This is a genomic window from Agrobacterium sp. CCNWLW155 (genome assembly GCF_036888815.1).
GTDB lineage: Bacteria > Pseudomonadota > Alphaproteobacteria > Rhizobiales > Rhizobiaceae > Agrobacterium > Agrobacterium radiobacter.
Genome location: NZ_JBAKFW010000001.1, coordinates 221,235 through 278,311, shown reverse-complemented (window position 1 = coordinate 278,311; position 57,077 = coordinate 221,235). Strand labels below are relative to the sequence as shown.

The 57,077-nt window shown below is 59.6% G+C and carries 53 protein-coding genes (1 of these 53 only partly in view); 33 read left to right on the top strand and 20 right to left on the bottom strand.

Going from position 1 to position 57,077, the window contains the following annotated elements; genetic code table 11:
• Positions 1-1,298 carry the 5' portion of an aspartate--tRNA ligase gene (gene aspS, locus V6S97_RS01420; protein ID WP_334425951.1) on the bottom strand. The gene continues 490 nt to the left of window position 1, outside the view, so only the first 1,298 of its 1,788 coding nucleotides appear in the window; the start codon lies at positions 1,296-1,298; the stop codon falls past the left edge of the window.
• Positions 1,299-1,489: 191 nt separating this feature from the next.
• Between aspS and V6S97_RS01415 the strand changes: the two genes are divergently transcribed.
• From V6S97_RS01415 to V6S97_RS01380, 8 genes are all read left to right on the top strand, one after another.
• Entirely contained in the window at positions 1,490-2,761 is a 1,272-nt protein-coding gene (locus V6S97_RS01415; protein ID WP_020810429.1) for an MFS transporter, read from the top strand.
• 82 nt (positions 2,762-2,843) lie between these two features.
• Positions 2,844-4,004: a ribonuclease D gene (gene rnd, locus V6S97_RS01410; protein WP_003502177.1), complete on the top strand. Its 1,161-nt coding sequence runs from the start codon at positions 2,844-2,846 to the stop codon at positions 4,002-4,004.
• 81 nt (positions 4,005-4,085) lie between these two features.
• Positions 4,086-4,691, top strand: a complete 606-nt coding sequence (locus V6S97_RS01405) for a hypothetical protein (RefSeq protein ID WP_003502175.1) — start codon at positions 4,086-4,088, stop codon at positions 4,689-4,691.
• A 184-nt stretch (positions 4,692-4,875) separates the two neighbouring features.
• Entirely contained in the window at positions 4,876-5,904 is a 1,029-nt protein-coding gene (locus V6S97_RS01400; protein ID WP_334425947.1) for an adenylate/guanylate cyclase domain-containing protein, read from the top strand.
• A gap of 154 nt (positions 5,905-6,058) precedes the next feature.
• Positions 6,059-7,417, top strand: a complete 1,359-nt coding sequence (locus V6S97_RS01395; protein ID WP_003502172.1) for an esterase-like activity of phytase family protein — start codon at positions 6,059-6,061, stop codon at positions 7,415-7,417.
• Between the two features lie 138 nt (positions 7,418-7,555).
• On the top strand, positions 7,556-7,903 hold the full coding sequence (locus V6S97_RS01390) for a YunG family protein (RefSeq protein WP_003502169.1): 348 nt from the start codon (positions 7,556-7,558) through the stop codon (positions 7,901-7,903).
• A gap of 171 nt (positions 7,904-8,074) precedes the next feature.
• Entirely contained in the window at positions 8,075-8,422 is a 348-nt protein-coding gene (locus tag V6S97_RS01385) for a hypothetical protein (protein WP_112277745.1), read from the top strand.
• A 150-nt stretch (positions 8,423-8,572) separates the two neighbouring features.
• Positions 8,573-9,205 (top strand): DapH/DapD/GlmU-related protein, encoded by a 633-nt coding sequence (locus V6S97_RS01380; protein WP_334425943.1) that lies wholly within the window; start codon positions 8,573-8,575, stop codon positions 9,203-9,205.
• Positions 9,206-9,236: 31 nt separating this feature from the next.
• On the opposite strand, the gene ppx is transcribed toward V6S97_RS01380, so the two are convergent.
• From ppx to V6S97_RS01360, 4 genes are read right to left on the bottom strand one after another with little or no spacing between them, the layout of a single operon-like run.
• Positions 9,237-10,760, bottom strand: a complete 1,524-nt coding sequence (gene ppx, locus V6S97_RS01375; protein WP_003502164.1) for an exopolyphosphatase — start codon at positions 10,758-10,760, stop codon at positions 9,237-9,239.
• A complete protein-coding gene (locus V6S97_RS01370) occupies positions 10,757-13,060 on the bottom strand; it encodes an RNA degradosome polyphosphate kinase (protein ID WP_371412705.1) in 2,304 nt (767 codons plus the stop codon). Before V6S97_RS01370 ends, ppx begins: the two co-directional genes overlap by 4 nt.
• Positions 13,057-13,785, bottom strand: a complete 729-nt coding sequence (gene hdaA, locus V6S97_RS01365; protein WP_003502161.1) for a DnaA regulatory inactivator HdaA — start codon at positions 13,783-13,785, stop codon at positions 13,057-13,059. The genes V6S97_RS01370 and hdaA overlap by 4 nt, the downstream gene beginning before the upstream one ends.
• Before the next feature lie 2 nt (positions 13,786-13,787).
• Positions 13,788-14,945 carry an AI-2E family transporter gene (locus V6S97_RS01360; RefSeq protein ID WP_035212361.1) on the bottom strand — a complete coding sequence of 386 codons (1,158 nt, stop codon included), beginning with the start codon at positions 14,943-14,945 and terminating at the stop codon, positions 13,788-13,790.
• A gap of 242 nt (positions 14,946-15,187) precedes the next feature.
• Between V6S97_RS01360 and V6S97_RS01355 the strand changes: the two genes are divergently transcribed.
• From V6S97_RS01355 to V6S97_RS01330, 6 genes are all read left to right on the top strand, one after another.
• Positions 15,188-15,982, top strand: coding sequence for a class I SAM-dependent DNA methyltransferase (locus V6S97_RS01355; RefSeq protein WP_060724052.1), 795 nt, complete (start codon positions 15,188-15,190; stop codon positions 15,980-15,982).
• A gap of 123 nt (positions 15,983-16,105) precedes the next feature.
• The gene (purM, locus tag V6S97_RS01350) at positions 16,106-17,179 is read left to right on the top strand and encodes a phosphoribosylformylglycinamidine cyclo-ligase (protein ID WP_111792509.1); all 1,074 of its coding nucleotides are present in this window, start codon (positions 16,106-16,108) and stop codon (positions 17,177-17,179) included.
• Positions 17,176-17,850 (top strand): phosphoribosylglycinamide formyltransferase, encoded by a 675-nt coding sequence (purN, locus tag V6S97_RS01345; protein ID WP_060724050.1) that lies wholly within the window; start codon positions 17,176-17,178, stop codon positions 17,848-17,850. The genes purM and purN overlap by 4 nt, the downstream gene beginning before the upstream one ends.
• A 131-nt stretch (positions 17,851-17,981) precedes the next feature.
• A complete protein-coding gene (locus tag V6S97_RS01340) occupies positions 17,982-18,917 on the top strand; it encodes an omptin family outer membrane protease (RefSeq protein ID WP_003502145.1) in 936 nt (311 codons plus the stop codon).
• A 111-nt stretch (positions 18,918-19,028) separates the two neighbouring features.
• On the top strand, positions 19,029-19,268 hold the full coding sequence (locus tag V6S97_RS01335) for a type II toxin-antitoxin system Phd/YefM family antitoxin (RefSeq protein WP_035212492.1): 240 nt from the start codon (positions 19,029-19,031) through the stop codon (positions 19,266-19,268).
• On the top strand, positions 19,268-19,666 hold the full coding sequence (locus tag V6S97_RS01330; RefSeq protein WP_003502141.1) for a type II toxin-antitoxin system VapC family toxin: 399 nt from the start codon (positions 19,268-19,270) through the stop codon (positions 19,664-19,666). The genes V6S97_RS01335 and V6S97_RS01330 overlap by 1 nt, the downstream gene beginning before the upstream one ends.
• Before the next feature lie 7 nt (positions 19,667-19,673).
• Here V6S97_RS01330 and V6S97_RS01325 read toward each other — a convergent pair whose 3' ends face one another.
• Positions 19,674-20,291: an NUDIX domain-containing protein gene (locus tag V6S97_RS01325; protein WP_003502139.1), complete on the bottom strand. Its 618-nt coding sequence runs from the start codon at positions 20,289-20,291 to the stop codon at positions 19,674-19,676.
• Positions 20,292-20,346: 55 nt separating this feature from the next.
• On the bottom strand, positions 20,347-22,569 hold the full coding sequence (locus V6S97_RS01320) for a molybdopterin-containing oxidoreductase family protein (RefSeq protein ID WP_003502137.1): 2,223 nt from the start codon (positions 22,567-22,569) through the stop codon (positions 20,347-20,349).
• Positions 22,570-22,610: 41 nt separating this feature from the next.
• On the opposite strand from V6S97_RS01320, the gene V6S97_RS01315 reads away from it, so the two are divergent.
• Positions 22,611-23,474: a 23S rRNA (adenine(2030)-N(6))-methyltransferase RlmJ gene (locus V6S97_RS01315; RefSeq protein WP_003502135.1), complete on the top strand. Its 864-nt coding sequence runs from the start codon at positions 22,611-22,613 to the stop codon at positions 23,472-23,474.
• Between the two features lie 3 nt (positions 23,475-23,477).
• Here V6S97_RS01315 and V6S97_RS01310 read toward each other — a convergent pair whose 3' ends face one another.
• Positions 23,478-24,425, bottom strand: coding sequence for a lysylphosphatidylglycerol synthase domain-containing protein (locus tag V6S97_RS01310; RefSeq protein ID WP_003502130.1), 948 nt, complete (start codon positions 24,423-24,425; stop codon positions 23,478-23,480).
• Positions 24,426-24,612: 187 nt separating this feature from the next.
• On the opposite strand from V6S97_RS01310, the gene V6S97_RS01305 reads away from it, so the two are divergent.
• Entirely contained in the window at positions 24,613-25,371 is a 759-nt protein-coding gene (locus V6S97_RS01305) for a ribonuclease T2 family protein (protein WP_153314963.1), read from the top strand.
• Positions 25,372-25,483: 112 nt separating this feature from the next.
• Entirely contained in the window at positions 25,484-26,080 is a 597-nt protein-coding gene (locus tag V6S97_RS01300; RefSeq protein ID WP_003502128.1) for a glutathione S-transferase, read from the top strand.
• Positions 26,081-26,195: 115 nt separating this feature from the next.
• Here the strand turns inward: V6S97_RS01300 and V6S97_RS01295 are convergent, their stop codons facing one another.
• On the bottom strand, positions 26,196-26,852 hold the full coding sequence (locus V6S97_RS01295) for an outer membrane protein (protein WP_003502127.1): 657 nt from the start codon (positions 26,850-26,852) through the stop codon (positions 26,196-26,198).
• A 348-nt stretch (positions 26,853-27,200) separates the two neighbouring features.
• Between V6S97_RS01295 and V6S97_RS01290 the strand changes: the two genes are divergently transcribed.
• From V6S97_RS01290 to V6S97_RS01270, 5 genes are all read left to right on the top strand, one after another.
• Positions 27,201-27,989, top strand: coding sequence for an SDR family oxidoreductase (locus V6S97_RS01290; protein WP_003502126.1), 789 nt, complete (start codon positions 27,201-27,203; stop codon positions 27,987-27,989).
• Positions 27,986-30,031 carry an excinuclease ABC subunit UvrC gene (gene uvrC / locus V6S97_RS01285; RefSeq protein WP_003502125.1) on the top strand — a complete coding sequence of 682 codons (2,046 nt, stop codon included), beginning with the start codon at positions 27,986-27,988 and terminating at the stop codon, positions 30,029-30,031. Before V6S97_RS01290 ends, uvrC begins: the two co-directional genes overlap by 4 nt.
• A gap of 103 nt (positions 30,032-30,134) precedes the next feature.
• Entirely contained in the window at positions 30,135-30,722 is a 588-nt protein-coding gene (gene pgsA, locus V6S97_RS01280; RefSeq protein WP_003502124.1) for a CDP-diacylglycerol--glycerol-3-phosphate 3-phosphatidyltransferase, read from the top strand.
• On the top strand, positions 30,722-30,976 hold the full coding sequence (moaD, locus tag V6S97_RS01275; RefSeq protein WP_003502123.1) for a molybdopterin converting factor subunit 1: 255 nt from the start codon (positions 30,722-30,724) through the stop codon (positions 30,974-30,976). The genes pgsA and moaD overlap by 1 nt, the downstream gene beginning before the upstream one ends.
• Positions 30,977-30,980: 4 nt before the next feature.
• Positions 30,981-31,436, top strand: coding sequence for a molybdenum cofactor biosynthesis protein MoaE (locus V6S97_RS01270; RefSeq protein WP_003502122.1), 456 nt, complete (start codon positions 30,981-30,983; stop codon positions 31,434-31,436).
• A 60-nt stretch (positions 31,437-31,496) separates the two neighbouring features.
• Here V6S97_RS01270 and V6S97_RS01265 read toward each other — a convergent pair whose 3' ends face one another.
• Complete coding sequence (locus V6S97_RS01265) at positions 31,497-32,393, bottom strand: branched-chain amino acid ABC transporter permease (RefSeq protein ID WP_003502121.1); 897 nt, start codon at positions 32,391-32,393, stop codon at positions 31,497-31,499.
• 52 nt (positions 32,394-32,445) lie between these two features.
• On the opposite strand from V6S97_RS01265, the gene V6S97_RS01260 reads away from it, so the two are divergent.
• Positions 32,446-33,006, top strand: a complete 561-nt coding sequence (locus tag V6S97_RS01260) for a CGNR zinc finger domain-containing protein (RefSeq protein WP_003502120.1) — start codon at positions 32,446-32,448, stop codon at positions 33,004-33,006.
• Entirely contained in the window at positions 33,003-33,515 is a 513-nt protein-coding gene (locus tag V6S97_RS01255; RefSeq protein ID WP_003502119.1) for a hypothetical protein, read from the top strand. Before V6S97_RS01260 ends, V6S97_RS01255 begins: the two co-directional genes overlap by 4 nt.
• 206 nt (positions 33,516-33,721) lie before the next feature.
• Here V6S97_RS01255 and ndk read toward each other — a convergent pair whose 3' ends face one another.
• Positions 33,722-34,144 carry a nucleoside-diphosphate kinase gene (gene ndk, locus V6S97_RS01250; RefSeq protein WP_003502118.1) on the bottom strand — a complete coding sequence of 141 codons (423 nt, stop codon included), beginning with the start codon at positions 34,142-34,144 and terminating at the stop codon, positions 33,722-33,724.
• 103 nt (positions 34,145-34,247) lie between these two features.
• Positions 34,248-34,943, bottom strand: a complete 696-nt coding sequence (locus V6S97_RS01245) for a glutathione S-transferase family protein (RefSeq protein ID WP_026363455.1) — start codon at positions 34,941-34,943, stop codon at positions 34,248-34,250.
• Between the two features lie 237 nt (positions 34,944-35,180).
• Here V6S97_RS01245 and V6S97_RS01240 point away from each other — a divergent pair, with 237 nt between their 5' ends.
• Positions 35,181-36,227 (top strand): GGDEF domain-containing protein, encoded by a 1,047-nt coding sequence (locus V6S97_RS01240; protein ID WP_003502111.1) that lies wholly within the window; start codon positions 35,181-35,183, stop codon positions 36,225-36,227.
• A 69-nt stretch (positions 36,228-36,296) separates the two neighbouring features.
• Complete coding sequence (locus V6S97_RS01235) at positions 36,297-38,180, top strand: ABC-F family ATP-binding cassette domain-containing protein (RefSeq protein ID WP_003502110.1); 1,884 nt, start codon at positions 36,297-36,299, stop codon at positions 38,178-38,180.
• Positions 38,181-38,239: 59 nt separating this feature from the next.
• On the opposite strand, the gene V6S97_RS01230 is transcribed toward V6S97_RS01235, so the two are convergent.
• The 5 genes from V6S97_RS01230 to V6S97_RS01210 form a co-directional block, all read right to left on the bottom strand.
• Positions 38,240-38,722, bottom strand: a complete 483-nt coding sequence (locus V6S97_RS01230; RefSeq protein ID WP_003502109.1) for a GlcG/HbpS family heme-binding protein — start codon at positions 38,720-38,722, stop codon at positions 38,240-38,242.
• A gap of 88 nt (positions 38,723-38,810) precedes the next feature.
• Positions 38,811-39,419: a response regulator transcription factor gene (locus V6S97_RS01225; RefSeq protein WP_003502108.1), complete on the bottom strand. Its 609-nt coding sequence runs from the start codon at positions 39,417-39,419 to the stop codon at positions 38,811-38,813.
• The gene (locus tag V6S97_RS01220; protein WP_003502107.1) at positions 39,416-41,122 is read right to left on the bottom strand and encodes a sensor histidine kinase; all 1,707 of its coding nucleotides are present in this window, start codon (positions 41,120-41,122) and stop codon (positions 39,416-39,418) included. The genes V6S97_RS01225 and V6S97_RS01220 overlap by 4 nt, the downstream gene beginning before the upstream one ends.
• 119 nt (positions 41,123-41,241) lie before the next feature.
• Entirely contained in the window at positions 41,242-43,182 is a 1,941-nt protein-coding gene (locus V6S97_RS01215; RefSeq protein ID WP_031234577.1) for an EAL domain-containing protein, read from the bottom strand.
• A 112-nt stretch (positions 43,183-43,294) separates the two neighbouring features.
• Entirely contained in the window at positions 43,295-44,482 is a 1,188-nt protein-coding gene (locus tag V6S97_RS01210) for a GGDEF domain-containing protein (protein ID WP_003502105.1), read from the bottom strand.
• A gap of 340 nt (positions 44,483-44,822) precedes the next feature.
• Here V6S97_RS01210 and V6S97_RS01205 point away from each other — a divergent pair, with 340 nt between their 5' ends.
• Positions 44,823-45,749 (top strand): Gfo/Idh/MocA family protein, encoded by a 927-nt coding sequence (locus V6S97_RS01205; RefSeq protein ID WP_334425933.1) that lies wholly within the window; start codon positions 44,823-44,825, stop codon positions 45,747-45,749.
• A 31-nt stretch (positions 45,750-45,780) separates the two neighbouring features.
• On the opposite strand, the gene V6S97_RS01200 is transcribed toward V6S97_RS01205, so the two are convergent.
• The 3 genes from V6S97_RS01200 to V6S97_RS01190 form a co-directional block, all read right to left on the bottom strand.
• Positions 45,781-46,809, bottom strand: a complete 1,029-nt coding sequence (locus V6S97_RS01200) for a sensor domain-containing diguanylate cyclase (RefSeq protein ID WP_087744308.1) — start codon at positions 46,807-46,809, stop codon at positions 45,781-45,783.
• Between the two features lie 196 nt (positions 46,810-47,005).
• On the bottom strand, positions 47,006-47,455 hold the full coding sequence (locus tag V6S97_RS01195; RefSeq protein ID WP_003502102.1) for a DNA polymerase III subunit chi: 450 nt from the start codon (positions 47,453-47,455) through the stop codon (positions 47,006-47,008).
• Positions 47,456-47,480: 25 nt separating this feature from the next.
• A complete protein-coding gene (locus tag V6S97_RS01190) occupies positions 47,481-48,974 on the bottom strand; it encodes a leucyl aminopeptidase (RefSeq protein ID WP_060724193.1) in 1,494 nt (497 codons plus the stop codon).
• 298 nt (positions 48,975-49,272) lie between these two features.
• On the opposite strand from V6S97_RS01190, the gene V6S97_RS01185 reads away from it, so the two are divergent.
• The 6 genes from V6S97_RS01185 to rsmA all read left to right on the top strand — a co-directional run bounded on the left by V6S97_RS01185 (position 49,273) and on the right by rsmA (position 57,033).
• Positions 49,273-50,442, top strand: a complete 1,170-nt coding sequence (locus V6S97_RS01185) for an LptF/LptG family permease (protein WP_003502098.1) — start codon at positions 49,273-49,275, stop codon at positions 50,440-50,442.
• Positions 50,439-51,527: an LPS export ABC transporter permease LptG gene (gene lptG / locus V6S97_RS01180; protein ID WP_112292807.1), complete on the top strand. Its 1,089-nt coding sequence runs from the start codon at positions 50,439-50,441 to the stop codon at positions 51,525-51,527. The genes V6S97_RS01185 and lptG overlap by 4 nt, the downstream gene beginning before the upstream one ends.
• Positions 51,528-53,909: an LPS-assembly protein LptD gene (locus V6S97_RS01175; protein WP_334425928.1), complete on the top strand. Its 2,382-nt coding sequence runs from the start codon at positions 51,528-51,530 to the stop codon at positions 53,907-53,909.
• 297 nt (positions 53,910-54,206) lie between these two features.
• Positions 54,207-55,154: a SurA N-terminal domain-containing protein gene (locus V6S97_RS01170; RefSeq protein ID WP_003502094.1), complete on the top strand. Its 948-nt coding sequence runs from the start codon at positions 54,207-54,209 to the stop codon at positions 55,152-55,154.
• Positions 55,155-55,180: 26 nt separating this feature from the next.
• Positions 55,181-56,203 carry a 4-hydroxythreonine-4-phosphate dehydrogenase PdxA gene (pdxA, locus tag V6S97_RS01165; protein WP_035212485.1) on the top strand — a complete coding sequence of 341 codons (1,023 nt, stop codon included), beginning with the start codon at positions 55,181-55,183 and terminating at the stop codon, positions 56,201-56,203.
• Complete coding sequence (gene rsmA / locus V6S97_RS01160; protein WP_111793937.1) at positions 56,203-57,033, top strand: 16S rRNA (adenine(1518)-N(6)/adenine(1519)-N(6))-dimethyltransferase RsmA; 831 nt, start codon at positions 56,203-56,205, stop codon at positions 57,031-57,033. The genes pdxA and rsmA overlap by 1 nt, the downstream gene beginning before the upstream one ends.
• Positions 57,034-57,077 lie beyond the last annotated feature (44 nt).

Below are 57,077 nucleotides of genomic sequence, written 5' to 3'. Positions count from 1 at the left end.
CACATTTCGAAACGGTCGCGGTCAATCAGATTCAGCTCGTCGGCGGCACGGGTGCGCGCCTCGCCGGCAAACTTGTAGAACTTGGCGGGATCGCCCGCGACGAAGAAGCAGGCGTCGCCCGCCTCAAGGCCGAGCTGCTGGCGCAGCGCCTCGGTGCGTTCCTCGCCGATGTTCTTGGCAAGCGGACCGGAGCCGGCAATCTTGCCGTCTTCTTCCTTCCAGAAGATGTAGCCGAGGCCAGGCTGGCCCTGGCTCTGCGCCCAGGCGTTCATGCGGTCGCAGAAAGCGCGCGAACCACCGGTTTTGGCCGGGATCGCCCAGACCTGAACCTTGGGGTTGGAGGCGATCATGTTGGCGAAGACCTTGAAGCCCGAACCGTCGAAATGTTCGGTCACAGCTTCCATGACGATCGGGTTGCGCAGGTCGGGCTTGTCGGAACCGTATTTGCGGATCGCCTCGTCATAGGGAATGCGCGGCCACTGCTTGGTGACAGGCTTGCCTTCGGCAAACTTCTCGAACACGGCCGTCATCATCGGTTCCATCGTGGTCCAGACATCTTCCTGGGTCACGAAGCTCATTTCGACGTCGAGCTGGTAGAATTCGCCCGGGAGACGGTCGGCACGCGGGTCTTCATCGCGGAAGCACGGCGCGATCTGGAAGTAGCGGTCGAAACCGGCCACCATCAGAAGCTGCTTGTACTGCTGCGGCGCCTGCGGCAGCGCGAAGAACTTGCCTTCGTGGATGCGCGAGGGAACGAGGAAATCGCGCGCGCCTTCCGGCGAGGATGCGGTAAGGATCGGCGTCGTATATTCGGCAAAGCCCATATCGCCCATGCCGGTACGCATAGCGGAGATGATCTGCGTGCGCTTGACGATGTTCCTGTGCAGGGTTTCGCGGCGCAGGTCGAGGAAGCGGTACTTCAGGCGAACGTCTTCCGGATATTCCGGCTCACCGAAGACCGGCAGCGGCAGTTCCTTGGCAACACCAAGAACCTCGATCTCCTGCGCGTAAAGCTCGATCTCGCCGGTCGCCATGCCCTTGTTGACGGTGTCTTCCGAGCGCGCCTTGACGAGGCCGTCGATGCGGATGACCCATTCGCCACGCACGGTCTCGGCGACCTTGAAGGCCGGGCTGTCTGGATCGGCAACCACCTGGGTGATGCCGTAATGGTCGCGAAGGTCGATGAAGAGAACGCCGCCATGATCTCGCACGCGGTGAACCCAACCGGAAAGGCGAACGGTTTCGCCGACGTCGGACTTGCGGAGAGCGGCACAGGTGTGGCTGCGGTAACGATGCATTTTTATATCCTGGAACGTGTCGTGGGCCCGTTGGAGGCCAGATGGGCGGCACTGTCGAAATTTGCCGGAAAAGCGCATGGCCAGCCTGATTTGTCAAGGCAAAGCGCAACAATGTCGCCTTCAGCCTGTCCTTTCCCCTGCCTTCGCTTTAGATAGGACTAATCCAGCCCGCCAAACCGAGTCGGCCCGCAATGAGCCAGATCAGACCTCTTATCCCACTTCTCGTCACCGCCGGCATTCTGATCGGCGGCAACGGCCTGCAGGGAACCTATATCGCGCTGCGCGGCCTCTCCGAAGGATTTTCGGCCAGCACCATCGGCCTCATCAGCGCGGCCTACAGCCTCGGTTTCGCGCTTGGCTGCATTTCGGTGACGCGCCTGCTGCGCAAGATCGGCCACATCCGCACTTTCGCCACCATGGCGGCCGTTGCATCAGCCGCATCGATCGCCATGCCGCTCATCACCCATCCGCTCTTCTGGCTGGCAATGCGTTTTGTGATCGGCATCGCGGTCGCCTGTCTTTTCGCCGCCATCGAAAGCTGGATCAACGCGCAGGTGACGAATTCCAATCGCGCCCGCACGCTCTCCATCTATCGTTTCGTTGATCTCGGCTCCGTGACGCTCGCCCAATATATCATTCCCGTCGCCGGCATCGACGGGCCCATCGTATTCTCACTGATCGCCATGGCGCTCACCCTGTCACTGGTGCCGATCTCGATTGCCGACAAATCCAATCCCGCGCCGCCGAAACAGATTCCCTTCAATCTTTTCGCCGTCTGGCGTATCTCGCCGCTCGCCGTCGTCGGCTGCGTGGCCGTCGGCCTCAGCATGGCGGCGTTCCGTAATATCGGCCCGATCTATGCCGAACAGATCGGCTTGTCCGTTACCGCCATCGCCACCTTCATGAGTGCGGGCATCATCGGCGGCGTGGTGCTGCAATATCCGCTCGGCGTCTATTCCGACCGTTATGATCGCCGCATCATCATTCTCGCCACTACCGCCGGTTCTGTTATCGTCGGCCTGTTCCTCGCCTTCTTCGCCGGCACGGACGAATGGAGCAACATCATCGGCGTCTTCATCTTCGGCGCCTTTGCGTTGCCGCTCTATTCCCTCAGCTCCGCGCACGGCAACGACCATGCGAAAGAGGGCGAACATGCGATGGTTTCCGCCGGGCTTTTGTTCTTCTGGTCGGTGGGCGCAACCGTCGGGCCGCTGCTCGCTTCCGTGCTGATCGACCAGTTCGGGCCGAAGGCGTTGTTCAGCTATACGGCCGCGATCCAGATCGTTTTCATCGCCTACACCATCTACCGGCTGCAGGTGCGCGAGGGCGTTCCGGTTGAGGAGAGGAACTGGCGGTTCCGCTCGCTTTTGCGCACCTCGGCCTATTTTCAGAAGCTCGCCGCGCCCCCGCCGCCCAAAAACGATGGGCCGGAGCCAAATCCGCCCGAGAAAAACGATCCATGAGCCTTCAAAAGCGGGCTTTGTATTGACATGCGCCCGGCAAAGGGAAAGTAAGACGGATAATTTTCACGAGTGGCCATTTGCAATGATTGAAACGACTGCCGCCCTCGCCGAAGCCTGCACGGAACTGGCGAAATCGGAATTCATTACCATCGACACCGAGTTTCTGCGCGAAACCACCTTCTGGCCGGAACTCTGCCTCGTGCAGATGGCAAGCCCGACGCTTGAGGTGCTGGTCGATCCGCTCGCAAAAGGTATCGATCTCACCCCGCTGTTCGAACTGATGGCCAATCCTGATGTCGTGAAGGTTTTCCATGCCGCGCGGCAGGATATCGAAATCATCTACCATCTCGGCGGGCTCATTCCCCATCCGATCTTCGATACGCAGGTCGCCGCCATGGTCTGCGGTTTCGGCGATTCGATCTCCTACGACCAGCTGGTTCAGAAGATCAAGAATGTGCAGATCGACAAATCCTCGCGTTTCACCGACTGGAGCCGCCGTCCGCTGACCGAAAAGCAGCTGGACTACGCGCTCGCCGACGTGACGCATCTGCGCGATGTCTATCTGGCGCTGAAGGCGCAGCTGGAGCGCGAAGGTCGCTCGCTGTGGCTGACCGAAGAGATGGACATTCTGGAATCGCGCGACACCTATGACATGCATCCCGACGATGCATGGCTGCGGTTGAAATCGCGCCTGCGCAAGCCGACGGAACTCGCCATCCTCAAATTCGTCGCCGCCTGGCGCGAGCGTGAAGCGCGTTCGCGCAACGTGCCGCGTTCGCGCGTCCTGAAAGACGATGCGATCTTCGAAATCGCCCAGCAGCAGCCGAAGGATGCCGAGGCGCTGTCGCGCCTGCGCACCATCCCCAAGGGCTGGGAACGATCCGCCTCCGGCACCGCCATCATCGAGACCGTGAATGCGGCGCTGGCGCTTCCGAAAGAGGAAATGCCGAAGGCTCCGCGCCACAGCCATGCACCGGAGGGTTCCGGCGCTGCCGTGGAGCTGCTCAAGGTTCTCCTGAAGCTGACGGCGGACAAGCACGGCGTCGCCGCCAAGGTCATCGCCAACAGCGACGATCTGGACAAGATCGCCTCCGAAGGCGAGAAGGCGACCGTTGCGGCGCTGACCGGCTGGCGGCGAGAACTCTTCGGTGATGTGGCCTTGAAGCTCATCAATGGCGAAGTGGCATTGCGTTTCGCCGGCAAGAAGGTCGAGGCGGTGGAGGTTGCGGCAAGCGAGGCGTAATCGCCCGCTGCTTTCTCCCCAATTTTGCCCGCATCGCGTCCCATCTCTTAACCGATGGTCGCGCGATTTGAGGGTATTGCCATGAAACCTGCCCACACTCTGCTGCTCGCCGCCCTTTTTACGGCGGCCGGCATTCTTCCCTCTCTTCCCGCCCGGGCCGCCGAAGAGAAGGTCGATCTTCAGGGCGAATGGACGACCGACTGCCTTAAGATCGGCAAGAACGACCGACATGGCATCGTCACCCGCATCACCATTCGCGACAATCGCATGCACGCAGTCTCGCAGATCTATGCCCGCAGCGGCTGCCAGCAGCCCACGGTTCAGGTGCGTTATGAAGGCACGCTGGATGGCGGCCTGAAAGATCAGGACAGCCTGCTCTTTGCCCATACCGTCACCGCCATCACCATGACGCCGAATGACGGCGACGTCGTTGACCACTATAATCGCGACCCGAAAGGCATGGGCTGCGGCTTGAGCGGCTGGAAGGAAAACATTCCCTTCGATGTCGACGGCCGCACCTGCGCCGCCATCGCCTTCGCCCGCAAGGGCGAAACCCTGTTCGACCGGGCATGGATCGACGGTAACAAGCTGCGTTTTGCCGCCTTTCCCCTCAAATGGTCGAACCGCTCGCCGGACGACCGGCCGCAATCCCCGCTTGAAACCGTCTATTACAGAACATCCTATTAGACGTAGAGCGGCGGCGGTGCTGATTTTGCGGCAACGGCGCAACAGCCTTACCAATCCTTCATGCAACCTTACCGATTGCTCACTTTTTGCAGCGCTTTTTCCACACTAATGTCGCATATGACCTGAACAGAAGCTTCGCCCGAAGGGAGCGCGGGGCCTCCCCTTCCCGAGATCAAGAACCGACATGAAAAAATTGCTGCCCATTCTGGATTACGTGGTGCTGTTCGTTGCCGTGGCCGGCAGCGGCGTGGCCTACGCCTTTCTGGAATATGGCGGCGGCGCGCTGATCGGCGCGACCTATGCGCTCTTCGCCTGCGCACCGATTCTTGCTTTTGAACGCGGTTACATCATGCCCGGCCTGTCGCGGCAGGTCAGCGCTTTGCCCACGCCCGCCTATATCGCCGTCGGCCTCATCATCTATGCCATCCTCGTCTTTTGCGGATTCGGGCTTGGCGGCACCATCCTGTGGTTGAGCGGGATATTTCCCGGCACCTGGAAACGGGCGGTGCACGCCGAAGTGCAGACGCTGATCTTTACCCTCATCGTCTGCGGCATCATCGTCTTCATCATGCGCGTACGCGAGCTTCTCGGCCGCGATATCTTCATCGATCTCATTCTCGGTCGCTATCGCCGCCCCGTCAGCGAAGACCGCGTCTTCATCTTCATCGATCTCGTCGGCTCCACCTCCTTTGCCGAAACCCATGGAGACCTGAAAGCCCAGGAGTTTCTCGGCGAAATTTTCGCAAGTTATGCCGCGCCGGTCAGAAAACACGGCGGTGTCATCGACGATTATATTGGCGACGCCGCCATCATCACCTGGCCTTATCATATGGCGATAAGGCGGGCGGCCTGCGTGCGCTGCGTATTCGATATTCAGGCGACGGTTGAAAGCAACCGGGACATGTGGCTCTCCCGCTTCGGCGAAGTGCCGCGCCTGCGCTTCGCCGTCCATGGCGGGCCGGTCATCACGGCGGAAATCGGCGTCGATCATCACAAGATCACCTATTTCGGCGATACGGTGAACACCACGTCACGTCTCGAATCGCTCAGCAAGATGCTCGGTCATCCGGTGCTCATATCCGCAGACCTCGCTCATCAGCTGGTGCTTCCGAAAGGCGTTCGCAGCGAATATCTGGGTGAACATGCCGTGAAAGGCCGTGGCCAGACGCTGGGCGTCTGCACACTAAGCCAATACCAGCCCCCTGTGGTTTGAGGGGTAAACGGCTGCAAAATGCCGCGCCGTTCCATTTACCGCTACGGCCGTCATCAAAATTCATCAAAGCTTCAAACGGCAATCACCTGCCTGTCATGCGACGACCCTATCGCCTCAATCCTATCTTCAACAGGTATTGAGAGGGGTCTCCATCATGAAGCACATTCTTTTTGCATCCTGCGCCATTCTTGCGCTCGCCTCCGCGTCGCATGCGGCGGAACAGGAATTTCCGGCAAAGCTGGTCTCCCACGCCATCCTGCCGGCCAATACCATCATCGCAGCACCTGCTGACGCGCCTGAACATCTCAAGACCTCCGCCAAGTTCACGACCGCTGATCGCAAGCGCGCCGAAGGTCTCGGCACCGTGCCCGGCAAGGATGGCGTGCGCCTGACCGGCCTTTCCATGCCGTTCAACGGCCAGCCGATGCAGGGTTTTTCCGGCATCAAGGCCATGCCCGACGGCAGCTTCTGGAGCCTTTCCGACAATGGCTTTGGCTCCAAGCTCAATTCCAGCGACGCCATGCTGATGCTTCACCATCTGAAGTTCGACTGGGACGCCGGCAAGGTCAACGCGCTTGAAACCGTGTTCCTCTCCGATCCCGACATGAAGGCGCCTTTCCCCATCGTTCTCGAAGGTTCGAGCAAGCGTTACCTGACGGGCGCCGATTTCGACGTCGAATCCATTCAGCCCGTTGCCGATGGTTTCTGGGTCGGCGAGGAATTCGGGCCCTACATCCTGAAATTTACCCGTGACGGCAAGCTGACCGACGTGGTCTCCACCAAGGCTGGCGACATCGAGGTGAAGTCTCCCGATCATCCCACTCTCGCCCTGCCCGGCAACCCCACACAGAAGATGCCGGCCTTCAACCTGAAGCGCTCGGGCGGTTATGAAGGCATGGCGCTCTCCAAGGACGGCTCCAAGCTCTACGGCCTTCTCGAAGGCCCGCTTTACATGGCTGACGGCCAGGTGGAGAAGACCGAAGACGGCGCAACCGCACTGCGCATCATCGAGCTCGATACCGCCAAGAAGGAATGGACCGGCCGCACCTGGCTCTATCCGCTGGCGCAGGGCGGCGAAGCCATCGGTGACTTCAACATGCTGGATGACAGCACCGCGCTGGTCATCGAGCGTGACAATGGCGCCGGCACCGCCGACAAGGCCTGCGCCGACCCGAAGAAGCCGGAAGCAAACTGCTTTGCCGTGCCTTCCAAGGTGAAGCGCATCTACAAGATCGAATTCAATGACGCCAATGTCGGCAAGGCCGCGCGCAAGATCGGTTATATCGATCTTCTGAAAATCTCCGACCCGGACAACAAGAAGCGTCAGGGTGGTGGCAATGGCTATTACGACATGCCTTTCGTCACTATCGAGAATGTCGATCGCGTCGATGCCACGCATATCATCGTCGGCAACGACAACAACCTGCCCTTCTCGGCCGGCCGTGCTCTGGACAAGGCTGACGACAACGAGTTCGTCCTGCTTGAGGTCAAGGACCTGCTCGACGCGAAGTAAGACCACGGCCGCTGCCAATCGCCCTGGCAGCTGCAAATGATCCGGACGGAGCGCCCGGTAGACCAGATGGTCTGCATGGCGCTCCGTTCCGATTCTCGTATTCCAACCGAAACATGCTTGCGGAAAAGAAGACGTTTGATGCAGGACCATGCAGAGAGACTTTATTACGCCCTGAAGAAAAGCTGGTCGGGTGAGACCAGCAGCCTCTGGTCACGCGAAAACCCCGCCAGAGGACAAGGCAGCGTCACCGCGCTGGTGGTGCAGGATATTTTCGGCGGCGAGCTTGCCAAAACCGCCGTCAGCGGCGCCGACCATTTTTACAATATCCTTGAAGGCACCCGCTGGGATTTCACCTTCAGCCAGTTCGATATTCCTGTCGGTTACCAGGACAGACTTGCCAGCCGCACGGAAGCCATGGCGACGATAACGCCCCTGCAATATGCCTATCTCAGCGCCTGCATCCGGAAAGCACTGGGGCACGGCTGAGCCGTTTGCAAAGCAGTGCCAGCCCATTGCCGTTTCGCCCGCGAACCCAGTATGTGGTCAATCATTGCGCCATGCTTCAGCACCATCATTTCAATCTTTCCCGTAAAGCGGACACAATCCATGCGATAATATCGCTCAGCGAAATGGTTGCACCGACAGGAGAGACATTCGATGAGCGAGAGTTGCCCGGTTCTGACACCGGCGGAGCGGCAGGTTCAGGACATATTGCAGCGCAAGGAAGCGGCAATGATGGCCACCATTCACGCAGCGCTTGAGCGCGCCAGCAAAGAGGTCGCCGAGGCATTCCAGGCTGTCGATTCAGACATGCAGCCACCGCCCAGCGATTATTTTGTCGCTGTCGCTCATCAGCAGCTCTTCCTGCTGTTATGCGGCGCCGATCCGGAAACATTCGAGGGCGGAGACCCTGACATCGCTGGTCACATCATTCGAAACGCTCAAAACATCACCGAACACTACTGGAAGAAACGAGATCCCGCCGCCAATATCTCCAATGAGTGACATACGTCCGTAAAGACAGGATTTCGCTCTCCCACGCAAACCACATGATGCGTATTTGCGAGGGAGCGGCCGGCCCGCTTGAACCGCTTTTGCCGTCGTCACAGGCCTTTCATTATCCCCGGTTAAGCAGGCGCAAATCCGGAGGCTGGAATGGATTCGACCACACAGATCAAGCGCCCGAAAATCGCGGAAACCGTCATCCATGCGACGGCGAGCATAAGAGATTCAAACGTCGGCGAGTGCTGCGAAATTCTGGCGGATACATCCCTGCACAATGTCGAACTCGGGAATTATTCCTACCTTGGACCCCGCTGCATGGTGGGTGACGCAATAATCGGAAAGTTCTGCGCCATCGCTGCAGAGGTCAGGATAGGCGCGCCGAACCATCCGATGGATCGGCCATCCATGCATCGTTTCAGTTATTGCCCGGAATATTATTCTGCCGATGCCGTGCGCGATGACACCTTTTTCGACCAGCGCAAGCAGGATCGCGCCATTATCGGCCACGATGTCTGGATTGGTCACGGGGTTATCGTCTTGCCGGGCGTGACAGTCGGAGACGGTGCAGTGCTTGCCGCCGGCGCCGTCGTCACCAAGGATGTGCCGCCCTACACCATTGTCGGCGGTGTGCCCGCGAAAATCATCCGCGAGCGGTTTTCGCGATCCGTCGCGGAAAAGCTTACGTCCATCGCCTGGTGGGACTGGCCATTCGAAACGATCATGGCGCGGCTTTCCGACTTTCAGTCGAACGATATCGAAGCCTTTTGCGAGCGCTGGTCCTAGCCTGCGCCGCAAAACAGATCGTTCCCGTTCTTTACTCGAACACGAATGCCAGCCGCTTGCCGGTCAGCTTCGCCAGCTGCTGCAAACGCCCGTCCAGCCGCTCGCCGGCGAAATCGCAATAATCGTGCGGCACCACGAATTCGAGATCGAGGTCCGGATTGTCGGACTTGCGGAATTTCAGGTGATCAACGACACCGGGCATCGAGGCCGAGAAGAGGTAAACCACGCGCAGCAGGCCGCCGAGCAGCTTGCCAAGTTCCTGCAACCGGTCGCCTGCCATCGCCGCGAGCGGCTCGGTAGTGCCGTTGTCGTTCAGACCTTCGAAACGATAATAATTGGCAAGCGCAATATAGGCGCGGCCGGGATGGGTGATCGCCACGAAGGAGGAATGGGCGATGATGTTGAGCGCCTGCAGGCCACGATAATCCGGATGGGCGCGCCAGCTGATATCGGCGAGAAGGCAGGCCGCCTGCCGGTAACGGCTTTCCTCTTCCGTCTCGTCGACGCCGAAAACCGGAAAGGTGCGGCCGCTCCAGTCCGCCAGTTCGCGCGCATGTTCCGGCGAGCGGGCGCGCAGAATGGCAAGTTCATCAGCCGCGACCAGCAGCGGATCGGATTCACGCTCGGCTTCCGTCAACAGCGAATAGAGATAACCTTCGCGCACACCCTGCGCAGAGAAGGCGATCTTTGCCGGTTTCATCGCCTTCAGAACTTCGCGCATGGCGATGGCGCCAAACGGCAGAAGCGAACGGCGGTTCTTGGAAACCGCCTGCCAGGCCGGGTCCTTGCTGTCCCGGGAGACGATGACCTCCTCGAGAAAATTCAGCATTTCCTCGAGCGGCAATTCATAACCCTGCATCATGTGCAGCGGATAGCCTGATATTTCCATGTGCAGCTTGGCAATGTTTCGCCAGGTGCCGCCGACTGCATAGAAGGTGCGCCCCTCGCCCGCCGCCAACAGCTTCGCAAAGGATTTGACATGTTTTCTGGCGATGGTCGTCGCCTTTTCCAGCGAGCCATCCGACTGTTCCGACAGCCGCAGGCCGCCGAGCGGCAGGGTGATGCCCTGGCCGCAGCTCTTGCCCTTTATGTCGATGAGTTCGAGCGAACCGCCACCGAGGTCACCCGCGATGCCGTCTGGATCATGGAAACCGCTGATCACGCCATAGGCGGAATAAAGCGCTTCCTTTTCGCCTGACAACACCTCGATCTCGCAGCCGAGAATGGCTTCGGCCTCACGGATGAAATCCGGGCCGTTTTCCGCTTCACGCGCCGCCGCCGTCGCCAGCACATAAAGCTTCTGCGCCTGCGCCTGCTCGGAAAGTACATGAAAACGCCTGAGCGCCATCAGCGCCCGGCTGACGCCTTCCTCATGCATGCGGCCCGTCAGCGCCAGTCCCTTGCCAAGGCCGCACAGGACCTTTTCGTTGAACAGCACCGCGGGCGCGCGGGAAAGACCTTCATATACAACAAGACGAACGGAGTTCGAACCAATATCTATGACGGAAACGGGGGCAAGGCCGGTCAGCCGCCCCTGTGCTTCTGATCGAGTCATTCAGCCTGTTTCTTGCGGGACGAAATCAACCCGGCAATCAATTTGGGCGCACTGGATTTCAGGGCTTCACCACGTCCGGAAAGGCTGGGATTGGTCATGAAATAGTGCTGCGCGTTGAACGGTTCTTCGCCTTTACGCACCTCGATGCGCCTCGACGTTCCGTCCGCAAGTATCTCGTAGCTCTGCTGGTTGTCAATGAGATTGCCCAGCATAATCTGTGAAAGAACCTGCTCGTGCACCGTGGGATTGGTGAGCGGGACAAGCGTTTCCACGCGCCGATCAAGGTTGCGCGGCATCATGTCGGCCGAGCCGATATAGACCAGCGCCTTGTCCGACGGCAGGCCGAAACCATTGCCGAAGCAGAAGATGCGGCTGTGTTCGAGGAAGCGGCCGACGATGGATTTGACGCGGATATTATCCGACAGGCCGGGCACCTGCGGGCGCAGGCAGCAGATGCCGCGTACAACGAGATCGACCTCCACGCCCGCAGCACTTGCGCGGTAAAGGGAATCGATGATTTCAGGGTCGACCAGCGAATTCATCTTCATCCAGATCGCCGCCGGCGCACCGCGCTTGGCGTGCTCGATCTCTTCATTGATGTGCTTTACGATACGTGCGCGCAGCGTATAGGGCGAAATCGCCAGCTTCATGCCCTCTTCCGGCTCACCGTAACCCGTGATGAAGTTAAAGATATTCGCCATGTCGTGGGCGATCTTCGGGTTGCAGGTGAAGAAGGACAGATCGGTGTAAATCTTGGCCGTGATCGGGTGATAGTTGCCGGTGCCGAGGTGGCAATAGGTTCTGAGCTTGCCGTCCTCGCGACGCACCACCATCGACATCTTGGCATGGGTCTTGAGTTCGATGAAGCCGAAGACGACCTGCACGCCGGCGCGTTCGAGGTCGCGCGCCCAGCGGATGTTCGCCTCTTCGTCGAAACGCGCCTTCAACTCCACCAGCGCGGTGACGGATTTACCGGCTTCCGCCGCATCGATCAGCGCGCGAACGATCGGGCTGTCATTGGAGGTGCGGTAAAGCGTCTGCTTGATGGCGAGCACTTCGGGATCGCGCGCGGCCTGCAGCAGGAACTGCACGACCACGTCGAAGCTTTCATAGGGGTGGTGAACCACCATGTCCTTTTCGCGGATCGCGGCAAGGCAATCGCCGGCATGTTCGCGCACGCGCTCGGGGAAACGGGCGTTGTAAGGCTCGAATTTCAGGTCGTCGCGCGGCGCGCGGACGATTTCCGAAATGGTGTTGAGCGCGAGAAGGCCGGGCAGAACGGCGACGCGATTATCAGGCACGCCAAGCTCGTGCACCACGAACTGGCGCAGCGACTGCGGCATTTCGCTGTCGGTCTCGATGCGGATAACGGAACCGCGGCGGCGGCGCTTCAGCGCGCTTTCGAAGAAACGGACCAGATCTTCCGCCTCTTCCTCCACCTCGATATCGCTGTCACGGATAATGCGGAACGTGCCGAATCCCCGGACGGTATAGCCCGGATAAAGCCGGTGAATGAACAGGCCGACCACATCTTCAAGCGTGATGTAGCGGATGGCGTTTTTCTCATCAGGCAAACGAACGAAGCGGTCGAGCGCGGTCGGAAGACGCAACAACGCCGTCATCGGCTCACGGCCGTTGACGCTGTCGAGCTGCAGGCCCATCGAGAAGCCGAGGTTCGGAATGAAGGGGAATGGGTGCGCAGGGTCGATGGACAGCGGCGTCAGCACCGGGAAGATACGTTCTTCGAATTCCGTGCCCAGCCAGGTCCGATCCGCTTCGGAGAGTGCGGCAGGCCGGACGATGAAGATTTCTTCCTTGGCGAGATATTGCTGCAGAACGGCAAGCGAAGCCTGCTGCTCCATCTGCAGATTGTCGATTTCCTTCAGAATATCTTCGAGCTGCTCGGCCGGCGTCTTGCCGTCGGGCGTCTTGACGGTGATCTTCTGACGTACCTGGCCTTCAAGACCGGCGACGCGGACCATGAAGAATTCATCGAGATTGGCGGCCGAGATGGAAAGGAAACGCAGACGCTCCAGAAGCGGGTGATCCGTGTTCAGCGTTTCCTCGAGAACGCGGCGATTGAACTGGAGCCAGGAAAATTCGCGGTTGATGAAACGCGCCGGGCTGTCCCAAAGGCTCTCGCCCTCAGTCACCGGCTGAACCTTGTTGAAGTCGTCCTGCGCGATAGCGTCCATTCCCTGTTCCATCCCCTGACCTATTTCCGTCCCGTGATCCTGCTGCATCGCGCGATCGTCCTTCTTGCCCGTATAACAGTTTGACGACGGAACTGTGACAGTCAATCGACGTCCAGTCCGCTATCCGCTCTCGCATTGTCCATCGCATTGAGGACCTCAGCTACCAGCGGACGTGTAATTCTCGTTCCACGCGCAAGCGCCAGCCGGTCGATCCGGTCCACGATCGTCTGCGCCGTATCGAGCGAACGCTCCATTCTATTGACGATGTAACCTATGAGTTTGTCATCCATGTAAAGCTGCCGGTCGGCGAAGAGTTTCACCAGCACCTGCGCGAGCAGCCCTTCGTCCGGTTCACCGGTTTCCACCACCGTCACGGCTTTCAGGCGAGAGCGCAGGTCCGGCAGCGTCACCGGCCATGCCGCCGGCCATTGCCGGCTGGTCATCAAAAGCGTCGTGCCATGCTGGCGCACGCTGTTGATGACATGGAAGAGCTCGGTCTCGTCGAAACCGCGCCGGTCGGCATCTTCGAAAAGAACCGGTCCCGTTTCGGCCGCGCGCGCGGCATCCGCGCCGGCTTCGGGGTGAATGTCTCGCGCGTCGCTGATATTTTTCCAGATATTGGCGAGATGCGATTTTCCCGAGCCCGGCGGCCCGGCGAGCACGACGACGGGCGAGCGCCAGTTCGGCCACTCATCGATGAGGCTGACGGCAGCCGCAAGCGAGGCGGAGACGAGGAGATCGTCCCTGCCGGAAGCGGACTGGTGCGAGAATGCGAGCGGCAGCTGCTCGGCCTTCGACCGGGCATTGTCGGTTTTGATTTGGTCAGTCATCGTCAGCTCTGAGAGTCAACCTTGCCGGAGGATGTTTCCCCTTCTTCCGGGGCAGTATTTGTGTCCCAGGGAAGGTTGGCGGCATGCCCATGGTAAAGATCGCTTTCAAGATACCGCGACAAGGCGAAGCGGACAAGCACGCCGACCGCCGCCGCAGCCGGCACCGCCACGAGAAGCCCGACGAAACCGAAAAGCGCACCGAAAGCGAAGAGGGCGAACATCAGCCAGACCGGATGCAGGCCGACGCTTTTGCCGACAAGCTTCGGCTGCAGGATGTTGCCTTCGATGAACTGGCCGGAAAAGAACACGACGAGCGTCAGGAAGACATAAATATAGTCCGGCCAGAACTGCACGATAGCGACGCCGACGGCGAGGATGAGGCCGACCATGGATCCGATATAGGGAACGAAGCTGATGAGACCCGAAAAAAGGCCGATCAGCAGGCCGAAATTCAAGCCCACCAGCGACAGGCCGACGGCGTAATAAACCCCCAGAATGATGCAGAGCGACCCCTGCCCACGCACGAAACCGGCAATGGTCTTGTCCATGTCGCGGGCGATCTGGCGGACGGTATGGACATAGTCGCGCGGTATCCAGCTGTCGACCTTGTCGATCATCCGGTCCCAGTCGAGCAGGAGGTAGAAGGCGACGACGGGCGTGACGACCAGCAGCGACATGACATCGACCAGCGATTTGCCGGAGTTCCATATCTGCGTCAAAAGCGTGCCGATGAAGCCTGCGCCCTCTGTCAGGAGCTTTGAAAAGTTCTCCTTTACCGAGTTGATCTGGCTGCTCACCCAATCCGGCAGGAGGTTGGTATCCGCGCCGGCGATCAGCTGCTGCAGCGACGAGATATATTGCGGAATGCGCGTGATGAATTCCGAGGCCTGAGCGGCAATCAGCGGAATGATGATGATGAGCGACAGTGCGAAGATCAGCACGAAGGAGACGAGGATGACGACGGTCGCCATCAACCGGCTCAAACCGCGCCGCTCCAGCCAGTCGGCCACCGGATCGAGAAAATAGGCAAGCGCCATGCCCGCCACGAAAGGCAGGAGAATGGAGCTGAAGACCATCAGGAAAAGGATAAAGACGGCAAGCACGCCGATCCAGAAAAACACCTGCCGACGCAGGTTCATACCACTCACATGGGGTTGCATCCGTTCATCCTTTGTCGCCGTACCGTCACTGCCCATGATGGAGATAGGATGGGCATGTGCACATGGTCAAGACCGGCGCTTTGGCACGCCCGCAGAAGGAGACTGCCCGCACAGCGGTAAAATCCCTCATTTCCGGTCAACCCCTCGCAACGGCAGGTTGACCGGCGGAAAATATTAGACAACTATCAAATATTGCCGGGCGGGCCAGCGTCGCCCCTTCACGCCCGGTGGCCGGAGGCACGATGCAGAGTACCAGCGAAAATGGCATCGCGGACTATAATGCCGGTCTCTTCGATAATCCCGAAGTTGCCGAATGGTATGACAACCAGCAGCTTTACCCCGCCGAACGCATCATTCTCGATCAGTTCCGCCATGCCTATGCGGGCAAGCGGCTGCTGGATCTCGGCGTCGGCACCGGCCGAACGACGAAGCCGCTTCTGCCGCTGGTGGGTGAATATATCGGTATCGACCGCTCGCAGCCCATGCTTGCGCTTGCGCGGCGCAATTTTCCCGCTGCCACGTTTCTGGACATGGATGTGCGGGCGATCGACCAATTCGGCGCGGGGCGTTTCGATTGCGTGCTCGGCGCGCTCGCCATCTTAAGCGCCTTCGGCCATGAGGACCGGCTTGCCATCATCAATGCCGTCCGAAGCATTCTGTCACCGGGCGGTTACTTCATCTTTTCGTTTCATAACCGGCAATGGAAGCGGGCTGGCGGCATGCCGCTGCATCGGCGTTCCTGGCACCCGCGCGAGGTGGTGAATTCGCTGCATCCGCAAAGCTGGATCAACTATCTGCGTCTGCAACCTCAGACAAGGCGGACGCCGGAATATGCAATTCTCGCGGATCAGGCGCACCGCTGGAGCGGCCTGTTTTATTTCATCGACCTTGCCGCCCAGACCCGGCAGCTGGAAGCGGCGGGCTTGGAGATCGTCGCGCGTTATGGCGAAAACGGTCGGCCGATAGAGGAAAATTCCGATACCTCCAATGACGGCCTGCTCAATCTCGTCTGTCGCGCCGCTCCGCAGCCATCGTGAGCACTCAATCCGGCAAGCCCCGCCAAAGCCGTTAAAAACCGGAGCTTTTGCCACTCAAACCCTTGCATCAGGTCCCGTCCCGTGCGAATGGCGACGCCAAAGGAACCAGCGGAGACGAGAGCCATGAGCCAGTCGGGCAAGAACGGTCTTACCTATAGTGATGCAGGTGTGGATATCGACGCCGGCAACCTGATGGTCGAAAAGATCAAACCGGCGGTGCGTTCGACGCGGCGTCCCGGCGCGGATGGCGAAATCGGCGGCTTCGGCGGCCTGTTCGATCTGAAGGCCGCAGGCTTCACCGATCCGGTTCTGGTGGCCGCCAATGACGGCGTCGGCACCAAGCTGAAGATCGCCATCGACGCTGACTACCACGACACCGTCGGCATTGATCTCGTCGCCATGTGCGTCAACGATCTCGTTGTCCAGGGCGCAGAACCGCTGTTCTTCCTCGATTATTTCGCAACCGGCAAGCTGGACCCGGATCAGGGCGCCGCCATCGTTTCCGGCATTGCCGCCGGTTGCCGCGAATCCGGCTGCGCGCTGATCGGCGGCGAAACCGCTGAAATGCCCGGCATGTATTCCGATGGCGACTACGATCTCGCGGGTTTTGCCGTAGGTGCTGCCGAGCGCGGCCAGCTTCTGCCGGCCGGCGATATTTCCGAAGGCGACGTCATTCTCGGCCTTTCTTCCTCCGGCGTTCACTCCAACGGCTTTTCGCTGGTGCGCAAGATCGTTTCGGTCTCCGGTCTTGGCTGGGACGCCCCTGCCCCCTTCGCGGATGGCAAGAAGCTTGGCGAAGCGCTGCTGACGCCGACCCGCATCTATGTGAAGCCGCTTTTGAAGGCGATCCGCGAGACCGGCGCACTGAAGGCGCTGGCGCACATCACCGGCGGTGGTTTCCCCGAAAACATTCCGCGCGTTCTGCCCAAGCATCTCGCCGCCGAGATTGATCTCGACGCGATCAAGGTTCCGGCCGTCTTCTCGTGGCTCGCAAAAACCGGCGGCGTCGAGCCGAAGGAAATGCTGCGTACCTTCAATTGCGGCGTCGGCATGATTGTGGTCGTTTCGGCTGAAAATGCCGAGAAGGTCACCGACGCCCTGACGGCGGAAGGCGAGACCGTCTTCCCGCTCGGCCGCATGGTCGCCCGCGAAGAAGGTGCACACGGTACGATCTACAAGGGCACTCTCGGCCTATGATGAGCGCCGCCTTCTCGTCCGGCCGCAAACGCGTCGTCGTTTTCATTTCCGGCAGCGGCTCCAACATGGTGGCGCTGGCCAAGGCCTGCCAGGCGGTGGATTTTCCGGCGGAAATCGTCTGCGTGATTTCGGACAAGGCATCTGCGGGCGGGCTGGAAAAGGCACGGGATCTCGGTATTCCGACGCTGGTCTTCGAACGCAAGACTTATCCCAGCAAGGCGGAGCATGAGGGCGCCATACTGGCCGCACTTGGCGAGATTGCGCCTGATATCATCTGCCTTGCCGGTTACATGCGACTGATATCGGGGGATTTCATTGCCCCCTATGAAGGCCGCATCATCAATATCCACCCTTCCCTGCTGCCGCTTTTCCCCGGCCTGCACACCCATCAGCGCGCCATCGACAGCGGCATGAAGATTTCCGGCTGCACCGTGCATTTCGTCACCGAAGGCATGGATGAAGGCCCGACCATCGCGCAGGGTGCGGTACCGGTTGTTTTCGGCGATACGGCCGACACCCTCGCGGCACGGATCCTGACAGTCGAGCACCAGCTCTATCCGCTGACCCTGAAGCAGCTTGCCGAAGGCAAGGTGCGAATGGAAGACGGCAAGGCGGTCTTCACCGGCAGTGAAAGTAGAACTGAGTATTCCAACCTCATTTCCGCCTCCTGATAGAGTTATTCCTAAAGTACAAAAATACGTGAATTGGTATTTTTGCAAAAATAAACCGATCATTTACCATAATCACCTTTAATGCTCGCAGCGGCCCCTATTTCGGGCCCTCCGGTCATTCAGGAGCGATTATGCCATTTTCGAGATTTTCCCTGCCGCTTTCGGTTGTTCTGCTGGCGGGCGCCAGCCTGCCTGTCGCGGCTGAGCAAAGTGGCATTACAGCCTCAGTGGATGCCGGCGTTCTCAATCTTCGAGCAACGGAAACCGTCCATATCGGTGGCCGCAAGCTGAGCGAACTCGAATGGGAAACCAAAAACGCCGTGGCACTGCGCGGCTCGCTCGGGCTTGAACTTGCGCCCGGCTGGCGCGTCAAGGCGGAAGGCCGCGTCGGCTTTGAAGGCGATGGCTACATGACCGACTATGACTGGGTCTGGCCTTTTTCCAGAGACAGCTCCAAGGACAATTGGAGCCACCGTTCTCAGCATGACGACACGCGGCTCGACCATTATTTTTCGGGAAACCTCGAACTCAATCGCATGTTGCTGGACGATCCGCAGCAATATCTCAGCGCCGGCGTCGGCTTTCGTTATACGGATGTGCAATGGTCGGCCTATGGCGGCAACGCCGTTTACAGCGTTTTCTCCCCCCGTGATCTCTCGGGCAAATTCAAGGATGGCCTCAAGGGAATCACCTATCGCCAGCAAATCCCTGTCTTCTATGGCAACCTGACGGGCGGCCAGAGGTTCGGCAACTGGTCGCTCAACGTTGGCCTCGAAGGTGGCGCCATGGTCTACGGCAAGGCGACGGACGATCACTGGCTGCGCGATATGCGCTTCACCGACAAATTCGACGTTGCCGGCATGTTCGGGGTGAAGGCGGGCGTCGCCTATGACCTGACCGAGAATGCCTCGATCTATCTCGATGGCGCGTATGACTATACCAGTCTCGGACGCGGAGACACCCACTATAGCGGTGCGGGCGCAGGCAACCTGTCATCGGAAAAGAATGCCGGCGGCGGTGACTTGCAGTCGATTTTCGTGGGGATGGGCGTCAAAGGGCGCTTCTGATTTCGAGGGCGACAGTCGAAAAGAGATCGATCCGACGCACTTGGCCAACCACTTGACCAACTTCCGTGGCGCTCTTAATATGATCGGGATATGAGCGAGGCCATGGCTGCCATGACGATTACGATCAAAGTCGGTGAAGCCAAAACACACCTTTCGGAGCTTCTGGCCAAGGTCGAGGCGGGAGAAGAGGTCGTTATTGCGCGTGGAAATGAGCCTGTGGCGCGCCTCGTCAAGGCGATAGATAACCAATCCCGCCAAAGGCTCATCGCCGCGATACGCGCAGAGCGGTCGCAAAGAACCAAGACAACGGCAGATGAAATCAGAACGTGGAAAGAGGAAGGCCGCAGGTAATGGCCGTCGTTGTGGACGCCTCGGTTGTAGCGGCGTGGTTCCTGCTTGACGAGGACGGCGCAGTTGCCGAAGAGGCTCTTGCGCGGCTGGAAACACAGGACGCTTTCGCACCCGATCTTCTATCGCACGAGCTGCGCAACATACTACTTTCGGCCGAACGCCGAAAGCGTATTTCAGCGGATGACATCTTTGCAATTCTAATGCGTTTTGCCAGCCTGCCGATTACGCTTTCATCAAGCGCCGATCATGTGTCGATCATTCGCCTGGCGCAGAAACACGCCCTTTCCGCTTATGACGCCGCCTATCTGTCGCTCGCGATTTCGCGCAACGCGCCTTTGGCAACTCAGGACAGGAAGCTCGCGGCTGCCGCAAAGCTGGAAAACGTCGAGTTCTTCTAGGATTTGGTCAAAGCCGGGCGCGATTTAACATCGCCCATTGCAGGAGAATGATCGTCTTGGAATCGGTAATTTCACCCGATGCGATCATCGCGAAGGCCTCGTCCAGTCCGTAGGTCAGAACCTCCAGATCCTCGCCTTCGTCCTCCAGCCCGCCGCCGCTGCCGGCCTGCACGTCGAGATCGATGCGGGCAACGAAGAGGCTGACCTTTTCCGTCAGCGTGCCGGGGCTGGCATACATATCGAAGAGGTAATCGACCTTTTCGACCGCGTAGCCGGATTCTTCCATTGCCTCACGGCGGATGGCATGCGCCGCATCGTCATCATCGAGAAGCCCTGCCGGCACTTCGACCATGAAGCTTGGATCGCCGTTCACGAAGGCGGCGGGGCGAAACTGGCGAACCAGCACCACGCTGTCGCGCTTCGGGTCGTAAAGGAGAATGGCGGCCGCGCTGCCGTGGTCGTGGACTTCCCGGACAATGCGGATCGTTTTACCATCAGGCATGCGCTGGTCGAAAACGAGCTTCTGCATATGCACGAAGCCCTTCCACACCGTTTCCTTTTCCACCAGCCGGATTCTGCCCGCGTCCGTGTCGGCCGGAACGTTTTTCGCCTGCGTCTGTGTCACCGGATATGTCCTTGCCTGTCGTGGGATTTCAGCCTGCCCGTGTTGCGGCGCGATATCAAGCCTCGCGGCTCTCATCTTCGCGGCGGAGCCACACCTTGTTGTCGTGGAATGCCGCGCCGCCATAAGGCGCAACGGCATCGGCGCCGGTCAGCACATTGATGCCCTCGCCATCCAGATGCGCCTTGTTGGGCCACAGCCCTTCGGCAATCAGCACACCCGGTCTTGCTCCCTCCACGATTTTCGCGTGGAGCCGCACTTCACCGCGGCCATTGCCGATGCGGACGACGTCGCCATCGGCGATACCGCTGGTGGCGGCATCCTCGGGACAGATCATCAATTCCGGGCGGCCTTCCTTCTGCACGGAGGTCTTCGTTTCCGCGAAGGTGGAGTTCAGGAAATTCCGCGCCGGCGATGTCGCCAGCCGGAACGGATGATCGCCATCCACGGTTTCGATGACGTCGACCTGATCCGGGAATTTCGGAAATTGCGAGACCGGCCCCATGACGCCGATGTTTTTCGGCGGCTTGTTCGGAGATGGCCCGGTCGCCCATTCGGGGCTAAAACGGAATTTGCCGTCACCGTAACCGAAACCTTCGAGATAGTGCGCCACCTCGAAGGAGGGCTGCGCATCGATCCATTTTTCTTCCGCCAGCGTGTCGAAATCGCCCCAGCCGCTGACTTTGAGCATACGGTCGACATGATCACGGGCCGAAAGGCCAAAGCCCGGCATATGGTCGACATCGAGACGTTTCGCCAGTTCTTCGATGACAAAGAGATTGGTGCGCACCGTTTCGGGCGGCTCCACCAGTTTCGGACCAAGCAGAATGTGGTTCTGGCCGCCGGCGCGGTAGATGTCGTCATGTTCAAGGAACATGGTGGCAGGCAGCACGATATCGGCCACCTCAGCCGTTTCGGTCATGAATTGCTCATGCACGGCGACGAAGAGATCGTCGCGCAGGAAACCCTGTTTCACCAGCCGCTGTTCGGGCGCGACATTGACGGGATTGGTGTTCTGGATCAGCAGCGCCATCACCGGGCCGCCGTGGCGCAGCGCTTCCGCGTCCCCCGTCAGCACGCGGCCGATCTGCGACTGGTCGAGCTGGCGCACCTCGGGGTCGGCATAAGAACTGCCCATCAGCTCCGACTTGTTGAGCCGGAAGATATCGCCATTATTGTGGAAAGCGCCGCCGCCCTCATATTGCCAGGAGCCGAGGACGGTGGCGATGGAAAGGGCCGCATGCATGGCGACAGCGCCGTTGCGCTGGCGGGCAAAACCATATCCAAGCCGGAAGAAGGTCTTTTTCGTGGTGCCGACCAGCCGGGCGAAATCCTCGATCTCGTCGACGGAAAGACCGGTGATTTCCGATGCCCATTGCGGCGTCTTCGCCTTCAGATGCGCCTCAAGCCCGGCCGGATCATCGGCGAAACGCGCCATATAATCACGATCGGCGTAACCGTCGCGGAAGGCGATGTGCATCACGGCGCAGGCGAGCGCCGCGTCCGTGCCGGGGCGGACAACGAGGCGCATATCCGCCTGTTTCATGGTCGGATTGTCGTAGATATCGACCACGACGATCTTCGCGCCGCGCTCCTTGCGGGCTTTCACCGCATGGGTCATGACATTAACCTGCGTGGCGACCGCGTTGGTGCCCCAGATGACGACGACATCGGCCTTGGCGATTTCGCGTGGATCGGGGCCACGCAGTGCGCCCGTGCCCATCACGTAGCCGGTCCAGGCCATGTTGGTGCAGATCGATCCGAAGAAGCCGGAATATTTCTTGGCGTGGCGCAGCCGCTCAATGGAATCGCGCTGCACCTGCCCCATGGTGCCGGCGTAGAAATAGGGCCAGATGGCTTCGGCACCATACCGCGCTTCAGCCTTGACGAAAGCGTCCGCCACCTCGTCCAGAGCCGCGTCCCAGGAAATTTCCTGCCAGTCGCCCGCGCCCTTCGCGCCCTTGCGGCGCTTCGGGGTCAGCAATCGGCCGGGATGATAGATGCGCTCGGAATAACGCGCCACCTTGGCGCAGATCACGCCGGCGGTGTAAGTATTGGCGTTGGCCCCGCGCACGCGGCCGATCCGGCCATCGGCATTGATGTCGACCTCCAGCGCGCAGGCGCTCGGACAGTCATGCGGGCAAACCGTGTGTCCGATACGGACTTCGGGCTTCGGGGCGGCTTTTTCAGCGGAAATCGGGGTCGCAACGTTCATGTCTTTTGTATATTGCATCAACGATGCGGCAAAAAGGCCGAAGTGACGTCCATCAAGAATATTCATCCTGACCATTCACCCCGACAAGCCGCAAGCGAGACATATCCATGAACTACCGCCACATCTATCACGCCGGCAATTTCGCGGATGTCCTCAAACATGCCGTTCTCGCCCGCCTCGTGCGCTACCTGCAGAACAAGGACAAGGCTTTTCGGGTGCTGGACACCCATGCCGGCATCGGTCTTTACGACCTGACCTCGGAAGAGGCGCAGAAGACGGGCGAATGGCAGACCGGCATCGGCAAGCTGATGGAGGGTGATCTGCCCGCCCCCATTGCCGAATTGCTGGAGCCCTATCTTGACGCCGTGAAGGAACTCAACCCGGAAGGCGGCGTGAAATTTTATCCCGGCTCGCCGAAACTCGCACGCATGCTGTTTCGCCCGCAGGACCGGCTTTCGGCAATGGAACTGCACCCGGATGACAGCCGCGCTCTGGCACGGCTCTTCGAGGGCGATTATCAGGTTCGCGTCACCGAGCTGGATGGCTGGCTGTCGCTCGGCGCGCATCTGCCGCCGAAGGAAAAGCGCGGCCTCATCCTCGTTGATCCGCCGTTCGAGCTTGAGAATGAATATCAGCGTCTGGCCGATGGCCTGAACAAGGCCTATCGGCGTTTTTCCACCGGCACCTATTGCCTGTGGTATCCCCTGAAGAAAGGCGCACCGATCAAGGACTTCCATGAGCGGCTGCAATCCTTCGACATTCCGAAGATGCTGTGCGCGGAACTGTCAGTCAGAAGCGACCGGCTGGACGGCCTGAGCGGCTCAGGCCTCATCATCGTCAATCCGCCCTATACGCTGAAGGACGAGTTGCACACGCTGCTGCCTTACCTGAAGACAACGCTGGCGCAGGACAGGTTCGCCTCGCAGCGCGCGTTCTGGCTGCGCGGCGAGGAAAAGCCGGAAGAAAGCTGAGGGCTATCTCAACCCTTCCCTTTTCTGCGCCGCCGCAAGCTGTGATCGTTCGAAGAACAGGATCACGAACAGCGCCATGATGAAGGGGATGATGAGATAGAACAGCCGGAAGACCAGCAGCGCCGCGATCACATCCGCCGGGTTCATATCCGGCAGGCCGGTGACGAAGACCAGCTCCAGCACCCCCAGTCCGCCCGGCGCGTGCGAGATGAGCGCCGCCGAGAAGGAAACCAGAAATATGCCGAGAATAACCATATAACCGGGATTTCCGGCTTCCGGCAGCGCGAAATAGATGATGCCCGCCGCGCCGATCAGCTCGATTGGGCCGATGACGAGTTGTTGCGCAACAAGCTTCGGCGCGGGGTAAGGCAGCACGAAAGAGCCGATTTTCAGGGGCTTCAGCCTGAGCAGGCTGCCGAGAACATAAAGCCCGACAACAAGGAGCAGCAGGACGCCCGTGGTCGTGGAGGCTTCGACGGGCAGGATTCCGGTAAACCGTTCGGTGATGTCGGGCTCGTAAAGCAGCACCAGGCCGATGAGCATGATCGTGCCGATGAGGAAGGTGAAGGAGCAGAGGCCGACGAGAACGCCCACTTCCGCGACACTCAGTCCCTTGGAAGTATATGCCCTGTATCGCACCACCGCTCCCGAAAACACCGAGGCCCCTACATTGTGGGACAGCGCATAGGTGGTGAAAGAGGTGAGCGTGATGAAGAACCAGTTCACCTTGCGGCCAAGATGCTGCAGGGCGATGCGGTCGTAACCGGCAAGCGCGGCATAGGCCAGCAGGGTCGCAAGACCCGAACACAGCCAGTCCCGCACGCGAATGGCTTTCAGGCTGTCCCAGAGATCATCGAGCGACAGGCCACGCAATTCGTGAAAGAGCAACCAGGCGGAAAAACCGATCGTCGCAAAACCAACGACGGGCCAGATGTATTTCTTGAATTTCATGCGGTCATGCCGCCTATTACCCCCAGCCCTGTTTCCGTCTTTTGCGGAAGATTCGTTCGACTCTATTCGTTATGCGGCGAAGCTTTCAACCTTTTTGCCCGTTTGCCTCGTTCACAAATTTATGTAAGACCGGATCGTCGCCCGACGGCGGTATGAACTGGTCCAGTTTCCGGGGAACGTACACGGAATGAAACGTTACGCAGGTTTCATCGCCTTGGGTCTTCTATCGCTTGCGGCGCTGTGGTTTGCACAGGAAAAACCCGCCCCGAAAGGACCCGTGAACGATCAGCAGGCGCAAGCCTCGCCGCAATCCGCGGGACACCCGCAGCAAGAGACACCACGGAGAAATACGGGCAATAATCCGGCACCTCGCGGAACGGGTTTCGATTTCTACGTGCTTTCCTTGTCCTGGTCTCCGGCCTTCTGCGCCAGTTCCGAAGGCTCGGGTAACCGTCAGCAATGCGGCAGCGACAGGCGTTACGGTTTCGTCGTGCACGGGCTTTGGCCGCAGAACGAAAACGGCTATCCCGAATTCTGCCAAAGCAGCGAGCCTGAGCGTGTTCCTGACGCGATCGGCCGCAGTATGTTCGATATCATGCCGTCCATGGGTCTGATCGGCCACCAGTGGCGCAAGCACGGCTCCTGCTCCGGCCTGTCGCAGAGGGATTATTTCTCGGCAACGCGAGCCGCCTTCGAAGCCGTCCGGCTGCCGGAAAAGATCGCCTCGGGCGCCGCGGCCTCCACACTGTCCGCCGACGCCATAGAAAACGCTTTCACCGACGCCAATCCGGGCCTGTCGAAACGCGGCATCTCCATCAGCTGCGACGGCAAACGCCTTGAGGAAGTGCGCATCTGCCTCAACAGGGACATGACGTTCCGCGATTGCCCCGAGCTTGACCGCAAGGGCTGCCGCGCCAACGCCGCAGAAATCATCCCCATTCGCTAGAGCGCGTCGAATGCGCTCTATTTCTCGTCTGTACACATTTTCCAGACATAAAACCGCTATCCAGTTTTACTGAATACTCCAGTCCCCAGACGACAACCCATAGGACCTGACCATGGAACTGCTTTACTCGCCCGCCTCCCCCTACTCCGCCAAGGTGCGCATGGCCGCCCGCCATCTCGGCATCGACATCACCTCGGTACGCGTCGACACCAATGCCGAGCCCGCAACGCTGATGGACAACAATCCGCTCGGCAAGATTCCCGTCCTGCTTCTGGATGGAGGCGGCTCGGTCTATGACAGCGTGGCGATCATGCACTATCTCGACCGTCTTTCAGGCGGCAAGCTCTACCCGAAAAAGAACGGCAAGCGCACGGATGTGGAAATTCTGGAGGCGCTGTGCGACGGCATCATGGATTGCCTGCTCGCCATCGTTTACGAGCGCCGTTTCCGCCCGGAAGACAAGATCCATCAGCCCTGGATCGACAAGCAGTGGAGCAAGGTGGCCCGTGGACTTGATTACCTCAACGCCAACCTGCCCAAAACCGGCAAGAAGCTGCATGGCGGCCATTTCGCCCTTGCGGCGATGATCGGTTATCTCGACCTGCGTTTTGCCGGCGAATGGGCCGAAGGGCGCGATGCGCTGGCCGCTTGGCCTGAAACCTTCGGCAAGCGTTTCGAAGCCTACACGGAAATGAAGGCCGCCGCCTGAGGTTAGCGAAAGAACAATGCCCGGCCTGATCGCCGGGCATTTATTTCGGCGGTATGCCACAAAACAAAAAGCCGGGGCATAAACCCCGGCTTTTCTTTAACCGATCCAAAAAGGATCAGAACTTGACGCCGATACCGGCCTTGACCGAGTGATCGTCGAAACCACGCGAGAACGCGCCGGAGTCGAGACCGTAGTCCTTCTTCTGGTAGTCGCTGTAGCGATATTCCAGACGGGCGGTGATGTTATCGGTCACCATGGCTTCTACACCGGCACCGACAGTGTAACCGAGGGCGGTGGCGCTGTCCTTGGAGGTCGCGTCACGTACCTTGTTGTCGGAGACGGCAAGACCAGCCGTACCGTAAAGCAGGAACGGGTTCATGTCGTAACCAACGCGGCCGCGCAGCGAGCCGTTGACGCCCTGCTTGCCTTCGATGGCGTTGCCGGCAACCGTACCGGCAGAACCCTTCTCGTCGCCGAGGTTGACGTCTGCTTCGGCGCCGTAAACGATCTGGCCGCTCTGCATGTTGTAACCACCGTACAGACCGCCGCCGAAGCCCTTGGCGTCACGGCCGTCATTGCTGGAGCTGAAACGGCCCCAGTCATAGTTGACCGTACCACCGAGGTAAGCGCCGGACCAATCCTTGACCGGTGCGGGCTGGTCGTAGGACACCGGTGCCTGCGGCACTTCATTTACGGCGTCAGCGGCGTGAGCAGCCGAAAAGCCGGCGGCTGCCATGGTCGAAGCCATAAGGGTTGCTACGAAAATACGCATGCTATTCTCCTTTCAGGACCGCTCTGCACTCAAAACATTGTTTTCAGACGCGGCATAATTCGTCGGGTTAATCGCCCCTCTGGAAACTGAACTTGATGGGAGAATGCGGAGATCAAAGAGCCAAAATGTGAATTGTTTGGGGCAGAGGCGTGACTAGAATTAGACGTTGCCTAATTGCCACAAGGGTTTTATTAACCCTAACAGAAGCCTAACCAGCAATAGATCGCCTTTAAACTTAGTTATATTCAAATTAAACCGAAATTGCATTGTGAATAAAAAATCGCCCAATTCTTTTGGGGCTGACGGACAGCTTGCGATTTGCATTTATATCCAGCAAATAGGGCTGAGATGAGCAAATGCAGGTCCGCCGTGAAAGAAAATATACCGAAGACAGTCTTGATAACGGGGGCCGCCCGCCGGCTCGGGCGGGCAATCGCCACCGATCTGGCCGCCCATGGCTTCGCGATCGCCGTCCATGCCAATGAATCGATGGCGCAGGCCGAGGAATTCGCTAACGAAATAAGGCAAAAAGGCGGCAAAGCCGTTGCCGTCCAGGCGGATCTGACACAATCCGGGCCCACTTCTGGGCTCATCGAACAGGCTTCTTCGGCGCTGGGACCTATCGGCGTCGTTATCAATAATGCATCGGTTTTTCTGGACGACTCGGCGGATAAACCCGATCCCGCGATCTTCGACGCGCATTTCGCCGTGCATGTGCGGGCCCCTTCTCTCATCGCCGCCGCCTTTGTCGAACAATTGCCTGCCGACAATTCCGGGCTGATCGTCAATATCATCGACCAGCGCGTGCTTGCCCTCACACCGCGTTTTTATTCCTACACACTTTCTAAATCCGCGCTGTGGACGGCCACGCGGACGATGGCGCAGAGCTTCGCACCGCGCGTGCGGGTCAATGCCATCGGGCCGGGTCCTACCTTCAAAAGCGAAAGACAGACGCCGGAGGACTTTCAGGCGCAGATCGACGGCCTTATATTAAAGCGAGGTCCCGCACCGGATGAGTTCGGGCGGACGATTCGCTTTCTTTTCGACACGCCGTCGGTCACCGGACAAATGATCGCGCTCGACGGCGGCCAGCACCTCGGCTGGGAAACCCCTGACGTGGCGGAGATAAATGAATGAACGGAAAGAAGCTGCCTGATGGCGGTATTCTCTTCGATGAAACCGACGACGAAGACGACGATGCAAGCCTTGCCGCAACCGAAGCGACAGAGGCTCCGCGCGACGTTGCCGGCATGGACTGGAACGCAGGCTGGAAAAACGAATCCGGCCTGAAGGGCATGGATCTGATCGGCGAATTCGTCAAACACCTGCCGAACTCGCCGGGTGTCTATCGCATGTTCAACGATGCGGGCGACGTGCTTTACGTCGGCAAGGCGCGCTCGCTGAAGAAGCGCGTCGGCAATTACGCGCAGGGCCGCGTGCATTCCAACCGCATCGCCCAGATGGTGCGTTTCACCACCCATATGGAGTTCGTCACCACCCGCACGGAGACGGAAGCGCTTCTGCTCGAAGCGAATCTGATCAAGCGCTTGCGGCCGCGCTTTAATGTGCTTTTGCGCGACGACAAATCGTTTCCCTATATTCTCATCACTGCCGACAACCGCGCACCGGCGATTTTCAAACACCGTGGCGCCCGGGCGCGCAAGGGCGACTATTTCGGCCCCTTTGCGTCGGCTGGCGCGGTCGGCCGCACGATCAATTCGCTGCAGCGCGCCTTTTTGATCCGCACCTGCACCGACAGCGTGTTCGAAACCCGCACGCGCCCCTGTCTTCTTTACCAGATCAAACGCTGTTCCGGGCCCTGCACACATGAGGTGAGCGATCAGGGCTATGCGGAACTCGTCAAGGAAGCCAAGGATTTCCTGTCCGGCAAGAGCCAGAGCGTCAAGACCGCGATTGCGCGGCAGATGAACGAGGCGGCCGAGGATCTCGATTTCGAACGCGCCGCCGTCTATCGCGACCGGCTGGCCGCACTTTCCCATGTCCAGAGCCATCAGGGCATCAACCCGGCTGGCATCGAGGAAGCAGATGTTTTCGCCATCCACCATGAGGGCGGCATCTCCTGCATTCAGGTATTCTTTTTCCGCACCGGGCAGAACTGGGGCAACCGCGCCTATTTCCCGAAGGCCGATCCTTCCCTGCCCGGCTCGGAAATTCTCAACGCGTTTCTGGCGCAGTTTTACGACGACAAGCCCGTGCCGAAACAGATCCTGCTTTCCGAAACGGTGGAGGAGCAGGAACTGCTGGCCGCCGCTCTCGGTGAAAAGGCGGGACACAAGGTCACGATCAGCGTGCCGCAACGCGGTGAGAAGAAGGACATTACCGACCACGTGCTTGCCAATGCCCGCGAGGCGCATGGCCGCAAGCTGGCGGAAACCTCGTCCCAGGCGCGGCTGCTGAAGGGTTTTGCGGAAACCTTCGGCCTTTCCTATGTGCCGCGACGGATCGAGATTTACGACAACTCGCATATCATGGGCACCAATGCCGTGGGCGGCATGGTGGTGGCGGGGCCGGAAGGTTTCGTGAAGAACCAGTACCGCAAGTTCAACATCAAATCGACCGACATCACCCCCGGCGATGACTTCGGCATGATGCGCGAGGTGATGACCCGCCGTTTTTCCCGTCTCCTGAAGGAAGAAGGCAAGCCTGACCGCGAACGGACACCGACACCGGAGGAAGCGGCCGACATGCCCTTTCCCGCCTGGCCGGATGTGATCCTGATCGACGGCGGCCAAGGCCAGATGACGGCGGTGCGCGCCATTCTCGACGAACTCGGCATTCGCGACTGTGTGGCGGCCATCGGCGTCGCCAAGGGTGTCGATCGCGAAGCGGGCCGCGAACGCTTCTTCGCGGACGGGCGCAGCGACTTCTCGCTGCCGCCGCGCGATCCCGTGCTTTATTTCATCCAGCGCATGCGCGACGAGGCGCACCGTTTTGCCATCGGCTCGCACCGGGCGCGGCGCAAGAAGGAAATGGTGCGCAATCCGCTGGATGAAATTTCGGGAATCGGGCCGGGCCGCAAACGCTCCCTGCTGCAGCATTTCGGCACGGCCAAGGCCGTTTCCCGCGCCGGTCTCAACGATTTGATGGCTGTCAGTGGTATTTCCGAGACGGTGGCGCGACAAATCTATAATCACTTCCACGAGAGCGGCAGTGATTGATACCGCGACGTCGTGGCGAACTGCTAAAAAAACATAATCACATGTTGACGCTATGCCCTAGCGGCGGCATCAAGGCAGCTGATCTTAGACTGACAGGTTTCCCATGGCTTCGCGCGCATACAGCATTCCCAACCTTCTCACCTATGGCCGCATCCTCGCGGTTCCTGTCATTGTTCTTTGCTTTTTCATCGAAGGAAAGCTGGAAAGCTCGGATTTCGCGCGCTGGACGGCTCTGTGGCTGTTCATCATCGCCTCGCTGACCGATTTCCTCGATGGTTATCTGGCGCGTATCTGGAACCAGACGTCGAATATCGGCCGCATGCTGGATCCGATTGCCGACAAGCTGCTGGTCGCCTCCGTGCTGCTCCTGATGGCGGCTGATGGCACCATTGCCGGCTGGTCGCTCTGGGCGGCCATCACCATTCTCTGCCGTGAAATTCTGGTCTCCGGCCTGCGCGAATATCTGGCAGCGCTGAAGGTCAGTGTTCCCGTTACCCGCATCGCCAAATGGAAGACCACCATCCAGATGGTGGCCATCGCCTTTCTGCTTGCGGGTCCTGCGGGCGACAAGGTTCTGCCCTACACGACCGAGATGGGAATTACGCTTCTCTGGCTCGCCGCGGCACTCACCATGTATACCGGTTATGATTATTTCAAGGCCGGCCTCAAGCACATCGTGGACGAAGAATGATGGCACGGATCGTTTATTTCGCCTGGGTGCGCGAGAAGATCGGCACGGATGAAGAAGAGCTGGATATCCCCTCCTCCGTCACCACGGCCGGCGAGCTGATCGCCTGGCTTGCGACACGCGGCGAAAATTACGAAGCCGCCTTCGAGTTTCTCAATGTGATCCGTGTTGCCGTCAATCAGGAACATGTCGAGCATGACGAAAGCATTGTCGGCGCACGCGAGATCGGCATTTTCCCACCGATGACGGGGGGATGAGCGGATGCAGCCGACAGTCCGCGTCCAGGCACAGGATTTCGATGCTGCGGAAGAAACCCGCCGGCTGACGGAAAGTGACAGGAGCATCGGCGCGGTGGTGGCCTTCACCGGGCTCTGCCGGGATGATGGCGGCACACTCGCGGCGCTGGAGCTAGAACATTATCCCGGCATGGCGGAAGCGGAAATAACCCGCATTGCCAAACTTGCCATGGAGCGTTTCGGCCTGCTTGGCCTCACCGCCATCCATCGCCACGGCAAGATCGCCACCGGCGAAAATATCGTCCTCGTCATTGCAACCTCGTCTCATCGACAGGCGGCCTTCGACGGCGCCAATTTCGTGATGGACTATCTCAAGACATCCGCTCCGTTCTGGAAAAAGGAACATGGCAAGGATGGCTCGACGGGCGACTGGGTTGCAGCAAAGACAACCGACGATACGGCCAAGGACAAGTGGCGATAGTGCTTGTTCTTTTCTCGCATTTCCGGATGGACAACCGACGTCCACTTTTCCGGAGATGCTCTAGGGCGCTTCAACCCTGCTGCGCATGATGATCAGCCAGCCGACCAGCATCGCCAGAACCGCTGCATCGCGCCAGGCGGCCGGGCCGTAACCGACCCAGAAAGTTTCCGCAAAACCAACGGCGGCGGCCCCAAGGCCGCAGATGAGCGGGCTGGCATAACCGCCCGCCGCTGAAATCAGCACCACCTTCAGTCCAAAGACCAGACCGGCCCCGAAATCCATAGTGCCGTAATAAAAAGTGGCCAGCACACCGGCGATGGCGGCGACGAGGCCCGCCGCGCAATAGGACAGCAGAAATATCCTGCCCGCATTCACCCCGCATAAAGCGGCGGCAAAAGCATCGTCCGACACCGCCTTCCAACGCCTGCCGAAAGCGGAAAGGCTGAGATAAAACGACCCCGCGAGAATGAGCAGGCAGAACGCCGCCGTGTTCAGCATCTGCATCGGTGTCAGGGTTACGGCAAATCCCCCGTCGGCCCAGAAACGCACCGGTTCAGACAGAAGCGGCGGCAGCCATAATTGCCTTGTGTCGGCGGCCAGCCTCGCGCTTTCGGTCAACGCTATCAACACACCGACTGAGGCGACGGTCACCGCATTGGGAGAGGCTTTCGCCAGCGGCCGCATCACCGCCCTGCCGACAAAACCCGCCGCCCATAACCCACCGAACAGACCCGCGCCTGCCCCGAGCGCAAGTGTTGCCGGCAGAACCAGCCACAGCCGGTTCCAGCCGAAATCGGCAAACAGCAGGCAGGTCTGACCGGCAAAGGCGAATATGGCGCCATAGGTGACATCGGCGCGTCTGGTGACCGAAAAGGCGATGGCATAGCCAAAGGCCAGAACCGCATAAAGCGAGGCGACCGGCACGGCATTCAGCAATTGTTGCAGGAAATAGGCCAAGCGCGTCCTCCCGCCATTATTATAACTGTTAAAACCTGTTTTGACAGTTATAATGTGCGATATGACCTTTCGCTGGACAGAACATCGTTTCGCAGGCGGCGCATTGGCACTGGATGTCGCCAATAGCGTGATCCTGCGCTCGGAGGCGGCAAAATCAGTCGACCGTTTTGCTGTGCCGGCGCAGATCGCTGCCTTTGCCGAAGCGGCGACAAGGCTCGGTGCGGAGCGCCACAGGTTTCCCACGCTCATCGCGCCCGAAGCGGAAAGGCGGCCGATTTTTCTCGAGCTTCGTGAAGCTGCCGATGATTACTTCCGCACGTTCGTCACTGGCGGCGATGATGGCGACGGCAAACTGGCCGGGCTTCTCTTCGCCTGCGGCACGGCGCTGCGGACGTTTCCGCTTGCCGAAAGCCTCGGCAATGCCACCGCCCATTCCGCCCTCTCGCTACTTGCGGACGAGACACAGGAACGGCTGCGCATCTGCGGCAATTGCGGCTGGCTGTTTATCGACCGCAGCAAGAACAGAAGCCGCATCTGGTGCGATATGGCTGTGTGCGGCAACCGGCAGAAAGCCAGCCGGCACTATCACCGGAAAAAGGAGGCGCAGACATGAAAGGAATCGCCCTTCCATTGCTGGCGATTGCAGGGATGCTCGCCCTTTCCGGCTGCCAGCGGGACGAACCGCGTGAGGTGGCGAAGATCTCCGGCCGGATGTTTGTGTTTAACTACCGCGTGGCCATCGCCACCTATCTGGTGACCCTTCAGCGTATCGCCCCCATTCGTGACGGCAGCACCATCGAGGCGACGTTCGAAAACCCTCGCGGTGGTCCAGACCTCACCAGCCGCGAGAAGATTTTTCCGAAAGACGAAAAGATCACGGTTCAGAGCCCACCGGTGGAGTGCGTGAAGCAGGACCGGCCCTATAAGGTCACCATCCATATCAAAGGGCCGGAAGGCGACATTCTCCAGAGCATCGAAACCACGATCCGTTCCGACACCGACCAGTCACTTCTGCCCGCCAAGCCGCTGGTGGTCGGCCCGCTTTATACGCCCAATCCCGAGGTGTTCAAACCGGATGGCACGACGGATATGCGGCCGGTTCAGGATTGTCCGGCGTCGTAGGGACTGACGGAATGAATGACGTGAAGGCGTCCCATCCCTCATTCCTGTGCTCGTCACAGGAATGAGGAAGGTGGGAATGGCTGCAGCCTAACCCTTTACCCCTATCAAAACAAAAAAACGGAGCCTTTCGGCTCCGTTTCCTCGAGTCTTTTCAGCAGCTTCACGCAATCGCCTGCAACAGCGATTCAAGCCGTTGAGATTTTGAATCAGCCGACGATTTCGGTTTCGGCGAACCAGTAGGCGATTTCCTGTGCAGCGGTTTCCGGAGCATCGGAACCGTGAACGGAGTTTTCACCGATGGAGAGCGCGAAGCTCTTGCGGATGGTGCCTTCCGCAGCCTGGGCCGGGTTGGTGGCGCCCATGATTTCGCGGTTCTTGAGGATGGCGTTTTCGCCTTCCAGAACCTGAACGATGGTCGGGCCGGAGGTCATGCCTTCAACGAGTTCGCCGAAGAAGGGACGCTCTTTGTGAACGGCGTAGAAGCCTTCGGCTTCGCGCTTGCTCATCCAGACGCGCTTGGAGGCGACGATGCGCAGACCGTTGTCTTCAAATACCTTGGTGATCGCGCCCGTGAGGTTACGCTTGGTTGCGTCCGGCTTGATCATCGAAAATGTGCGTTCAATCGCCATGTGTCCGTTTCCTTTTCCTTCAGAGAAAGTGGGCGGTCTTTACCCGCCCAAAGGCCCGAAAACAAGGGGGATCAACGAGATTGCGACTGTCACCGCAGACATTTCACGCCGCTGTCACACTGCGGCCTCTCGCATCATAGAGATCGAGGCAGCCTTCGAACCAGTCCCGCACCGGATCGTTATCGGCAAACAGATCCAGCCCAGTGGTGATCCGCGCCCATTGCAGCGCGCCGAACACGATGTAATCCGCAAAGAGCGGCGACGTACCGCCGATGAAAGGCTGGAAGCTCAGCATACGCCGGATCGGTGCGAGCAATGCCGGAAATGCTGCGATCTCCGCCTCGCGGTTCGCCACCACGTCCTCGAGCGGACGGCCGAGCGCTTTCGTGCGGCTATCGCGGAAATAATGGCGATCCGGCTCATCCAGCATATTGTGGATATCGAGCACGGCAATGCGGACGATGGCGGGGTGAAGCACCGTCTGCGACCAGCTTTCGACGAAACGGGCCATGGCCTTGCCACCCTCGCCGTTAAACAGCGACGGGCGCTCCGGGTAAGTCTCGTCAAGGTAAAGGGCAATTTCGAAACTGTCGCTCACCAGTTCGTCACCATCGCGCAGGATGGGCACGGTCTTCGAAAAACCATCCTCTACCGTGGGGATCACCGTGAAGGGTAAAGGCCGCTCCTCGAAATCCAGACCCTTATGCGCCAGCGAAAGCACGGTTTTCCAGCAATGGGGAGAAAATGGCCGGGAAGTGTCGCTTCCGCATAGCGAATAGAGCGTTCTGGAAGTCGTCATGGGCTGCCCCTCTTCTGCAACATCGATGAAGCGATATAAAAACGGTCTCTGCCCGAAATCAAATCAGGATTTGTCATATTATCGATCAAGGCGCGCCAACGCGGAATCATACCTCGTGACGGCAAAATTCCCTTCTGGATTTATTCTATTTTAAACCGTTGCTTGTAAGAATAGCGCCGTTCAACAATCGGTTATCGCCGGTCTACTCATAATAATCCATTGGTATTGGGGCTGTCAGTGACGACATCGGCGGGCGATAAAAAACGCGAGCATGCAAGAAGTGCACTTGTCGTTACCAAAATCACGCAGTTCATCGCCAAGATGAACATTGCGCCTTTGCCGCGCAATTACGAATTGATCTATGAAATATTGTCTGGACACAACCCGGCCATGGGCCGCGACATTCTCGCGCTCGGCAACGCGCCGCAGCAGCATGAAATCGACCTCATCGGCCAGCGGCACAATCTGCCCGGTTTTTCGCGGATCGAGGCGGAACAGATGGCAAGCGAAGCCTTCGAGACACTGACGCAGATTTCCGTGCGACTGGATGCGAGCCTTCACCGCACTGAAACCTTCATGAGCAGCCTTGAGCAGGACGAGGATGGCGAGCCGCCCGCAATGGAGCGTTTCGTCGAGTTGCTGGGTGATATTCGCGAGGAACAGACGAGCCTTCGGCATTTCATCGCCATGGGGCTGGTGAAAATCCGCGAGGTTGAAAGGAACCGCGCAGAGCTTCAGGCCGCCTCGCTGCGCGATGCGCTGACGGCATTGCCAAACCGAGCCGCCTTTCTCGAAAAGCTTGGCGCTCTTTTCGCGAAGGACCGGGCTGCATCCGCCACCTCGCTGGTGCTGCTGGATATCGACCATTTCCGGGAAATCAACGGAAAATATGGCTCCGCCGCCGGCAACAAGGCGTTGCGACGTCTCGCCGCCCTGTTTCGCAAGACCATCAAGAAGGACGATTTCGTCGCCCGTATTGGTGGCGATGAATTTGCCTTTCTGTTTGCCGGCGTGCCGCAGAACACGGCCGAGGCCATTGCCGAGCGGCTGCGGCAGAGCGTGGAGGCATTGCGCTTCGCGACCACTGGCGGCGACGGCGAACATCTGACGGTTTCGATCGGCGTCGCGGAAGTGGATGGCACCGCCACGCCGGCCGAGTTTTTCGGCCATGCGGAACTCGCCCTTCTCTCGGCCCGCTGCGGCGCGCGCAACTGCGTCGTCGGCTATTCGCGGGAGGTGTCGCAGCACAGCCGCAGCAGCTATCTGGCGCAACTCGGCTCTTGAGACAGCATTCTCCCATTGTGTGGCGCGGGCGCTCTTGCCTTGGCCAGACAGTTCGGCCAAAACGGCGCCATGATTACGATTACCGATCTTTCCGCCCGCATCGCCGGGCGTCTGCTTCTTGACCACGCCAGCGTGACGCTTCCCGCCGGCGTGAAGGCGGGCCTTGTTGGCCGCAACGGCGCCGGCAAATCCACCCTGTTTCGGGTCATCACCGGCGATTTCTCCGCGGAAAGCGGTTCGGTGACGATCCCGAAGATGGCGCGCATCGGCCAGGTCGCGCAGGAAGCGCCGGGAACGGAAGAATCGCTGATTTCCATCGTGCTTTCCGCCGACAAGGAACGCAGCGCACTTCTGGCCGAGGCGGAAACCGCAACCGATCCGCATCGTATCGCGGAAATCCAGATGCGGCTTGTCGACATCGACGCCCATTCGGCGGAAGCGCGCGCCTCCAGCATTCTTGCCGGTCTCGGTTTCGATCACGAGGCGCAGCTTCGCCCCGCCTCCTCCTTCTCCGGCGGCTGGCGCATGCGCGTGGCGCTTGCGTCGGTACTGTTTGCCGAACCCGACCTGCTGCTGCTCGACGAGCCGACCAACTATCTCGACCTCGAAGGCACGCTCTGGCTGGAAGATTACATCAGGCGTTATCCGCATACCGTCATCATCATCAGCCATGACCGCGATCTCCTGAACAATGCCGTCAATTCCATCGTGCATCTGGACCAGAAGAAGCTGACCTTCTATCGCGGCGGTTACGACCAGTTCGAGCGGCAGAAGGCCGAGGCCGACGAATTGCAGATGAAGGCGAAGGTAAAGAACGACGCCGCACGCAAGCACCTGCAAAGCTTCATCGACCGTTTCCGCGCCAAGGCGACAAAAGCACGGCAGGCGCAGAGCCGCATCAAGGCGCTGGAGCGCATGGGCACCGTCGCCGCCGTGATCGAGGATCACGTCCAGCCGATCACCTTCCCCGAGCCGGAAAAGCAGCCGGCCTCGCCCATCGTCGCCATCAATGGTGGTGCTGTGGGTTACGAGCCGGGAAAATCCATCCTGAAGCAGCTCAATCTGCGGATCGACAATGACGATCGCATCGCGCTGCTCGGCTCGAACGGCAACGGCAAATCGACCTTTGCGAAATTCATCTCCGGCCGTCTTGCGCCGCAGGCGGGCGATCTTCGTGTCGCGCCCGGCATGAAGATCGGCTTCTTCGCGCAGCACCAGCTCGATGACCTCGTGCCGGATGAAACCCCGGTCGAGCATGTGCGCAAGTTGATGCCGCTGGCGCCCGAAGCGCAGGTGCGCTCCCGCGTGGCCCAGATGGGACTTGCGACGGAAAAGATGGCGACGGCGGCGAAGGATCTGTCCGGTGGCGAGAAAGCTCGCCTGCTGATGGGGCTTGCGGCCTTCCATGCGCCGAACCTGCTGATCCTCGACGAACCGACCAACCACCTCGACATCGACAGCCGCCGCGCGCTGATCGAGGCGCTGAATGATTATAGCGGTGCGGTCATCCTCATTTCGCACGACCGCCACCTCATCGAGGCGACGGTGGACAGGCTGTGGCTGGTCGCCGACGGCACGGTCAAGACCTTCGAAGGCGACATGGAGGAATATCGCGATCTCGTCGTTTCCTCCGGCAGGAAGAAGGAAGACAAGACCGAGGCCGCTGCCGATCAGGCGTCGAAGGCGGATCAGCGCAAGGCCAACGCAGAAAAGCGCGCCCAGCTTGCGCCGCTCAAGAAAAAGATTAACGAAATCGAGTCCCTGACGGCAAAGCTTGAGAAACTGATTCAGTCGCTCGACACCGAACTGGCTGACCCGGCGCTATACGAAAAAGCCCCTGCCAAGGCCGCGCAGAAAGTCAAAGAGCGTGGCGAAGCCGCTTCCAGGCTTTCGGATGCGGAGGAGCAATGGCTGATGCTTTCCAGTGAATACGAGGATGCGATGGCGGGTTGATGCGCGACAGCGCAGAGCCGGCGGCCTCTTGCGAAGCCGCCGTATCGCAATGACGCAGTTTACTTCGCGCCGATCGTGTTGAGACCTTCACGGGCGCATTCGGCATCGATCGCGCCCGATGGCGCGCCGCCGACACCGATACCGCCGACCAGGGCGTCGCCGATCTTGATCGGCAGGCCGCCGGCCTGGATGACCATGCGCTCATCCATGTTGCGAAGGCCATCATTGGCGGGCTTGGAGGCGATGAATTCCGCGATCTCGCCAATATCACGGCCGAGCGATGCGGCGGCAAAGGCCTTGCCGGTTGCGCTGGAGACCGTGTGTGGACCGGAGCCATCCGCCTTCAGCACAATCTTGGTAGCACCATCGCGGGCGACGATGGCAACGGTGACGGCGCTGCCCTTGGCGGAGCAAGCCTGAAGCGCTGCCTTGGCTGCCTTTTCCGCCATTTCGAGCGGCAGATAGGGCGCGGTCGGCAGCGTCTGCGCCAATGCGGCCGAAGGAGCGATCAGGGCGGAAGCGATGAGAAGGGTGCGGATCATGGAAAGTCCTCTTGCTTGATGAGGACTGCAGCTTAAGCGGATGGCGCTCGGCCGCGAATCCGTAAGACTTGCCGGCTGCTCGGTAGTTCTACCGATCCGCACCGGCTTCCAGCCAGAGCCTTGTCATTTCCGCCTGCGAGGTGGTGCCGAGCTTGAGGCCGATGGCGGCACGATGGCTGTCCACCGTGCGCGGCGACAGGCCAAGCCCGTCGGCGATCTGGCGTGTGGTAAACCCAAGTGCGATGCGTTCGAGTATTTCCCGCTCCCGCGCGGTCAGCAGCGATAAAAGCGCCATATTCTCCGCCTGCAGTGCCTTTGCATCGAGCGTGCGGGTCAATATCCGATGCGCCTTCTGGATCGCGTCGATGAGATCCTGCTCATCCACGGGCTTGGAGAGAAAATCCACCGCGCCGTTGTGAAAGGCCCGGCGGCAGGCTTCGATATTGCCGTGACCGGAAATGATGATGACAGGCCAGTCGATCCCCTCTTCCGTCAGCTTCTCCTGCAGCTTCAATCCGGTGATAGCAGGCATGCGGATATCGAAGATGAGGCAGCCCGGTTCGAGCCCGGATAGCTGGCCGAGAAATACCACCGGATCGGCAAAGCCCTTCGCCTTGATGCCGACGGTGGACAGGAGCAATATCAGCGCCTTGCGCACGGCGTCATCGTCATCGACGAGATAGACGGGCAGCGTCATGGGTTCTGTGCCTCCGCTGTGACCGGGAGGACAACGCGGAAAAGCGCGCCATTCTCACTCTCGACATAAAGGATTTCACCGCCGGCGCGCTCCACCAGCCGCTGGCTGAGAGCAAGTCCCAGACCCATGCCGTTCGTTTTCGTGGTGGCGAAAGGCGTAAACAGCCGGTCGCGCAGGCCCGGTGCGACGCCGGGGCCGTTATCGGCAACCTCGAGAACGGCGAAATCACCGCTCCGGCTCAATCTGGCGGTGATGGCGCGCCTGCCTTCAATGGCAGTGAGCGCATCAAGCGCGTTGCGCAGCAGATTGAACATGACCTGTTCTATTTCAACGGGATCGACCCGCACCAAAAGCGGAGCATCGGGCATCGCGATGTCGATGCTGGCCTCATGGCGGGCCGCTTCGCCGGCAAGCAGCGCATCGACATTGCGCAGAGCCGCGCGCAGATCATGCGCCGCCACCGGCTTGCGGTGCGGCAGCGACCAGTTGCGAAACCGGTCGAGCATATTGGCGGCGCATCGCGCCTGATCGATCATATCGTCGAGAGCACCGGAAAGGGCCGTGACATCCTGACGGGCAAGCAGCCGCCGTCCGGCCTGCGCCTGTGCCAATATCGCCGTCAGAGGCTGGGTCAGCTCATGGGCAAGACCGCTTGCCATTTCTCCGAGTGCATTGACCCGCGAAGCATGGGTGAGCCTCGCCTCCATGCCGCTCAGTTCGGCCCGTCTTTCGGCGGCGCGCATGCGCGTCCTCTGTCTTGCCATGACAGTGCCGAGCAGGAAAACGATGCTCGCGCCGGCCATGCCCGCCAACAGGGCGCGGCCGGGTAAAAGATCGCGCCAGGTGATCGAGAGCGCGACTTCGAGCATAAGCGGCTGGGTAGCGCTGCTCAGTTGCCGGACATATTGCGGTGCTTCCGGTAGCGAGGGCGGGCCGAACAGGACTGTACCGTCAGGCATTTTGAGGCGGATCACCGCCTGTTTCGCCGACCAGAACGGAGCATCGGACGCCAGCAGCCGCGCGGCATCGACGGCAAGCACCAGCGCTTTCGAGGCGGTCTCGTTATTGGGGCTGCGCTTGACGATCATGTAATGGCCGGGCCTGAGACCGCTCGCCACCAGGGCGGGCCGGCCGGTAAAGACCGATGCCGCCTTGCGGATCGCCGCTGCCAGCTCGTTTTCCAGCGATCGGGTGCCTATGACAGGCCCCGCCTCACTGAGGGAAACCAGCTGAACCTCATCGATGCGCGGGTAAAATTGCAGAATGGGCGCGGCGACATCGAGCAGCAGGCCGTAATCCGCCCCCTGCTCCGCCTGCGCCACCGCCGAAAGCGCCGTCACATGGGCATCATGCTGATCGGCCCGGCGGGATGCCTCTGCCTGCAACGCGTCGCTCTCTCGCCCCAGCTCGCCGAGCAGGCTGACATATTGATAAGCCGCCAAAGCGGAAATAACGGCCGCCATGAACAGTGCCCAGACCAGAAACAACCTGAGAAAAGGCCATCCTAAAAGCGGCTGCGGATTGTCCGCCGTAGGCCGGTCGCCTGATACGGCATGGGCGGCCGCGCGAAGCGAGCGGCCGGCGCCACCCTCGCCCTTGGCCGATTCATTCGGCAAGTGCTGAGCCGGCTTTCCGGGCATGTCGTTCCATGCGTCATTGTTTTCAAGCATCGGCTCGCCCGCATGACCTTTAAAAAGGATCATGACATTCGTTCATCAAAGGAGTTTCTCAGCACAGACCGGGAAAACATTCAATGCAGCAGTCGCCGAATTCCCTTTGATGGCCATTGGCCGCAGCAAGGGCCCCGATCGGTCTCCACGCGTCAGGCGCACGCCCTGCGAGGCTGCAGCCGGGCGAGCGGCACGGCGGGGGAGTAAAGATAACCCTGTCCGAAGCGTATGCCCATCTGCATGAGAAGCCGGCTCTGCTCCTCCGTTTCGATGCCTTCCGTTACCAGCTTTGCGCCGTAGCGCTCGGCGCTCTCGAAAGCGAGTGCGATGGCCTCCCTGAACCGCGATTGGTCGAGCCTCGACGTCATCCAGTGATCGATCTTGACCTCTTCGAAAGGGAACCGCGCCAGCAAAGTAAGCGCGGCATAACCGGTGCCGAAATCATCGAGCGCCAGCCGGACGCCTGCGGCGACCAGCGCATCGAAATTCTGCTGCACGACATCAGTGGTCGGTATCCTGCTCATCTCCGTCACTTCGATCGAGAGGCGATGCGTCGGCACTGCCATTTCGCGTAGAAGCGTCACGACCCGGTCTCCGAAACGCGCAGTCGCAAAAGACGACGCGGAAATATTCACGGCCAGATGAAAATCCGCGTCAAGGCCGTGCAGGTCACGAAGGTCGCGCACGACGGCTTCGATCGTCGACCATTCGAATTCCACCAGCAGCCGATGGCGTTCGGCGATCTCCAGTACATAATAAGGCGAAAGCGCCTGTCCGTGTGCATCGACCGCGCGCAGCAGCGCTTCAGCGCCGATCATGCGGCGATCACGCATTTCGAATTTCGGCTGATAACAAATGGGCGGTCTGCCGGATTTAACCCAGTTGACCAGCATCTGCCGCACCGCCTCGTCCCGTGTCGCTTTCTCGGCAAAGGAGAAAGGGAAAATCTGCACCGGATGATCGCTTCCCTTCAGCGCCAGACTGAGGTGCCTGAGGAAGGAGGCGACATTTTGCCGGGAAAGCTGGTCCAGATTTGCCGCACCGATTTTGAGATGCGGAACCGGCCCCGCCTCCGCCGAGCGGCAAAACGTGCTCAACCCATCATGCAGATGCATCATGAGTTTCGCACTTTCCGACTTCTCCAGCGAAACCCCCTGCATGACGACTGCAAGTGTCGTATCGCCGAACATGAAGCTGCAGGGCGTGCTGGACCTGCACAGCAGACCGTCTTCGGTATCGCAGATTTCCCGCGCCAGCCTGGGCCAGAAAAGATCGCTCCAGTCCTCGCCCTCGCAGGCGGCGACATCGGCAATATTGATAATTTCGATGAGAATGAGAGCATGCGGAACGGCCGGCTCCTGCCGCATCGTTGTTTCTATGTGGTCTTTGAGGGCACGCCTGTTGGGCAGGCCGGTCAATGAATCGGTCCGCGCCGCAACGTCGCGCTTCTTTGCCTCGTCCCGCGCCCGCGCCTCGCTGCGCAGAAGGATGAACAGGCAGACGATCATCGGCAGACCGACGGCGACCGCGCCGAGGGTTCGGCGGCCGACTGCACTCAAAAACAGCGCCTGATCGACCAGACCAAGCGCGAATGAGGCCGCGATGGCAAGCAGCACGGCAATGAACCTGACCGCAAAGACGGTGAGGATATCCCGAATTCCAAGGTCGGCGAGACGGCGCTTGCGCATCCAGCCATACATGATGATGCCGCAGGCCGAAATGACGACCATGTCCTGCAGGGCCGCAAAAAACAGCACGGGACCACCGAACACAAAACGCCCGGCCGCCACGAGGAAGAGGCTGATCAGTCCGCCCTGCCAGGAGCCGAGCACCCCGGCGAGAAACAGCAGGTCGGAGCGGATATAAGGTTTGGAAGGCAGCTTGATGAATTCGGAAACCAGCAGCGTCAGCAGAAAGCCCGTCATTCCGAACACGATGCCATAATAGATTTTATAGCGGGGGTCCTCGAGGGCGATATTTCGCCGCAGGAGGATCAACACGGACACCATGCCAACGACGGCGGCCGCCTGAAGCAGGAGGAATGGAAGTTCGGCAGCGGATGCTGCCGCTTGTGAGGCGATCAATTCCATCATCTGCATTCCCCGGTTATTATGTGTTCTGGGGCCGGATTTCCGGCACATGGCCTTCACAGATCCCGCTTCGCGCAGGACACAACTTATAACACATCGCCTAGCCTTCAGTGCCCTATGCCGACATTGCGGCTTCGACGCCGTAAAGTTCCGCTGGCCCGACAATCGTTCCCATATGCCCCGAGGCCAGCACCAGCCGGTCGCGGCCCTGGCGCTTCGCCTCGTAAAGCGCCATGTCGGCCCGGTTGACCATCTCGTATATGATCTCCCTGCCGTCACCGGAAACCGCAATGCCGAGGCTGACGGTGACGATTTCCCGCCCGTCGGGGCGGTTGAGATGGGGTATGGCCTCGTCGATCACAGCCAATCTCAGTCTTTCACCGATGGCGAGTGCAGCGGAAACAACGCAATTGTCGAGCAGAACCACAAATTCCTCGCCACCATAACGCGCGACGAAACTTCTGTCGCCATCGTCCCTGCGCAGGGCGCTGCGCAGCCTGCCGGCGATCCTGCGCAGGCAATCATCGCCGGCCACATGACCTTCTGAGTCATTGTAGTTCTTGAAATAATCGACATCGAGAAGGATGAGCGCCCGCGGCCTGCCGTTGCCGCCCGAAGCCTCGTTCGCCGCCTCGTCAAAGCTGCGGCGATTGCGGATGCCGGTGAGCTGGTCGGTATTGGAAAGCTGCTGAAGCTCGTGATTTGCGTTTTGAATCCGCTGCAGCAACGTCTTCTCGCGCAGCGACGCCAGATAGTCCCGTCTTTCCACCTGCTCGATACGATAGGCCGCAAACAGTGAGACGGCGCTGATTCCGACGGAACACATGATCGCGGGGAGCTTGGCCACCTCGCTCGTCACGGTGACATATTCCATGCCGATGATGAAAACCGCCATGCAGCCGACCGTGCCCATGACCGCAAGCGGAAACGGTTTGCGATGTATCGTATTCATATAGAGGACGACGGTGACGATCCCCATGTAATATTCGCTGGCCGATGACGTCTGCGCATTGGCATAGATGAACATGATCGAGGCGACGACCATCATGCAGCCCAGCCCGTGAAGCACCTCATGCACCACCGCATCCGGCCGCACACTGATCGCATAATAGCGCGCGGGAAAATAAAGAAACAGAAGCGGCGTGATGATAAACAGGCGGACTGTAAGATCCAGCCAGATGATCTCCGGCACCAGACTTATGTCCACAAGCACGTAGAGATTGTAGAGGGTGACGCCGAAAATCAATCCATATGTATTGAATTGCCGGCTGTTTTCGTTGACTTTCTGAACGAAGCCAGACAAACGGTCATCTCTAAGTAAAACCAACACACACCTGCTATTCAGAAAATCTATTCAAGTGAAATATAAAATTACCGCTAACATCCATGGAATATACCTGAAAAAATCAACATTAAAACCGCTGACTGATAAAAAAAATAACACTAAAAACTCAAAAATAATGTTTTTTAATCTCAAATATTACACAACAAAAGAATGCCCATACCGAAAAATTGTTATGAAGTTACAACTTGAAAAAAGACGCGCCGGGCGGAAACGATCACCTTGCTCCTTCGAGCGTTTCTGCTAAAAACTTGTAAAAATCACACTTTATCCCATGCAGCACTCACACGGGTTCCACTTCATGTCAGCCACCAAGCTTGCCATCGTCGGCGTCGGCAAAATCGTTCGTGACCAGCATCTTCCCGCCATCGCAGGTAATCCGGATTTTGAATTGATCTGCACCGCGAGCCGTCATGGCACGGTGGACGGCGTCGCTTCCTATGGCACCATCGAGGCCATGCTGGAGGCTGTGCCTGCTATCGATGCGGTATCGCTGTGCATGCCGCCGCAATATCGTTACGAGGCCGCCTATGCGGCGCTGAATGCCGGCAAGCACGTCTTTCTCGAAAAGCCGCCCGGCGCCACTCTTTCGGAAGTGCAGGATCTCGTGCGGCTTGCGGATTCAAAGGGCCTGTCGCTGTTTGCAAGCTGGCATTCGCGTTATGCGCCGGCGGTCGAGGCTGCGAAGGCGTTTCTGGCCTCGACGAAGATCGACAGCGTTCACGTCATCTGGAAAGAGGACGTGCGCCACTGGCACCCCAACCAGGCCTGGATCTGGCAGGCGGGCGGTCTCGGTGTGTTCGACCCCGGCATCAATGCGCTTTCGATCATCACCCACATCCTGCCGCACGCGCTGTTCCTGACCAAGGCGACGCTTGAATTCCCGGAAAACCGTGACGCCCCGATCGCCGCCGACCTGCATTTTTCCGACGTGACGAAAACGCCCGTCCATGCCGAATTCGACTGGCGTCAGACCGGCAAGCAGAGCTGGGATATCGTTGCGGAGACGGCAGCGGGACGGATGGTGCTTTCGGAAGGCGGTGCGAAGCTTTCGATCAACGGCGAGGAAAAACTCGCCCAGCCGGAGCGGGAATATCCCGCCCTTTACGAGCGTTTCTCCGAGATCATCAAGGCAGGCCGCTCCGACGTTGATCTCGCGCCGCTGACCCACGTGGCCGACGCCTTCCTGCTCGGCCGCCACAAATTCGTGGATTCCTTCTACGACTGAGAAGCGGAAACGCTTCCCGAAGGACAATGCCTTAGAGGGCGCGGCTGACGAAACGGTCGCGCCCTGATTTTTTGGCCTGATACAGCGCTTCGTCGACGCTCTGCAGCAGCGTCGCGCGGTCTGCTCCCGCCTGCGGGGCCAGTGCGCCGCCTATGCTGAGGCGGGCGCCCACCTCGTTCCCATCGACATCAAAAGGTTTGCGGAAGGCGGCAAGCAACTGGTCCGCCAATCCGTTCAGCACCTCGGAGGCGCTCGGCCGGGGCATGAAAATCGCGAATTCGTCGCCGCCCATACGCACGACGATATCCTCGCTGCGGACCGTTTTGCGAATGCGCCCCGCAGCTTCGGTCAGAACTCGGTCTCCCGCCGGGTGGCCGAACGTATCGTTGATGGTCTTGAAACCATCAAGATCGAGATAGAGGACACCGAAGGCCTCGTTTGCACCGAGGGCCGCGCCGAGCTGGCTATCGACGATCGCCTCCAGAGCCTTGCGATTATAAAAACCGGTCAGCGGATCGGTCATCGCCGCGTCGCGCAGCTCGCGTTCGGCAAGACTCATGGTGAAATTGGCTTTCTGGAGCCGCAGAAGCGCGGCGGCCAACAATGCAAAACGTCTTAAGCTGTCGATTTCCGTACGAGAGAATTTCCGCGGTACCGTATCGACCAGGCAGAAGGCGCCAACGACGAGGCCCGGCTCCAGCTCGATCGGCGCACCGGCATAGGAACGCAACCCGGGACCGCCCTTTACATAGGACATGAAACGGAAATCCGGATGCTCGGTCAGATCGGAGATGGTCACCACATCCCTCTTGGTGATGACGCGGCTGCAGATCGACAGGTCACGCGAGCATTCTGAAAGCTCCATACCCGCCTGTTCCGCGATATGAAGCCAATCCTCGTCAACGATGTGGACGGCCGCCCGTGGCACGCCGAAAACGCCCTGCCCCAATTGCGACAGCACTTTCAGTTCCGGCATGTCGGCATTCTTGAAGGACATGATCGACCGCACCGCGACCAGACGCTCCATTTCCCCGTCCGGTCGTGAAATTGCCTGCCCCATGCTCATGTCCCTCTGCTGTTTCGTCCGCGGCACCCGCCTTTGACCGGATGAAAAGACCACACCATGAAAGCCGCGTCTGTTTCGCGGCTTTCCTTTCGGCGCATAATGCAAAAACCGGCAATTGACGCCACATGCGAAATTTTGCCGGTCTGTTTGCGTATGGAACCAATCGTGGGGTTACAAACCTGCTGTGCGATCAGGCCTTCTTCTGCCAGCGGCCTTCAGGGGACTGCTGCCAGTAAGTCAGAGAATGCCCCTCTGTTTTCAGCCTCTTCCAGTGATTTCGCGCCATTTCAAGCTGGTAGGCATCGTATCCGTCGAACATGAACACGATACGCTCATAGGCTTCCACCGCTGGCGGCTCTGCGCCATCAACGACAAAGCGGACACTCGCCGCGTTGGCATTTTCGTCCGACGCCGTCAGGAGAATCGGCTGACTTTGCGGTGCGGGCGAAGTATCGGTGGCGTGCGGCAGGAAGCTGTCGTCACGAAAGGTCCACAGATGCGTGTCGAGGAAATCACGACGCTCCTCGCCCGCCGTCTGGATCGCGACCTTCCAGCCGCGCTCCAGCGATTTCTCGAGCAAAGGCGGCAACGCGTCCTCCAGCTTCGATTCCGTCAGATGGTAGAACAGAATTTCAGTCATCCGCAGACGTGCCGCCCCACTCGTTTCAATCTTCGTAATGGGCGCGAACGAGTTCGTTCAGCAGCCTGACGCCGTAGCCCGAGCCCCAGGACTGATTGATCTCGGTCAGTGGCGAACCCATTGCGGTGCCGGCGATATCGAGATGCGCCCAGGATGTTTCACCCACAAAACGCTTGAGGAACTGCGCGGCGGTGACGGAACCCGCCAGACGGCCCGAGCTGTTCTTCATGTCGGCGAATTTGGAATCGATGATCTTGTCGTAATCCTTGCTAAGCGGCATGCGCCACAGTTTTTCGGCTGTCACGTCGCCCGCCTGCGCAAGACGCGCTGAAAGCTCGTCATCATTGGAGAAAAGGCCGGCCTGCAGATTGCCGAGCGCAACCGTGATGGCGCCCGTCAGCGTCGCGAGGTTCACCATGAATTTCGGGTTGAAGCGGTCCTTGGTGTACCAGAGCGCATCGGCCAGAACCAGCCGGCCTTCGGCATCGGTATTGATGATCTCGATGGTCTGGCCAGACATGGAGGTGACGATATCGCCCGGACGCTGGGCATTGCCGTCAGGCATGTTCTCGACAAGGCCGATGACGCCGATCACGTTTGCCTTGGCCTTGCGGGCTGCGAGCACATGCATCAGGCCGGTGACGGCAGCAGCGCCGCCCATGTCACCCTTCATATCCTCCATATTGAGGCCGGGCTTCAGCGAAATGCCGCCAGTATCGAAAACGACACCCTTGCCGACAAAGGCAATCGGCTCGTCTTTCTTGTTGCCGCCGTTCCACTGCATCACCGCAAGCCGTGGCGGACGCGCTGAACCCTGCGCGACGCCGAGAAGCGCATTCATGCCAAGCTTCTTCAGCTCTTTCTCGCCGAGAACTTCCACCTCGACGCCGAGTTTGCGCAGTTCCTCCGCCTTTTCAGCGAATTCAACCGGGCCGAGAGCGTTCGGCGGCAGATTGACGAGATCGCGCGCCAGAGTAACGCCGCCCGCAACCGCCTCCGACACGGCAAAGGCCTTTTCCGCTTCCTGATACGCAGCCGTGACGATGACGATACCGACCTTTTTCGGCGTCTTTTCATCATCGGACTTTTTCTTGGTCTTGTAGGCATCGAAGCTGTAAGCGCGCAGCAGAACGCCGAGCGCGAAATCCGCAGCAGCCTGCCCGCCTGCCTCTACGCCCGGCGCATCGAGATAGATGACGACCTTGTCGGCCTTCTTGAAGTTGGCGGCGGCGGTGCCGCCGGCGCGCAGCCAGTCATGGGCGATCAGCTTCGACGGCTTGCCTAGCCCGATGACGAGCAGCCGGTCGGCGGCGGAACCCTGTGGCGCGATCACGTCGAGCGTCGTCATGGACTTTGCGGAAAAGCCCGAGATCTTCGCCGCCCTCTCGATCACGCCGCCCGGGTCGGCCTCGGAAGCACCGGCGACGGCCTGCGCCTCACCCGAGGCTTGCAGCACAACGGCCAGGGCATTTTCCAGCGAGGCGGAATTGGCGAAAGATATATCGAATTTAGCGGACATGTTTTCCTGCTCTTCTTGGACGACTTGCACGATGCGCATGATCATGGCCTTTTCGGCCGGGGGCGCAACCCCGCATTCTTTAAAGGCCTACAGTCGTTAAAGGAAAGGCATTTTTGTGGAATGCGAAATCACGTCATGAAACCGACAGCTTGTTCCACAAAAAGACACAGGCGACGGAAAAATCGTCGCGCAAAACATATTTGTGAGCATGCCGGAATAGCCAATTGCAAACGATGCGATTAGATAAGCGGAAATCCGGCGAGCGATCGCACGGAAAAACAATATCGAACAGGGCCGTATGAAGCTTCTCGAGAACTATATCCTGCGGCGGACAACGCAGATGTTTCTGGTCGCGCTGCTGCCGGTGCTGGCCATCATCTGGACCATCCAGGTTCTCCAGAGAATCAATCTCGTGACCGATACGGGCCAGTCGATGGGCTCCTTCATGGCGCTCGCGACGATGATCCTGCCGACGCTCATTCCCGTCGTGCTGCCTTTCGCGCTTGTCATCGGCATCACCCAGATCTTCACGACGATGAACAATGATTCCGAGCTTGCCATTATCGATGCGGCTGGATCGCCGCGTTCGGTGATGTATCGCCCGGTTCTCATTCTGGCCGCCGTTCTGAGCGCCCTTTCCTTCACCATCACCAATTTCATCGAGCCGCCGGCCCGCAGCTCCGCCCGGCAGATGGTGGCCGCCGCCTATGCCGACCTTCTGTCTTCGGTGATCGAGGAAAAGACCTTCCGCACCATTCAGGATGGTCTCTATGTGCAGATTGCGCAGCGGCAGGGCCGTATTCTCAAGGGCCTGTTCGTCGCCGACCGCCGCGATCCGAATTTCGACCTCATCTATTATGCCAAGGAAGGCATGATCGACGAAAGCGGCACCTCGCTGACCATGCGCGACGGCGAAGTGCAGCAGAAGACGCCCGACGGCAAGGTCTCGATCGTCAAGTTCCTGTCCTACGCCTTCGACCTTTCGACCATGTCGGAAAAACAGGATTCGGAGCCGTCGCTCTCTCCCGGCGATGCCAGCCTCGGTTTCCTTCTCTCGCCCGACGAGAACAATGCGAGCTACAAGCGCTCGCCGGAGAATTTCCGCAGCGAGTTGCACAAGCGCCTGTCGGACTGGATGTTCGCCTTTTCCTTCGCGCTGATTTCACTGGTCATCGCCGCTGACGCCCGTTCGCATCGCGAGGCGCGCATGCATCCGATGGTCGCTGCGCTGGTGACGGCCTTCATACTGCGGTGGCTTGGTTTTTATGTTACCAATCAGATCAAGCAGAGCGCGGCCTTCATTCCGCTGGTCTATGCCGTTCCGGGCCTCAGCGGCGCCGCTGCCGCCTTCATTCTGCTGACCGGCCGCAAGCCGAAAATGCCGAAGGTCATCGCCGATGCGATGGGTCGTCTGCGCCGTCTCTTCTCCAGCCGGATGGCGAAAAGCTCTGGGAGCGGCAACGCATGATTTTCAACACGCTCTCCCGGTATTTCCTGAAACGCTATCTGATCACCGCCATCTGGTTCGTGCTCGGCGTGTCCTCGATCATTTACCTTGCCGATTTCAGCGAGACTGCACGGCGCATGTCCGGCCTGCCCGGCTATTCCGTTCCGGCCGCGCTTGGCCTCACGGCGCTTCGCCTGCCGCTGATCCTGCAGCAGACCGTTCCCTTCATCGCCCTCTTCGTCGGCATGACGACGCTGATCTCGCTCAACCGGCGCTACGAGCTGGTGGTGACGCGCGCTGCCGGCATTTCCGCCTGGCAATTCATCCTTCCCTTCGTGCTCGGCGCGGTTTTCATCGGCATCCTGTCCGTCATCATTCTGAACCCCATCGCGGCATGGGGCCAGAACAAGTCGCTGGCGATGGAAGCCGGTCTGCGCAATGAAGCAGGCGGCGGCCGCCAGCAGGAGATCATTCCGTGGATGCGCCAGACAAGTGGCGGCCAGGATACGATCATCGGCGCCAAGAGCTTCGAGGACAACGGAACGATGCTTCTCGATGTGGTTCTGATCCACCTCGACAAGGACGGAAACATCGTCTCGCGGCAGGATGCGAAGTCGGCTAAATTGGAAGATGGTTACTGGCTTCTTAACGGCGTTTCAGAAACGCGCGCGGGACATGTGCCAGTTCGGCAAGAGAGCATGCGGATCAGTACCAATCTGAGACGGGAATTTGTCCAGGAGCGCATGACGCAGACGGAAACCGTTGCTTTCTTTGACCTTTCTCACAAGATCGAAGTTGCAAAGTCCTTTGGACTATCTTCAAAGGCGCTTGAGACGCAGTATCATTTCCTGCTATCGACGCCCCTGCTTCTGGTTGCGATGACCTTGATCGCCGCGACCGTTTCATTAAAGTTCAGCCGCTTCGCCCAGTCGCGCTCCGTGATTCTGGGTGGAATCGTTTCCGGCTTCGTGCTTTATGTAGTAACCGTGCTCGTAAGGGCATTCGGGAGTGGTGGTGTTGTCCCTCCCACCGTCGCGGTCTGGGTTCCAGTCATCGTGGCGTTGGCTTTGGGGGCAACCATTCTGCTTCATCAGGAGGACGGCTAAGTGGCGGTATATGACCGCGGGAATATCAGGCGGCTTTGGACGGCCCTTCTGACAGGTGCCGCTGTGTGCGCGTATTTGGCATCCAGCCCGGTCGCTTTCGGCCAGGATGGTTTGCTTGCGTCGGCAAGCCAAGACGATTCGAAACTCCTGCTTACAGCAAATGAACTGACCTATAATCGCGATTCCCAGCGCGTCATCGCGAAGGGCGTCGTTCGCATGAAATATTCGGGCTACCGCATGGTGGCCCAGCAAGTGGAATATAACCAGCAGACCGGCCGCGTGATCGCCCATGGCAACATCGAGCTGATCGAGCCGGGCGGCAACAAGATCTATGCCGACGAGATGGACGTCACTGACGATTTCGGTCAGGGCTTCGTTAATGCCCTGCGCGTCGAGACCACGGACAATACCCGTATCGCGGGTGAAAGCGCCGAGCGTCTCGAAGGCGACCTGATGGTCCTCAACAACGGCGTCTACACCGCGTGTCTGCCCTGCGCCGAGCGGCCCGAAAAGGCGCCTCTGTGGCAGGTCAAGGCGGAACGCGTCGTTCAGGACGGTAAGACCCATACGATCCGGCTGGAAAAGGCCCGTCTGCAGCTTTTCGGCCATTCGATCGCCTATCTGCCTTTCCTCACGGTTCCGGACAATACGGTAAAGCGCAAATCGGGCTTCCTGTTCCCGCAGATGAGCATTACCGACAATCTCGGTTTCGGCATCGGCGTCCCCTATTTCCACGTTCTGTCCGACACCTCGGACGTGACCGTCACGCCGACCTATTACACGACGCAGGGTCTGCTGCTGCAGGCGGAACTGCGCCAGCGCTTCGAAACCGGCATGCATACGGTCACGATCGCCGGCATCAGCCAGCAGAAGTCCGATACCTTCACGGCCGGGACCAGCGATGCTCTCAATGACAATCGTGGCATGATCGCGAGCAAGGGTGATTTCTCGATCAATCCGCGCTGGGCGTTCGGCTGGGACGCCATGGTGCAGACCGACAATAACTTTTCGCGCACCTATGGGCTGAAGGGTTATAAAAACGACGTCCAGACCAACCAGATCTACCTGAACGGCGCGAGCGAGCGTAACAGCTTCGAAGCCCGTGGTTATTATTTCAACGTTCAGGATACGGACAATACCGAATCCAAGGAACGCAAGCAGGCCATCGTCCATCCGGTTGTCGACTATCGTTATTTCGTGCCGGATCCTATCTATGGCGGCGAGCTTTCGCTGACCACCAACCTGACGAGCATCACGCGCCTGAAGCAGGATGCCTACGCGCTTGGCGGCTATCCGCGCTTCAGCGGGCTTGAAGGCGACTATACGCGCCTTTCCACCGAAGCCGAGTGGAAACGCACCTTCACGATGGACAGCGGCCTGCAGATCACGCCGATCCTCGCTGCACGCGGTGACGCGCTCTGGACGGATATGTCTCCCGCGGCCTTCACCTCGGGCGGCACCTCCTATGCCTATGAGGGCATGATGAATGACGGTGCGGCTTTCCGCGGCATGGTCACCGGCGGCCTGGAAGTGCGTTATCCCTGGCTGTTCACGGCACTCAACAGCAGCCACGTGATTGAACCCATTGCGCAGATTTTCGTGCGCCCGAACGAACAATATGCCGGCCGCCTTCCAAACGAGGACGCACAGGCATTCGTATTCGACGCGACCAATCTGTTCGAACGCGACAAATTCTCCGGCTTCGACCGCATCGAAGGCGGCACGCGCGCCAATATCGGCTTCCGCTATAACGGTACCTTCGACAACGGCTACGGCGTTCGTGCCATCGCCGGCCAGTCTTTCCATCTGGCGGGCGACAATTCCTTCGCCTCCTACGATCTCGTCAATGCAGGCGCCAATTCCGGCCTCGAATCCGACCGTTCGGATTACGTCGCCATGGCCGCATTCGATGCGCCGATCGGTCTTTCTCTGTCTTCCAGCCTGCGTCTCGACAAGGACGATCTTGACATCAACCGGTCGGAAACCGGCATCAGCTATTCGGACCGCCGCCTCACCGGCAAGCTCAGCTATACGCAGGTCAAGGCGCAGACGAAATATGGCTATAACGAAGACCGCGATATCATTCAGGCCTCCGGTACGCTGCGTATGGACGACAATTGGTCGCTGTTTGGCTCGATCAACTACGATCTGAACGGAAAATTTGCCGCCGAGCGCCGCATCGGCATTGCCTATCAGGATGAATGCACGATCTTGACGGTAAGCTATTCCGACGAAGGCAATATCAATTCCAGCCGCCAGGCCGCCAACGACTGGTCGATTAATGCCCGTCTGGCCTTCCGGACGCTTGGCGATATCAGCATCGGTTCAGCAAACGATGACTGGAACGATATGGATATCGGCTGGAAGCCAAACAACTACTGAGTTTAGAGGCAGGTTACGCAGCATCGTGGCCTGCCTTTTTACCATTTGGCCAGTAAAGCCACGGTTTCGCCGCAACAACACGCCAATGTCGGCCGCGCATGGAACCTATCGGGTTTTCTTTCAACAAACCGACACATTGCCGTCTTGCGGATCGCGATGATATATACGTGGCAAATTCGCGGTGCGGATGCACAGGTGCAGGTCTGAAAAGCGGGAGAGTTCAATAATCCCCTCATCAGGCAGAACAGATTGGCGGGACAGGGCAACAGGACCCTGCCCGACGAAAGGGAGAAGGATATGATGAATTTCGGAAAGACGGCTTTGCGTGGCGCTGCTTTCGCCTTTGCGATATTCGCCGTTCCCATGGCCATTGTGCCCTATGCCGGCCAGGCCTTCGCCGACAGCACCGTCAAGATTGTCGTCAACAAGACACCCATCACCAATGACGATATCGCCAAGCGCGTCGCCTTCCTGAAGCTGCAGCGCCAGTCCGGTAACCTCAATGAAAAAGCGCGTGAGCAGCTTGTCGATGAGGCGCTGAAGCGCGAAGAAATCGGCCGCGTGAAAATGTCGGTCAGCACCGACGATGTCGATGCGGCCTTCGCACGCTTTGCCGGCAACAACAAGATGACCCCGCAGCAACTGACGAAGGTGCTGTCGCAGGCGGGTGTCGGCGCCGACCATTTCAAGTCCTTCATCGCCATTCAGATGAGCTGGCCGCGTCTTGTCAACGCCCGTTATGGCGCCCGCGGCAAGATGTCGACGCAGGATCTCGTGACCCGCCTGAAGGAACGCGGCGACAAGCCCGTCACCACGGAATATTTCCTGCAGCAGGTCATTTTCGTCATCCCGGAATCGAAGCGTAATGCCATTACCGGCAAGCGCAAGGCCGAGGCTGAAGCCTCGCGCAAGCGTTACCCCGGCTGCGACCAGGCCATGAGCTTCGCCGCGACCATGCGCGACGTGGCGATCAAGGACCTCGGCCGCATTCTGGCCCCCGAACTTCCGGAAGACTGGAAAGCTTTGGTGGAAAAGACCAAGGAAGGCGGCACCACCGGAACGCGCGTGACCGAAAAGGGCGTCGAATATCTGGCCATCTGCAAGCAGCGTCAGGTTTCCGACGACTATGCGGCGGAAATGGTGTTCAAGTCCGAAGACCTGATGAAGGCCAAGGACGGCGAAAACCCGAACGAAAAGAAATATATGGATGAGCTGCGCAAGAAGGCGCAGATCGTCAACACCTGATATTGATACAAGAGCCGGGTCTTTCCGTGACATATGCATCCCTGCCGCTTGCCCTGACACAGGGAGATCCAGCCGGTATCGGCCCCGACATCGCCATCACCGCCTGGGCAAAGCGCCGGGAGAGCGGCGTGCCGCCCTTCATCTTCATCGGCGACCCCGATGTGGTGGCGAGCCGTGCAGCGCTGATCGGCATTCCGGTCAATATCGAGACCTGCGATGCGGAGAATGCCGTCAGCCTGTTCGAACGCGCTTTCCCCATCCTCCCGCTTCCTGTCGGCTTCGAAGTGCAGGCGGGCCAGCCGCATGTTGGCGCGGCCCATGCCACGATCAAGGCCATCGAGACCGCCGTTTCCCTGACGGTCGAGGGCAAAGCTGCGGCCGTTGTCACCAATCCGATCGCGAAATCGGTGCTATACGAGGCGGGCTTCGGCTTCCCCGGTCATACGGAGTTTCTGGCCGATCTCGCCTTGCGGCAGACCGGCGAACAGGTGACGCCTGTCATGATGATTGCCGGACCCAAGGTCCGTGTCGTCCCGGTGACGATCCACATCCCCGTGAAAGACGTGCCGGCAGCCCTGACGGAAGAACTGATCGTCACGACCTGCCGGATCATCGATGCCGATCTCCGGCAAAAATTCGGCATCGAGGCGCCGCGTCTGGCGGTTGCCGGCCTCAACCCACATGCGGGTGAAGATGGCGCACTCGGCACCGAGGATCGCGATATCGTTCACCCGGCGACCATGCGGTTGCGGAAGGACGGGATCGATGCCTTCGGCCCCCTGCCCGCCGACACCATGTTCCACGATGCTGCCCGCAAGCGGTATGACGTGGCGGTGTGCATGTATCATGATCAGGCGCTGATCCCCGCCAAGGCGCTCGGCTTTGACGATTCCGTCAATGTCACGCTTGGGCTACCCTTCATCCGCACCTCGCCGGACCATGGCACTGCCTTCGGCATTGCAGGCCAGGGCATTGCCAATGAAGCGAGCCTTGTCGCGGCACTGAAGATGGCGGCGGAAATTTCCACCCGCAGCCGGGTTGGCGCATAATGGCGGCCATCGACGGACTGCCACCACTGCGCGATGTCATCCAGCGCCACGGGCTCGACGCGAAAAAATCGCTCGGTCAGAACTTCCTGTTCGACCTCAACCTCACCCAGAAGATTGCCAGAACGGCAGGGCCGCTCGACGGCGTGACGGTGATCGAGGTCGGTCCCGGTCCCGGCGGCCTCACCCGCGCCATTCTCTCGCTCGGGGCGAGAAAGGTCATCGCCGTCGAACGCGACAGCCGCTGCCTGCCGGCGCTGGCGGAAATCGAGGCGCATTATCCCGGACGGCTCGAGGTCATCGAGGGCGACGCCCTCCAGACCGATTTCGAGGCTCTGGTTCCCGCCGGTGAACCGGTGCGCATCATCGCCAACCTGCCCTACAATGTCGGCACGCAATTGCTGGTCAACTGGCTTTTGCCGAAACAATGGCCACCCTTCTGGCTTTCCATGACACTGATGTTCCAGAAGGAAGTCGGCCAGCGCATCGTGGCTGAAGAAGGCGACAATCATTATGGGCGTCTGGGCGTTCTCGCCGGCTGGCGCACGGTCGCGGAAATGGCCTTCGACGTCCCGCCACAGGCCTTCAGCCCGCCGCCAAAAGTGACCTCCACCGTCGTGCACCTGCTGCCGAAAGACAAGCCATTGCCCTGCGATGTTGCCAAGCTTGAAAAGGTCACGGAAGCCGCCTTCGGCCAGCGCCGCAAGATGCTGCGTCAGAGCGTGAAAAGCCTTGGCGGGGAAACCCTGCTGGAAAAAGCGGGCATCGATCCCACACGACGAGCGGAAACGCTGTCGGTGGATGAATTCGTGACGTTGGCGAACTGCCTCTAAGGCTGGACCAGACACGAAAGCTTGACGACACGGGTTCCCTTCAG

Bases quoted from the DNA above. Each gene is read 5' to 3' on its own strand.
- V6S97_RS01415 (WP_020810429.1), top strand. From the start codon at position 1,490: ATGAGCCAGATCAGACCTCTTATCCCACTTCTCGTCACCGCCGGCATT.
- rnd (WP_003502177.1), top strand. From the start codon at position 2,844: ATGATTGAAACGACTGCCGCCCTCGCCGAAGCCTGCACGGAACTGGCG.
- V6S97_RS01405 (WP_003502175.1), top strand. From the start codon at position 4,086: ATGAAACCTGCCCACACTCTGCTGCTCGCCGCCCTTTTTACGGCGGCC.
- V6S97_RS01400 (WP_334425947.1), top strand. From the start codon at position 4,876: ATGAAAAAATTGCTGCCCATTCTGGATTACGTGGTGCTGTTCGTTGCC.
- V6S97_RS01395 (WP_003502172.1), top strand. From the start codon at position 6,059: ATGAAGCACATTCTTTTTGCATCCTGCGCCATTCTTGCGCTCGCCTCC.
- V6S97_RS01390 (WP_003502169.1), top strand. From the start codon at position 7,556: ATGCAGGACCATGCAGAGAGACTTTATTACGCCCTGAAGAAAAGCTGG.
- V6S97_RS01385 (WP_112277745.1), top strand. From the start codon at position 8,075: ATGAGCGAGAGTTGCCCGGTTCTGACACCGGCGGAGCGGCAGGTTCAG.
- V6S97_RS01380 (WP_334425943.1), top strand. From the start codon at position 8,573: ATGGATTCGACCACACAGATCAAGCGCCCGAAAATCGCGGAAACCGTC.
- ppx (WP_003502164.1), bottom strand. From the start codon at position 10,760: ATGACTCGATCAGAAGCACAGGGGCGGCTGACCGGCCTTGCCCCCGTT.
- hdaA (WP_003502161.1), bottom strand. From the start codon at position 13,785: ATGACTGACCAAATCAAAACCGACAATGCCCGGTCGAAGGCCGAGCAG.
- V6S97_RS01360 (WP_035212361.1), bottom strand. From the start codon at position 14,945: ATGCAACCCCATGTGAGTGGTATGAACCTGCGTCGGCAGGTGTTTTTC.
- V6S97_RS01355 (WP_060724052.1), top strand. From the start codon at position 15,188: ATGCAGAGTACCAGCGAAAATGGCATCGCGGACTATAATGCCGGTCTC.
- purM (WP_111792509.1), top strand. From the start codon at position 16,106: ATGAGCCAGTCGGGCAAGAACGGTCTTACCTATAGTGATGCAGGTGTG.
- purN (WP_060724050.1), top strand. From the start codon at position 17,176: ATGATGAGCGCCGCCTTCTCGTCCGGCCGCAAACGCGTCGTCGTTTTC.
- V6S97_RS01340 (WP_003502145.1), top strand. From the start codon at position 17,982: ATGCCATTTTCGAGATTTTCCCTGCCGCTTTCGGTTGTTCTGCTGGCG.
- V6S97_RS01335 (WP_035212492.1), top strand. From the start codon at position 19,029: ATGACGATTACGATCAAAGTCGGTGAAGCCAAAACACACCTTTCGGAG.
- V6S97_RS01330 (WP_003502141.1), top strand. From the start codon at position 19,268: ATGGCCGTCGTTGTGGACGCCTCGGTTGTAGCGGCGTGGTTCCTGCTT.
- V6S97_RS01320 (WP_003502137.1), bottom strand. From the start codon at position 22,569: ATGAATATTCTTGATGGACGTCACTTCGGCCTTTTTGCCGCATCGTTG.
- V6S97_RS01315 (WP_003502135.1), top strand. From the start codon at position 22,611: ATGAACTACCGCCACATCTATCACGCCGGCAATTTCGCGGATGTCCTC.
- V6S97_RS01310 (WP_003502130.1), bottom strand. From the start codon at position 24,425: ATGAAATTCAAGAAATACATCTGGCCCGTCGTTGGTTTTGCGACGATC.
- V6S97_RS01305 (WP_153314963.1), top strand. From the start codon at position 24,613: ATGAAACGTTACGCAGGTTTCATCGCCTTGGGTCTTCTATCGCTTGCG.
- V6S97_RS01300 (WP_003502128.1), top strand. From the start codon at position 25,484: ATGGAACTGCTTTACTCGCCCGCCTCCCCCTACTCCGCCAAGGTGCGC.
- V6S97_RS01295 (WP_003502127.1), bottom strand. From the start codon at position 26,852: ATGCGTATTTTCGTAGCAACCCTTATGGCTTCGACCATGGCAGCCGCC.
- V6S97_RS01290 (WP_003502126.1), top strand. From the start codon at position 27,201: ATGAGCAAATGCAGGTCCGCCGTGAAAGAAAATATACCGAAGACAGTC.
- uvrC (WP_003502125.1), top strand. From the start codon at position 27,986: ATGAACGGAAAGAAGCTGCCTGATGGCGGTATTCTCTTCGATGAAACC.
- pgsA (WP_003502124.1), top strand. From the start codon at position 30,135: ATGGCTTCGCGCGCATACAGCATTCCCAACCTTCTCACCTATGGCCGC.
- moaD (WP_003502123.1), top strand. From the start codon at position 30,722: ATGGCACGGATCGTTTATTTCGCCTGGGTGCGCGAGAAGATCGGCACG.
- V6S97_RS01270 (WP_003502122.1), top strand. From the start codon at position 30,981: ATGCAGCCGACAGTCCGCGTCCAGGCACAGGATTTCGATGCTGCGGAA.
- V6S97_RS01260 (WP_003502120.1), top strand. From the start codon at position 32,446: ATGTGCGATATGACCTTTCGCTGGACAGAACATCGTTTCGCAGGCGGC.
- V6S97_RS01255 (WP_003502119.1), top strand. From the start codon at position 33,003: ATGAAAGGAATCGCCCTTCCATTGCTGGCGATTGCAGGGATGCTCGCC.
- ndk (WP_003502118.1), bottom strand. From the start codon at position 34,144: ATGGCGATTGAACGCACATTTTCGATGATCAAGCCGGACGCAACCAAG.
- V6S97_RS01245 (WP_026363455.1), bottom strand. From the start codon at position 34,943: ATGACGACTTCCAGAACGCTCTATTCGCTATGCGGAAGCGACACTTCC.
- V6S97_RS01235 (WP_003502110.1), top strand. From the start codon at position 36,297: ATGATTACGATTACCGATCTTTCCGCCCGCATCGCCGGGCGTCTGCTT.
- V6S97_RS01230 (WP_003502109.1), bottom strand. From the start codon at position 38,722: ATGATCCGCACCCTTCTCATCGCTTCCGCCCTGATCGCTCCTTCGGCC.
- V6S97_RS01225 (WP_003502108.1), bottom strand. From the start codon at position 39,419: ATGACGCTGCCCGTCTATCTCGTCGATGACGATGACGCCGTGCGCAAG.
- V6S97_RS01220 (WP_003502107.1), bottom strand. From the start codon at position 41,122: ATGATCCTTTTTAAAGGTCATGCGGGCGAGCCGATGCTTGAAAACAAT.
- V6S97_RS01215 (WP_031234577.1), bottom strand. From the start codon at position 43,182: ATGATGGAATTGATCGCCTCACAAGCGGCAGCATCCGCTGCCGAACTT.
- V6S97_RS01205 (WP_334425933.1), top strand. From the start codon at position 44,823: ATGTCAGCCACCAAGCTTGCCATCGTCGGCGTCGGCAAAATCGTTCGT.
- V6S97_RS01200 (WP_087744308.1), bottom strand. From the start codon at position 46,809: ATGGGGCAGGCAATTTCACGACCGGACGGGGAAATGGAGCGTCTGGTC.
- V6S97_RS01195 (WP_003502102.1), bottom strand. From the start codon at position 47,455: ATGACTGAAATTCTGTTCTACCATCTGACGGAATCGAAGCTGGAGGAC.
- V6S97_RS01190 (WP_060724193.1), bottom strand. From the start codon at position 48,974: ATGTCCGCTAAATTCGATATATCTTTCGCCAATTCCGCCTCGCTGGAA.
- V6S97_RS01185 (WP_003502098.1), top strand. From the start codon at position 49,273: ATGAAGCTTCTCGAGAACTATATCCTGCGGCGGACAACGCAGATGTTT.
- lptG (WP_112292807.1), top strand. From the start codon at position 50,439: ATGATTTTCAACACGCTCTCCCGGTATTTCCTGAAACGCTATCTGATC.
- V6S97_RS01170 (WP_003502094.1), top strand. From the start codon at position 54,207: ATGATGAATTTCGGAAAGACGGCTTTGCGTGGCGCTGCTTTCGCCTTT.
- rsmA (WP_111793937.1), top strand. From the start codon at position 56,203: ATGGCGGCCATCGACGGACTGCCACCACTGCGCGATGTCATCCAGCGC.